Below are 56,461 nucleotides of genomic sequence, written 5' to 3' on the forward strand. Positions count from 1 at the left end.
AGGCGCCCCACCCAGGCCTTCGACCCACCCGGTCGGACTCGAACCGCATCCCGCTGCGCGGTCTGCCGGTCCCGCTCCCGGCCCTCCCCCGGAGGGCCTTCGCGGTCCCACTCGACGCTGGACCCCGGCCACGCGCGCGTGGCCGGGGTGGGTTCGAGTCCCGCAGGGACTTCCCCAATTGCAAAGGCCCCGCGAGCGGGGCCTTTGCAATTGGGGCGGCTGATGGGACTCGAACCCACGACACCTGGAATCACAATCCAGTACTCTAACCAACTGAGCTACAGCCGCCGTCGGACCATTCAGATTATCCGGGGCGGTCCTGAAAGGCCAGCGGGAACCTTCATGGGACTGCGGTCATCGAAAGGCATGCCGGGGATCCGGCAAGTGAGGAATCCATGAATCGTCAGATGAAGCAGATCTTGGGGTTGTCGGCCTTCGCGGCCGGCTGCATGGCCCTGGGGATGGGCCTGAGCTACGGCTGGCAGGCCCAGGCGCAGGAGGAGAAGCCGGTGACGGTGGAGGCGCGGGGAGCGGATCGCCTCCCGCCCATCGCGGAGGTGGCCGAGAAGCTGAACCCCACCGTGGTGGCCATCACCAACACCAGTTTCGTGAAGAACCAGCGCTTCCAGCACCCCCAGGTCGGGGGCGATGACTTCTTCGACTTCTTCTTCGGCCCCGGCGGGCCGCAGCAGCGGCGGTCCCCGAGGGGCGGCGAGGACGAACAGCGCGCGGTCTCCGGTGGCTCCGGGGTGATCATCAGCCCCCAGGGCGAGATCCTCACCAACTACCACGTCATCGCCAGCATGGGCGGCGCCGCGGACAATTCCCTGGAGGTGAAGACCAGCGACGGGAAGAGCTACAAGGCCACGGTGCTGGGCAAGGACAAGGAACTGGACATCGCCCTCATCAAGATCGACGCCGCCCACCTGCCCTTCGCCAAGCTGGGCGAGTCGGATTCCCTGAAGATCGGCGAGTGGGTGGTGGCCATCGGCAACCCCTTCGGCCTGGAGCACACCGTCACCCAGGGCATCATCAGCGCCAAGGGCCGGAAACTGGACACCGGCGTCAGCTCCTTCCTCCAGACCGACGCCGCCATCAACCGCGGCAACTCCGGCGGCCCCCTGCTGAACCTCAAGGGCGAGGTCATCGGCATCAACACCGCCATCAACCCCGCGGGCCAGAACATCGGCTTCGCCGTGCCCATCAGCCAGGTGAACCGCATCATCAAGGACCTCCGCAGCGGCAAGCCCGTGAGCCGCGGCTACCTGGGAGTGGGACCCCAGGATCTCGATCAGGCCTACCAGGACGCCCTCGGCGCCAAGGAGGGTGTGGTGGTGAGCACCGTGGAGAAGGGCCAGGCGGCGGACAAGGCGGGCCTGCAGCGCCTGGATGTCATCACCGCCGTGGACGGCCAGCCCGTGCGCAGCCAGGACGAACTGGTGAGCGTGATCTCAGGCCGCCGGGCGGGCGATACCGTGAAGCTCAGCGTCTGGCGTGACGGCAAGACCCTCACCCTGACGGCCACGCTGGGGGACCGGAAGGCTCTGGAGGAACAGCGCCGCCGCGACTCCGGCGAAGAGCCCGAGGATGAGGGCGGCCAGAAGTCCCAGGGCGACGCGAAGGGCATCAACCTGGAAAAGACCTACGGCTTCACCGTGGAGCCCATGGACCTGAAGCATCGGCTCAAGGGCGTGGTGGTGACCTCCGTGGATCCCCGCTCCCCGGCGGCCGAGCGCGGCCTGGCCCCCGGCCTGGTTATCACCGAGGTGGGCCGGCAGCCCGTGAACAACCTGGCCGAGTTCAACGCCCAGGTGAAGAAGGCCGGCGGCAAGACCCTGCTTCTCTTCATCCAGAGCCCCAACGGGGCCCAGAAGATCACCCTGGCCATCCCGCCCCGCTGAACCTGCCTGTGACCCGATCCGGAGCCCCGGTCCACCCGGGGCTCCGGCCGTTCAGGGTAAACTCGAAGGTTCAACCAGGGTAAGGATCAATCATGGGCCTGCGCCTCCTTCTTGTGGACAGCGACCGGAGCTTCCTCAAGGAGCACAAGGTCAGCCTGGAGGCGGCCTTCGATCTGGAGGTGGCCAGCTCGCCGGACGGCGTGGTGGAGCGCCTGGAGCGGGGCGGCTTCGCGGCCGCGCTCATCTGCGTCGAGGTGGCGGACAACAAGGGCTACGCGCTCTGCTCGACCCTCCGCCGGCAGCCGGCCCTGGGCGCGCTGAAGATCGCCCTCATCAGCGCCAAGGCCACGGAGGAGGAGTACCGCAGGCACCAGAGCCTCAAGGGCCGGGCGGACGTCTATTTGCGCAAGCCCATCGCCCCCAGCGCCCTGGTGGCGGCCCTCTCGCCCCTGGTGCCCGCCCGCGCGGTGGATCCGGACAATCCCCTGGGCGACTTGGCGGACGTGGAGGGGGGCGACGACTGGCTGGACAACCTGCGGGGCGCCATGGCCCCGTCGACGCCGAAGCCGGCGCCGGTGCCGGCGCCGTCGCCCAGCCCCGAACCGCCGCCCCCCGCTCCCGTCCCCACCGCCGCGAAACAGAGCCGGTCCACGCGGCCCCCGGACACCACTCGCGCCCACCTGCTGGAGGAGCAGGTCGTCGCCCTGCGCGAGGAGCTGCGGGTGCGGGACCAGCAGCTCCGGGAGGCCGAGGATTACCTCCATGAGCGCATCGGGGCCGCCACCCTGAACCTCGATGAAATCGCGGCCCGGGACCGGGATCTCGCCGCGGCCCGGCAGGAGGCCGAGGACGCCCGGACGACCTCGGACCGGCTCCAGAAGGACCTGGCAGCGATGAAGTCCGCCATGCAGGTCCAGGAGCGCGAGCAGACGGAACTCAAGGCCCGCCTGAAGCAGGCGGAGGCCAAGCTCGCCGCCAGCGTCGCCGGCGCCGAGGAGCGGGAGCAGGAGCTACAGTCCTGCCAGGAGACGCTCCAGCAGCGCGAGAAGGAGGCCCTCCGGCTCACGTCCCAGGTGGCGGGGCTGCGCCAGCAGCTCGACGAGACCCTCGTCCAGCACGACGGCGAGCGGCTGGAGCTGATGAACGGGATGGACCAGAAGGAGGCGGAGCTGGCCCGCCTGAAGCAGGAGTTGGCGGAACAGCGGGAGGCCCACGCGGTGCTCGAGCGGGAGAAGCAGGCCGCCTACGGCCAGCTTTCCGAGCACCGGGACCGCCTCCGGAACCTGGACACCCTCCTCCGGGAAGTCCAGGACCACCTGCGGCGGGGATCCGACCTCGCCAAGGGCTGAGGATCCCGATGTCCCTCCTCGCAGCCCTCGTCTGCGTCGCCCTCCTCCTGCTCAGCGCGTTTTTCGTGATGGCGGAGTTCGCGGCGGTGCGCGTACGGCCCACGCAGCTGGAGGCCCTGGCGGACGCCGATTCCCGCGCGGCCTCCGCGCTGGAGGTCCATCGCGCGCTGGGCCATCATCTTTCCTCGATCCAGGCCGGCATCGTGCTTTGCGCCCTGGCCCTGGGCGCCGTGGGAGAGGAGCTGTTCAGCCACCTCTTCCGCGCCCTGTTCGGCCACCTGCCCTGGCCGGCGATGGTCGCGCCCGTGAGCTCCGGCCTCGCCCTGCTGGTGATGACCACCCTGGACGTGGTGCTGGCGGAGCTGGTGCCCCGGAGCCTGGCCATCCGCGCCGCCCTGCCCTGGGCCCTTCGCACCGCCGCCCCCCTGCTGGCCTGGTCCCGCCTGGTGCGCCCCCTGACCTGGGTCCTCATCCGCCTGAGCCACCTGGTGCTGCGGGCCGTGGGCATCCATCCCGAAGCCGGCGTGGAGGACCTGGTGCCCTCCGAGGCCGAGTTCCGCCGCATGCTCGAGCGCAGCCAGGCGGAAGGCCGCCTGGACCTTGACCGCAAGGAGCTCATCGAGAACCTGTTCGACTTCAGCCGGCGCACCGTGAAGGAGATCGCCGTGCCCCGGGCGCAGGTGGTGTCCTTCGACCTCCACCAGGACCTGGAGGCCAACCTGGCCCTGGCCCGCACCACCATCCACACCCGCATCCCGCTGGTGGAGGGCGATCTGGATCGGGTGGTGGGCGTCGTGCACCTCAAGGAGCTGCTCTGGGCCATGCAGGACGGCCCGGCGCCCGTGGACCTGCGGGCCCTGGCCCGGCCGGCCTTCTTCGTGCCGGAGATGAAGCCCATCCAGGGCCTGCTGCTGGAGTTCCAGCAGCGCAAGCAGCATCTGGCCTTGGTGGTGAACGAGCACGGCGGCGTGGACGGCCTGGTGACGCTGGAGGACGTGCTGGAGGAGCTGGTGGGCGAGATCCAGGACGAGTTCGACCGCGAGGCGATCCAGTTGCGTAAGACCCGGGGCGGGGCCTGGCTGGCCCAGGGTGACGTCATGCTGGAGCAGCTGGTGGATCACCTGGGGCTGGACCTCCAGGCCGAGGCGGGCTCCGTGAGCCTGGGCGGCTTCTTCCAGGAGCGCCTGGGCCGGGTGCTGCGTCCGGGCGACGAGCTGCGGCTCCAGGGCTGGCGCATCCGCGTGCTGTCCATGCGCGGCCTGGCCCCCGGGCAGTTCCTGCTGAAGCCCCTGCCGGCGGAGCACGGCGCCACGGAAGACGCCGATGCCTGAGCCCCTCGATGGGTTTCTTCTGGCCGCGGGCCTGGGCACGCGCATGGGCCCCCTGAGCGCCTGCCTGCCCAAGCCGGCCTGGACCCTGCGGGGGAGGCCGCTCCTGCAGTGGGGGGCCGAGGCCCTGCGCCGCGCCGAGACCGCGCGGATCGCCTGCAATGCCCACCTGCACCCGGAGCGCCTGCGGGCCGTGGCCGACGGGATCGAAGTCTGCGACGAGCCGCAGCTGCTGGGCAGCGCCGGGGGACTGCGCCACGCCCTGGGGCGCGTGGCGGCTGAGCTGCTGGTGTGGAACGCCGACATCTGGGCCGACGAGGTGCCCTTCGATCTGTTGCGGACCCGGCACCGCGAGGGCCATGGCGGGGTTAGGGCGACGCTCAGCTGGCTCCTGGTGCCCCACCCCGGCGGGGACTGGAACCCCGTGTGGATGGATCACGAGGGCCGGGTCCTGCCGAAGGGCGTGACGGGTCCCTGGGGTCCCTACCACTTCACCGGGGCCGCCGCCTGGTCCCCGGAGGCCCTGGCCCTGCTGCCGGAGGGCCCCAGCGAGGTGAACGACCTGAGGCCCCGGCTGCCCTTCCACCACGGCGTCGTGGTCGAGCCCTTCCCCTGGCGGGAGGTGGGGACGCCCCGGGCTCTCATCGAGGCCGCCGCGGACCTGGCGCCCGACCAGGAGGGACGGATCCCGGGCTGCTACCTGCACCCGACGGCCCGCCCGGCGGGGCAGCTCACCCGCTGTGTCCTGGGACCCGGTGCGGCGCCTCCGGCGGCTGTCACGGACGAGGACGCCCTCTGGTTCGAGGAGGATGGTAATCAGGTGCGGCTGGGGCTCTGAGGGTTACTCCTCCTTCAGGTCGAAGTCCGCGACGCGGCCCTCGCCGTCCAGCGTGAAGGTCCACGCCACCACCACGCCCGAGGTGTGGAAGACGCGGTAGGTCCGGAGGCGCCGCCCCTCCCGCCGCTCCTCGCCGAGGAAGACCATCCGCTGGACCGGGCCATAGGGTGGCAGCTGGAGATCCAGCCACCCGGCAGCTTCGGGCAGGCTCTTCGCGGCCTCGCCGCTGAAGGCCGAGGCCTCGGCGCGGCCCTGGGCCAGGGCCGCCATCAGGGCGGCATGGCGGGTGGTGAGGGCGGGGTCCGGATCCGCCGGCGCCGCTTCCAGGGCCAGGGGGCCGGGGCCCAGCAGGCGCGCCGCGATGGCGCGGGCCAGCACCGGGGCGAGCCGCTGCTGGTTCGTGAGGACGATGACGCCCAGCCGCTCCTGGGGGAGGTAGATCACGTCCGCCAGGGCGGGGCCACCGCTGTGGCCACCCCAGGGCCGCCCCGCCAGGGTGCCCACGGCCCAGGCCGCGCCGAAGGAGGCCGGATGGCCGTCGTTCAGGCGGAAGGGCTTCCACAGGGTCTCCCGCCCGGCACCGAGGAGCTTGCCCTGGTCCAGGGCCAGGAGAAAGGCGGCCAGGTCCCGCAGGCTCACGAAGGCGCCCCCGGCGGCATAGGTGTGGGGCGGGTAGCGGAACCAGTGGAGGCGCTGGCGGTCTCCCTGCCACTGGTACACGCGGGCCCGGCCGGGGATCACCTCCGCCGTGCGGGTGAGGCCCGCCTCCGTGGCGTCCTCGAAGGCGCAGCCGGCAGTTCCAATGCGCTGCCAGATGCGCGCCCGCAGCAGTTCCTGGAAGGGGCGGCCGCCGGCCTTCTCCAGGATCAGGGCCAGCACGGAGAAGTCGTCGGATCCGTAGGCGGAGACCGCCCCGGGCGCGGCGGCCAGGGGCTCGGCCAGGGTGCCCTTCACGGCCTGCTCCAGAGTGATCGGTCCGCCCATGGCCATGACCGGCTTCAGGCCCGAGGCGTGGGCGGCCAGCTGCCGCACCGTGACGGCCCGCCAGGCAGGCGGCACGTCGCCCAGGTAGGTGGAGATCGGCGCGTCGAGGCGGAGCCTGCCCTCCTCCACCAGCTGCATGAGCAGGACGCCCGTGAACAGCTTGGTGCTGGAGGCGATCTGGAAAGGGGTGTCGGGCGTGACGGGGCTCCCGGACTCCAGGCTGGCGGTGCCGTAGGCGGCCAGCTTCTCGATCCGGCCCTGGCGGAGGATGGCCACCGCGGCACCGGGAATGTGGGCGTGGGCCATGTGGCCGCGGACGAGGGCATCCACGGCGTCCTCCGCCCGCAGGGGGAGGAGGAGGGCCAGCAGGCAGGCGAGCAGGCGCATGGGGGCTCCGGGAATGGGGGGTCTACGACAGGGATCGTGTGGGGTTGAGCCCCCCATTCCCGGCCAGGAACGCCATGCTCCGATCACCCTCTGGGATTACCCTGAAGGGATGGACCCCCGCCTCGCCCGCGCCCTGGCGCGCTGGAACCTGTCGGATCCGCATCCCCTTGCCGGGGACGCGGGTGCGCGCCAGTACACGCGGGTGGCCCATCCCCAGCTGGGCACGGCGCTGGTGGTCCTGCATCCCCTCGACACCCCCGACAAGCCCGACGACAGCTACTTCGAGTTCCGGGCCCTGCAGGCCTATCTGGATCCGGTGCTGCGGGTGCCGACCATCCTCCAGTGCGACGACGGGGACCGCTGCCTGCTGGTGGAGGACCTGGGCGACACCTCCCTGGAGCGCCGCCTGGTGGAGCATCCCGAGGAGGAGCTGCGCTGGGCCGAGCAGGCGGGCTGGCTCCTGGCCACCCTGGCCGGCCCTCTCACCTTGGGGGCCCCCGCCCACGCCTTCTTCATGGGCCGCGTCTTCGACCAGGCCAAGTTCGCCTTCGAGTGGGAGTACTGCCGCGTCAACTTCTTCCATGACTTCCTCCAGAAGGATCCGCCCCGCTGGCTGGACCGCATGATGGAGGAGGCCCACGCCAGCCTGGAGACCCGGGCCCACTTCTTCGCCCACCGCGACTTCCACGTGCGCAACCTCATGGTCCACGGGGACCGGCTGGTGGTCATCGACTTCCAGGACGCCCGCCGGGGCGCCGCCACCTACGACCTGGCCAGCATCCTCTACGACGGCTACTGGGACTGGTCCCGGGAGGCCGGACGCGCCCTGGTGGGACCCCTCCAGACCGAGCTGGGCTGGAATCACGAGGCCCTGCTGGAGGAGCTGAACCTCAGCGCCCTCCAGCGGAATCTCAAGGCCCTGGGCACCTTCGGCCATCAGCTCGTGCACCGCCACAAGTGCCACTTCGCCCCGGCCATCCCCCGCACCCTGCGGCACCTGCGCGGCCACTTCCAGCGCATGAACCACCAGGATGGCGTCCTGGCCGCCGAGCACATGCTGCGCCTGGCGGAGGACCGGCTGCTGAAGGGCTGAGTCACAAGCCGCCCCCGGCGCCCTGGGAGGCTGGTGAAGCGGGTTATGCTCTTGGCCATGTCCTCCGTGGAGCGCGAGTCCAACCCCCTGATGCAGGCCCGGAAACTGGTCAGGGGCAAGGCGCTCTCCCAGCAGGATCTCCAGCTGCTGAAGGAGATCCTCCTGTTCACGGAAGGGGAGCTGGGACCCCTGCTGGACTCGGGTTCCAGCCAGGCGGCGCCCGCGCTGGCCGCGCCCCAGCAGGCGAAGCTCCAGCGCTCCCTGGGCCTGTTCCTGGTCTTCCTCAACCACCTCTCCGGCCCGAAGCAGGGGAAGGACCGCGTGGCCATGGGGCTGGTCCTGTCCCATGCCCTGAACGAGCTGAAGGCCCTCGCCCAGGAGGCCCACCTCGAGGTCCTCCAGACCCACAAGGAACCGGCCTGGGTGGTCTACCTCCTGGACCTGGTCGCCTCCCTCCGGACCATGGCCACCTCCTTCGGGCCGGAGGACCCCTTCCAGCTCCTGGATGACTGGGCGGCCTTCCTGCAGGAGCGCCGGGACAGCTTCAAGGAGCTGCTGGCGGTCCTCGTGGACGGGCCCGGGGGCGAGGAGCGGGTGTCCCAGCTCAACAGCCGCATGAAGGCCCTCAACCGGGCCCTCCAGGGCGCGGAGGGCCGGCCCATCGAGGCCATCCACCGGCTGGTGGACCTCCTGGAGACCTTCGTGCCCCGGGAGACCCTCTCGCGGGTCGAGCCCCTGCTGCTGGTCCAGCACGTGCTGGACACCCTCCGCCTGATCCTCCTGTGGCCCCTGGACCAGGGGATCAACTGGGGGGCCCTGGAGCAGATCCGGGGCAGCCTCACCTGGCTCTGGAACCACCTCGGCTGGTCGCTGCCCCGCTATGACAGCGGGCGGCTGGAATCCATGCTGACCCAGGAGGTCCGGGCCACCCTCAAGGGGGTGCGCGGTTCCCAGCCCAAGGCCTTCCGCGTGCTCGCCCACAGCCTGGCCTCCCACCTGACCATCCTGGGCCTCGTGGATCCGATCCCGCCGGCGGGGAACATGACCGAGCAGGAGCGCTACGCGGCCGTGCCCATCTATTTCGTCGTGGAACGGGAGCTGGCGCGGCTCGGGGACCAGCTGGGCCGGAGCAAGATCATGGAGGGCCTCCCGAAGGGGACGGAGGAGACCCTGCTGCTGTCGGCCTTCCTTCAGCAGGCGGTGTTCACCCTGAGCCAGGACCTGACCAGCATCCACGAGCTGCTGCACGAGGCCCTGGCCCAGGCGGACGCCGACCACCTCGCGCTCACCCTGGACCACCTGAAGAGCGGCCTCATCAACCACCAGCGGCAGCTGATGGCCGACCTGGTGAGGACCTTCTCCGCGGAGCTGCGGCAGAGCATGTTCCCGAATTCCCCCACGCTGAAGGACGAGGGCGACCAGCTGCGCCAGCGCCTCTACCGCCTGTGGGAGCAGCTCGCCCGGCTCCTGCCCAAGCTCCGCGCCCAGGTCCGCGAGAAGGACTACCTGCGGCTTTCGCTCACGCTCTTCCAGGCCCACAACCACGTGAACGCCTTCCGCCGGAGCCCGGAGTTCTTCCTCATTCGGGCCCGCGACCGCTCGGAAATGGACCGGCTGACCGCGGCCTTCGGCCGCATCCTGGACGCCCAGAGCGACCTGGAGTTCGCGCTGGTGAGCGGGACCGAGCTGGTGGAGGAGCTGTTCGGCTACCTGGAGGAATTCCTGGGCCGCATCAACGCCCGGATGCCCCTCATCAGCCATGACCTCATGGTGGCCAAGGAGGCCTTCCGCCTCAGCCAGCAGCTGCAGGAATCCCAGGGAGCGGGCCCGGGCCGGACGCGGCTGACCAAGATCCTCATCCAGTCCACCAAGAAGCTGGGCGTCCGCGACCCCCAGACCCTGTCCCTGCTGCGGCGCTGGGTGCGCTCGGAGCGGGGCCGGCGGGAGACGCCGGATCCCATCGACGCCCTCAGCTCCCACCTGGAGCGCCTGGTCACGCGCCTGGAAGCGGCGATGGGTTGAAGGCATCCAGGGGGGTGGCTGGGCCGGGCTCCCTGACCGGTCAATCATTGACCGCCATGGACAGATTCTGATCTAAGAGCGGGATTCCGGATTCGTCGACCCTTAATGTGTAACACGTATCATATGTATTGATAGATTTGCTGGCCGGGATTGGCCGCCGATTTGCAATCCCGGCTGTAGTAGCTGCCGGTTTTCGAACAGCGCCGGGACGCCCTGACGCCCCGGTCCTTCTCGTGTTGAGGGGCCCCATGACCCAACGGAAAAAAATCCTGCTCGTCGACGACTCCAGCACGGTGCTCATGGTCGAGCAGATGATCCTCAAGAACAGCCCCTTCGACATCCTGATCGCGCGGGACGGGGAGGCCGGGTTCGAGACGGCGCTGAAGGAGCGGCCCGACCTGATCCTGATGGACGTGATGATGCCGCGCATGGACGGCTTCGACGCCCTGCGGGAGATCCGCGCCCATGAGGAGATCAAGGACATCCCCGTGATCATGGTGACCACCCGCGGCGAGGGCGTGAACATCGAGACCGGCTACACGGTCGGCTGCAACGACTACGTCACCAAGCCCATCAACGGATCCGAGCTGCTAAGCAAGATCAACAACCTCATCGGTTCCTGACGCCTGGAGCCTTCCCGGTCCCGAACAACCGCAGCCGATTGCTGGAGCTTTCCGTGGCCAACGAACCCAACCAAGAATCCTACGTCCGCCGCGTGCTGGAGGAGACGCGCGAGTACGAGCGCCGCCTCCGCGAGGACAACGAGGGGCTGAGGGAGCTCGTCGCCACCCTCGAGTGCGAGCGGGTGGCGCTCCAGAAACGGGTCGAGGAGCTGGAGGCTGGCGCCAACCAGCAGATGAGCGAGTTGAGCGCCCTGCGGGAGCGGCTGACCGCCCAGGTGAACGCGAACCAGAAGTCCACTGAGCAGCAGCTGGCCATCGAGCAACAGAACACCAACCTGGCGAACCTCTACGTGGCGAGCTACCGGCTCAACAGCGCCCTGGACCGGGCGGAGCTCGTGGACGCCATCCGGGAGATCGTCATCAACCTGGTGGGCTGCGAGGAATTCGCGCTGCTCGAGCCGAACGGTGCCGGCGGATGGCAGATCTGCGACTCCATGGGCCTGCCCGAGGACTTCCTGGCCAGCATGACCCGCCCCGACGGGGTCCTGGCCGGCCACCTGAAGTCCCGGAAGATGCACGTGACGGATCCGGCGGTCCTCAGCATGGATGAGTTGGACGTCTCCAGGCCCTCGGCCAGCATCGTCATGAGCGTCGGGGACGAGACGGTGGGAGCCGTCGCCATGTACCGCCTGCTGCCCCAGAAGTCCGGCCTCGAGCCCCTCGACCGGGAGCTCTTCGACCTGCTGGCCGCGAACGCGGCCATGGCCCTCTACCGGCTGAAGCTTCAGGAATTCGTGAAGGGCGGGAAGTAGCCACCCCCCGACGCTTGACCGCACCAAGGAGACCCATGCCCCACTCGCCCACCCCTGGCTGGATCCCGGCGGATGCCGCCAGCGGTGGTGTATCGGTCTACCTGCATCCCGGGCACCTGCACGTGTCCCTCGTGCCCTGCACCATGACCACGATCCTGGGTTCCTGCGTGGCGGTCTGCCTCTGGGATCCCGTCTCGCGGGTCGGGGGCATGAACCACTTCCTGCTCGCCCACCATCCGGCGGGAGAGCCCGATTCGGCGCGCTACGGCGATTCGGCCACGGACCTGCTGATCGGCGCCGCGGCCCGGGCGGGCGGATCCCTCGGGCGGCTCCAGGCCAAGCTCTTCGGCGGGGCCTGCGTGCTGGGATCGGCGGCCCCCGGCGCCAACCACCTCGGGCTCAAGAACGTGCAGGTGGCCCGGGAGCGGCTCGCCGCCCACGGCATCCGCGTGGTGAGCGAGGACGTGGAGGGCGCCCGCGGCCGGAAGATCCACTTCCAGACCCTGGATGGCGCGGTGCTGGTGAGGACGCTCTAGGAGGCCGCATGGACATCGATCTCAATGCCATCCGCGCCACGTTCTTCGCCGAGACCGGCGAGCACCTGAACGAGTTCGAGGGGGCCCTGATCGAGCTGGAGCGGCAGCCCGGGGACAAGGCCCTGGCCAAGACCATCTTCCGGATCGCCCACACCATCAAGGGGGACGCCTCCATGGTGGGCTACACGGCCATGACGGAATTCGCCCACGGGCTGGAGAGCCTGCTGGAGAAGATCTCCGGAGGGGCCCAGCCCTTCACGCCCACCCTGGCCACCATCCTCCTGCGCTCCGTGGACGCCCTCCGGGCCCTGGCGGGGGCCGAGGATCCGAGCCTGATGCCGGCCGGCACCCGGGAGCTCCTGAACGAGCTGGAAGGCGCCTCGCACGGGGGTGGAACGGCGCAGCAGGAGCCCCAGGCCGGAGCCGAGCGGCGATCCCGGGCCCGGGACACCGCCAAGACCCTCCGGGTGAAGGTGGCCAAGCTGGACCGGATGCTGGACCTGGTCGGGGAGCTGGCCATCAGCCGCGGCCGGCTGGACACCCAGATCGCCACGCTCGCCGGGGCGAAGGCCTCCGCCATCCAGGACGCCCACCGGGACATGGACCGCCTCTTCATCGAGCTCCAGGAGCATGTGATGCAGGCCCGGCTCGTGCCGGTCGGCACCCTCTTCCAGGGGTACACCCGGGCGGTTCGGGACCTGGCCCTCCACACGGGCAAGGAGATCGACCTCGCCATCGAGGGAAGCGACGTGGAAGTGGATAACGCCGTGGTCGAGCAGCTGCGGGAGCCCCTCATCCACCTCCTCAGGAACGCCATCGACCACGGCATCGAGAACGGCGTGGAACGGCGGGCCGCGGGCAAGTCCCCCTGCGGGCACATCAACCTGAGGGCCCGGCACGAATCGGCCTTCGTGATCATCGAAGTCGCCGACGATGGCGGCGGGATGGCGCGGGAGAAGCTGCTGGCGCAGGCCCGGAAGTGGGGCGGCGTGGAGGACGTCGACCGGCTCAGCGACGCGGACCTCCAGGCCCTGATCTTCGAGCCGGGGTTCTCCACGGCCACCCGGGTGACGGACCTCTCCGGACGGGGCATCGGCATGGACATCGTGCGGCGCGCCGTGGAGCGGCTGCGGGGCACCATCTCCGTGAAGAGCCTTCCGGGCCAGGGCACCACGTTCACACTAAGGTTCCCACTGACGCTCGCCATCATCGAGGGGTTCGGGGTCACGGCCGGGGACGAGTCCTACGTCATCCCGCTGGATGCGGTGGTCGAATGCGTCGACCTCCCCGCCGAGCAGCGCAGCGAGGTGGAAGGTTCCGGCGTGCTCAGCCTGAGGGGCGAGCCGCTGCCCTACCTGGGCCTCCAGGAGCTCTTCCGCTTCGGGACGGGCGGCGAGGGCCGCCGGAAGATCGTCGTGGTCCACCATGGCGAAGGCCGCGCGGGGATCGCCGTGGACGACCTCCAGGGCGAGTGCCAGGCCGTGATCAAGCCGCTGGGCAGCCTGTTCAAGCAGACCATCGGCATCTCGGGTTCCACCATCCTGGGCAACGGCCGGGTCGCCATGATCCTGGACGTCCCGGCCCTCCTGCGCGAGGCGGTGATCCGCACCGCGGCCCGCGGCGAGACGCCCTGAGGCGGCTCCGGCCGGAAGTCCCCCCATTTCCGCTTCAGACCCAGACCGTTTCATCCGTTTGTTAAGTAGAAAGGAGTCCCCATGTTCTCGATCCGAGACCTGAAGATCAGGACGAAACTGTTCCTGGCGTTCGGGATCATCGCCGCCCTCCTCGTGGCCGTGGCCCTGGTCGGCAACAACGCCGTCGACCAGCTCAGCCGGGAAGCCAACGGCATCCTGAGCCACGAGTACGTCCTCGCCGAGGCTTTCACGAACATCGGCACGGATACCCTCAACCTGCGCCGCTACGAGAAGGATGTGTTCCTCAACTACGAGGACGCGGCCAAGCGGGAGGGCTACGTCCGGAAGTGGAAGGAGACCCACGCCTCCCTGATCGAGACCCTCGACCAGGTCGAGAAGCGGCTCGAGACCAGTGAGGACAAGGATGCCGTCCGGGCGATCCGCCTGGACCTGGGCACCTACAGCACGGAGTTCGAGCGCGTGCTCCCCCAGATCGACATGGGCCTGTTCAAGACCTCGCAGGAGCTGAACAAGGCGGAGGATCCCTTCAAGGACTCCGTCCACCGGCTCGAGGCCACTGCGGAAAAGGCGATGACCAGGCATGAGAAAGAGATGACCGCGAAGGCCCAGCAGATGCAGGGTTTCTCCCAAGCCGTCCTCCGGATGGTCATGGTGGTCACGATCGCCTCGGTGGTCGCGGCGCTGGTGGTGGCGTGGCGGATCTCCCGGGGCATCTCCGTCCCCCTGCTCCGGGTGGCCGAGGGCATGCGGAAGATGGCCGATGGCGACCTGAGGGACAAGGTCGACGTGTCAGGCAAGGACGAGCTGGCCGAGATGGGCGCCGCCTACAACCGCATGGTGGAGAACCTGTCCCAGACCATCGGAGAGGTGAGGACGGGTGCCAACGCCCTGGCCTCGGCGGCCCAGCAGGTGTCCTCCACCTCGCAGGGGCTCTCCCAGGGGACCAGCGAGCAGGCCTCTTCCGTGGAGGAGACCACCGCCAGCCTGGAGGAGCTGAGCAGCTCCATCGAGCAGAACGCCGACAACAGCCGCCAGACCGAGCAGATGGCCATGCAGAGCGCCCGGGATGCCGACGAGAGCGGCCAGAGCGTGGAGAAGACCGTCGAGGCCATGAAGATGATCGCCGAGCGCATCTCGATCATCGAGGAGATCGCCTATCAGACCAACCTGCTGGCGCTGAACGCGGCCATCGAGGCGGCGCGGGCCGGCGAGCACGGCCGGGGCTTCGCCGTGGTGGCCACCGAGGTCCGCAAGCTGGCGGAGCGCAGCCAGGGCGCGGCCAAGGAGATCAACGAAGTGGCCGGCGGCAGCGTGGGCGTGGCCATCAAGTCGGGCGAGCAGCTGAAGGAGCTCGTCCCCGCCATCCGCAAGACCGCCGAGCTGGTCCAGGAGGTCGCGGCCACGTCGCGCGAGCAGGCCAGCGGCGTGAAGCAGATGAACAAGGCCATGACCCAGGTGGACCAGGTCACCCAGCGGAACGCCTCGGCGGCGGAGGAGCTCTCCTCCACGGCGGAGGAGCTCGCCTCCCAGGCGGAAGCCCTCCAGCAGTTGGTGGCCTTCTTCAAGGTGACCGGGGATGAGGCGGTTGCACGGCACGCCCCCGCCGCCCACTTCATGCATCCGGAACCCGCCCCGCTGGCGGGCCGGGCCATGAAGCCCGCGGTCGCCCTCGGCCAAGACCAGCACTTCAAGCGGTTCTGAGGAGGCGGGGATGGACACGAGCGTTCTGGCCGACCTGGCCAACCACGACCAAAGCCAGTACCTGTCGTTCTTCATCGCGGACGAGGAGTTCGCGGTGAGGATCCTGAAGGCCCGGGAGATCCTGGAGTACGGGACGGTCACCAAGGTGCCCGGGGCCCCTCCGACGGTGCGCGGGGTGATCAACCTGCGCGGCGCCGTGGTGCCCGTGGTGGACCTGGCGCTGAAGTTCGGGCTTCCCGAGCGGGAAGTCACGAAGCGGACCTGCGTCGTGATCGTCGAGGTGGGCGCGGGCGAGGACAAGACGACCATGGGGGTGATCGTGGATTCGATCAGCCAGGTGGTGGACCTTCCGGAGGAGCAGATCGAGCCGGCGCCGGACTTCGGGACCAAGGTCAAGCTGGAGTACCTGCTCGGGATGGGGCGCTCCGGGAAGAAGTTCGTGATGGTCCTGGACATCGACAAGGCCCTGTCCCCCTCCGAGCTCTCCTCGGTCACCGCCATCGCGGGGCAGGCCGCGGAGGCGGCGCTGGAAGGCGCGGACCCCGCGTCAGGCGACTGAAAGGCCACCCCCAGCCATGGACCAACCGCGGCGTCCCGCCTCTCCCGCGTCTGAGGCCGCGGGAGACTACTCGATCCGGAAGGAGGAGTTCCGCGCCTTCCAGGACCTGATTCACCGGGAATCCGGGATCTTCCTCGCGGACCACAAGCTGGCCCTCTTGGGCGGCCGCCTCCACGCGCGACTCCGCGCCCTGGGCCTGACCAGCTACGGGGAGTACTTCAAGGCCGTCCAGAAGGACGAGGCTGAGCGCATCGAGATGCTGGACCGGATCTCGACCAACGAGACCCACTTCTTCCGGGAGCCCCACCAGTTCGAATTCCTGAAGGCCCGCGTGCTGCCCAGGTGGGTGGAGGACGCGCGGGCCGGAAGGCGCCCCCGGTCCATTCGGGTCTGGAGTGCCGCCTGCTCGACGGGGGAGGAGCCCTACTCCATCGCCATGCTGCTGCTGGACCAGCTCCCGTCCGCGGAGGGCTGGTCCATCGAGATCCTGGGCACCGACATCTCCACCCGGGTGCTGCAGAAAGCCAAGGACGCAGTGTGGCGCATCGAGAAGGCCGAGGAGATCCCCACGCCCTACCTCAAGGCCTTCATGCTCGAAGGGACGGGCCCCGAGAAAGGCAAGATGAAGGCCGGGCCGGAGATCCGGTCGCTGGTCTCCTTCTCCCGGATGAACCTGAACAGCCGGCCCTACCCCGTGCCCGGCGGGTTCGACATCATCTTCTGCCGGAACGTCCTGATCTACTTCAACACGGCCACCAAGGCGGGGGTGGTGGAGGAGCTGCTGGCGCACCTGGCGCCGAGCGGCCTGCTGCTCCTCGGCCATGCCGAAAGCCTCCACGGCCTCACCGAGCAGGCGCGCAGCGTGGGACCCACCATCTACGCGCCGCTCCAGTCCACCTACTTCAGCGGGCAGAAGCTGCCACGGCTGCGCTGACCGTGATTTCAGGGGCCGGGCACGGCCGCCGATAAGAACCCTGACGTACGTATTCTCTTGTCTCGCGGCATCGGGCCACGTACTTCTTTAGCCAGGCCAGGACCACGCAGGCAGGTGGAGCGCGATGTCAGAACTCCAGCGGAACCCCGGACAGCTCCCGATCCAGGTCCTGGTCGTGGACGATTCGGCCGTGGTCCGGCAGGCGCTCACGGCCATCCTGGGCCAGGAGCGGGACATGCGGGTGGTGACCGCGCAGGATCCCATCTTCGCCCTCCAGAAGATGCAGACCCTGAGGCCGGACGTCATCGTCCTGGACCTCGAGATGCCCCGCATGGACGGCATCACCTTCCTGCGCCGGCTGATGAAGGACGATCCCCTGCCCGTGGTGATCTGCTCGAGCCTGGCCGCGCGGGGGGCGGAGGCGGCCATGCTGGCCCTCGAGGAGGGGGCCCTGTCGGTCATCACCAAGCCCCAGCTCGGCGTCCGGGACTTCCTGCACGAGTCGGCCATGCAGATCATCGACACGGTGCGCGCCGCCGCCCACTCCCGCCTGCGCCGGAGGCGGGCCGCGCCCCAGCACCGGCCGCCCATCGAGACCGGGGTGCCTGTGCTGGGGACCACCACGGACCAGGTGGTGGTGGTGGGGGCGTCCACGGGGGGCACGGAGGCGCTCCGGGAGCTGCTGTCCACCATGCCGGTGGATTGCGCGGGCATCGTGGTCGTCCAGCACATGCCGGAACTGTTCACCGCGGCCTTCGCCAAGCGGCTCAACGAGGTCTGCCGGATCGAGGTGAAGGAGGCCGAGGACGGGGACGGGATCCTCGTGGGACGCGCCCTGATCGCCCCCGGGAACCGCCACACGGAGGTGGCGCGGTCCGGCGGCCGCTACGTGGTCCGCGTGAGCGACGGGCCCCTGGTCTCCCGCCACCGCCCGAGCGTGGACGTCCTGTTCCACTCCGCCGCCCGCGCCGCCGGGTCCAACGGGGTGGGCGTGATCATGACGGGGATGGGCGATGACGGCGCTAACGGCATGCTGGAGATGAAGCGGGCCGGCGCCTACAACCTGGCTCAGGACGAAGCCTCCTGCGTGGTGTACGGCATGCCCAAGGAGGCGGTGGAGCGGGGCGGGGTGGACGCTGTGGTGCCGCTCCAGGCGCTGCCGAAGGCCATCCTGGACGCCGTGCGGCGTGGGTGGCGGGGCTGAGGCGCCCACTCGGCCGCTATTCAGCTTTGATGCGCACCGAGAAGGAGTACATCTTCGAGTTGGAGTACCGCGTGACCACGCGGAAGTTCCGCAGCAGGTACCAGCACCGGGCCTTCACGTTGCCGTCCGGGGTGGAGGACCAGAGGTTGGATTCGTCGTCCGGATTCAGGAAGTCGCCGTACGGGTTCCGGTGGCCCACGAAGGGGATCTCCAGGATGGCCTGACCATTCGCCAGACGGCTGTTGTCGCTCAACCCCGGGATGGCGTCGAAGATCGTGCCCCACTCGTCGTCCGAGGGGATGCGGGACCCGAACAGCTTCATGGCGGCGTGCCAGGTGAACAGGGTGTTCCCGTTGAACTCGTAGATGCCCTCCCGGTGGTCCGGAGCGGCGACTTCGTTGTGGCGCCGGAGCCCGATGCCCCCCACCTCGACGGAATCCGGGTGGACGGTGATGGCGTGGACCTTGGCCAGCTCTTCCGGAGTGCTGGCGTAGCGCTCCTCCAGCTCCTGGAGGAACTGGACCACGGGGTCGTCCGCCGGGGCGGTGTGGCGGGCGGGAGAGGGCGTCGGGGCGGGCCTCTCCGGCTGGAGCCGGACGGTCCCCAGCAGGAGGTCGGCCTCCTGCTGGAAGGTGGACAGGGGAACCTGGATGCCCGCCTCGATCAGCTTGGCGGCCCGGGCGATGCGTTCGGACAGCACGCCGTGGATCAGGAGCGCCTCCTCGTGGAGGCGGATGATCTCCGGGGTGTCCAGGGGAGCCGGGGGGCTGGGGGCCGGGTGGAACAGGAGCTGGGCACCCGCGGGGGTCAACTCCTTGCCCCGGGATGGCTCGAAGCTGGGGCGTGTGTCTTCATGGAGGAGGTCGGGCGGGATGGCCCTGGGGGGCGGCTGGATGACGGGGGGGATCCGGCCGGAGGTCTCCGGAGAGGAGGATCCCTCCGCTGGCGCGCGCAAAGCCTCATCCCGCAGCCTCAGGCCCTCCAGGAGCACCATGGCCGTGCTCTCCCGGATGGAGTGCATGGGCGCCTCGGTGCCCTCCTGCATGTCGAAGTTGCCGCCCTTCCAGGCGATGAGGTCGTAGACCGCCTGGGCCCCGGTGACCTGGTCCCGGACCGCGTGGACCACCTGGCCGTCCTTGAGCCAGACGCGGCCCGTCTGCCGGCCCAGCCGCACGGTCAGGCAGCCCGTGTTCCGGGTGGCGGAGTAGAGCTGGACGAGGTCCACGAACCCCAGGCTCAGGGAGCCGGTGAAGCCGCCCTGGTTGGACTGGATGGCGAGATCGACCTCTTCGATGAGGGCCTTGGGGGCGAACGGCTTCTCGACGAAGCCGAAGGCGCCCCGCTGGTCGATCTCCTTGCGCATCTGGGGGCTGCCGAAGGCCGTGATGAAGATGATGGAGAGGTCCGGCTGGATCTTCTGGGCCTGGATCATCAGGTCGATGCCGTTCACCACGGGCATCTGGAAATCGGTGATCAGGACGTCGATCTTCTCCCGATGGAGGAGGGACAGGGCCTCCATGGGGTTGGAGCAGATCTTGAAATCCACGGTCGGGCGCTCGCGTGCGAAGTGCTGAGACACCGACCAGAGGAGATCCTCTTCGTCATCCACCATCAGGACACTGGCCATGGTCGAATGAGATGCAATGGGGAGGCCAAGTGTTTGCATGATATTAATTGAATGAAATACTGATCTTGCGTGTCGTTGGGGCCGAATCCGAAGCAGCGATTCGGATCATTTATTAACCAGGTGATCAGTCTTTGACCGGGTAGGCCCCGGCCTTCCGGAGCCAGGACCGGAGGGTCACCCGGGTCACGCCCAGGGTCCTCGCCGTCTGGCTGAGGTTGCGTCCGGAGGCCTCCCAGGCGTCCACCATCCGGCTCCGCATCGTATCCTCCAGGCGCTCCTGGGGCGCGGGCGGCAGGGGGCTGGCGGAGGAGCCCGCGATCTCGGGGGGCAGGTCCGCCAGCTGGATCTCGGCCCTGGGCGTGAGGATGGTGGCGCGCTCGAGGACGTTGCGCAGCTCGCGGATGTTCCCGGGCCACCGGTAGCGGGTCAGGGCCGCCATGGCCTCGGCGGAGCAGCCCGAAGGGGCGGTGCCCATGCTCTCCCGGAACTTCGCCAGGAAGCAGTCCACTAGGAGCGGAATGTCCTCCAGCCGCTCCCGCAGCGGCGGCAGGTGCACGGCCAGGACCTTGAGGCGGAAGTAGAGGTCCTCCCGGAACCGGCCGGCCTCCACGAAGGCCGAGAGCTCCCGGTGGGTCGCCGCCACGATGCGGACGTCCACCTGGATCTCCCGCTCGCCGCCCACCCGGCGGAAGGGGTGCCCTTCCAGCACCCGCAGCAGCTTGGGCTGGAGGTCGAGGGGGAGCTCCCCGATCTCGTCCAGGAAGAGCGTGCCCCGAGAGGCCAGCTCGAACAGGCCCCGGCGGGCCGACTTGGCGCCCGTGAAGGCGCCGGCCTCGTGCCCGAACAGCTCGGATTCCACCAGCTCCTTGGGCAGGCAGGCCGCGTTGACCACCACGAAGGGGCCATCCTTCCGGGGACTGGCGCGGTGGACGAAGCGGGCGGCCAGCTCCTTGCCGGTGCCCGTCTCCCCCGTGATGAGCACGGGGGCATGCACGGCTCCCGCTGCCTGGGTGAGGGCCCGCATGGCCCGCTGGAAGGCCGGGGCCGAGCCCACGATCCCCTCGCCCGCCATGGACTGGCGCCGCATGGCCTCGAGGCTGCGGCGGAGGGTGCTCTGCTCGAGGGCGGCCGAGAGGCTCGAGAAGAGCGTCTCGGCCCCCACCGGCTTGGTGAGGTAGTCCGAGGCGCCGAGGCGGAGGGCCCGGATGGCGGAAGCCGCCTCGTCGCGGGCGGTGAGGACGAGGACGGGCGTGGTGGGATCCTGGGCCAGGAGGCCCTTGAGCAGGTCGTGCCCGTCCTCGTCGGGCAGGCCGAGATCCATCACCACCAGGTCGTGGAGGGCCCGGGCGGCCAGGCTCCTCGCCTGGGCGGCCGTGGCGGCGCGTTCGACCTCGTACCCCTGGCGGCTCAGCAGCCCGGTGAGGGCGAAGGCCAGGTCATCGTCATCTTCCGTCAACAGCACCCTGGGCACGAGGGGCCTCCCGTGGGAGCGAGAGCAGGAGGCAGGTCTCCTGCTGGGGGATGGAGGTGGCCACCAGGCTGCCCTGGTTCTCCAGGGCCAGGCGGTGGGCGATGGCCAGCCCGATCCCGGTCCCCTTGGGCTTGGTGGAGAAGAAGGGCGAGAAGATCTTGGTCAGCAGCTGGGGCGGGATGCCGGGGCCGTCGTCGCAGATGCGGATGTGGGTCATGGTCTGGCCGCGGAGGGTTCCCGCGGAGGCCGCCTCGATCCGGATACGGGTGGGGTCCTTCACCGCGTCCAGGGCGTTCTCCAGGAGCGCCACGAGGATGCTCACGGTCTGCACCTCGTCCGCGTAGACCGTGAGGCCGCCGGGCGGAACGGAGAGGGTGGGGCTGGTGCCGAAGGGACGCAGGCGGCCCTCCAGGCTCTCCATGGAACGGAGCACCATGGACTTCACGTCGAGGACCTTGGGGGTGGGCACCGAGGGACGGCTGAAGTCGAGGAAGACCTTCATGAGCGATTCGATGCGCAGGGCGAGCTTCTGGAGGCGCTCCACGCACTCCAGCTGGGGGCCGGGCTGGAGGTCCTGGTTCAGGAGCTCGCAGAGGGTCCGGATGGAGGCGAGGGGGTTCCGGACTTCGTGGGCGAAGGAGGCGGCCAGCTGCCCCAGGTCCGAGTAGCGTTGGCGCTGGCGCTCGTTCTCCTGGAGGTTCCAGAACTCCGCCTTCTGCCGGATGGCCGCCGAGAGCCCATCGAAGAGGACATCGGGCGTGACGGGCTTGGTGAGGTAGTCCGTGGCCCCGTACCGGAGGCCCCGGATGGCGGAAGCCGCGTCGTCGCGGGTGGTCATGACGAGGATGGGCAGGCTGGGGTGCTGGTACGACAGCCCGCGCAGCAGCTCGAACCCGTCCTCGTCCGGAAGGCCCAGGTCCATGATCAGCGCATCGTAGGCCGTCCGTGAGAGGCAGTCCCTCGTCTCCGAGGCGTTGGCGGCCCACTCGACCGAACAGCCGCGGGTCCTCAGGATCTCCTCGGCCATCATCGCCGTGACCGGATCGTCTTCGGTGAGCAGAATCGAGTACATGGGATCCAGGGGAGGGCCGGGCGGGCCGGAGCCGCGCGCGGCCTGGCGCGGGTTTCTTCAGGGTACCGCAAAGGCGAGGCAGGGCCCCGGGTTTCCGGGCCCGGGAAAACAGGGGATCATGTCCTTCGGCCACCGCCATGCAACCGCCCCCCCTGCCTCCCGATGAAGCCTTCCGTCTGGAGGTGGTGCGGAGCCTCGGCCTCCTGGACACGCCGGCGGAAGCGCGCTTCGACCGCATCGCCCGGGCGGCGGCCCGGTTCTTCCAGATGCCCGTCGCCTTCGTGAGCCTGGTGGACGCCACCCGCCTGTGGCTCAAAGCTCGGCAGGGGTTCGACCAGACCGAGGCGCCGCGGGACCTGTCCTTCTGCGGCCACGCCATCCTGGCCTGGGAGCCCTTCGTCGTGGAGGATGCAAGTCTTGATGAACGGTTCGCGGACAATCCCCTGGTCGTCGGCCCTCCCTTCATCCGGTTCTACGCGGGCATGCCCCTGCGAGGCCCCGGGAACGCCCTGGTGGGAACCCTCTGCGTGATCGACCGCCTTCCCCGCGCCTTCTCGCGCTCGGACCGGGAGTACCTGCAGGACCTGGCCGCCTGGGCGGAGCTGGAGCTGATCCATCCCCCCGCGGGGGCCGGGAATGCCGTGGCACCCGCGGGAACGGCCGTCCATGCTCCGCAGGCGCTGGACCGGGACGCCCACCTGAAGCTCATGCTCCAGGCCCTGCCGGACTTCCTGTTCCGCCAGGATCGCCAGGGGACGTACCTGGAGGTCGTGGCGCGCTCCACGGGCGACCTGGTCAAGCCCCCCGAGCAGCTCCTGGGGCACACCATCTCCGAGGTCCTGCCTCCAGGGGAGGCCATGGCCTTCCTTCAGGGCATCGGCGAGGTGCTCGACACCGGGGAGACGCGCACCATCGAATACCACCTCACCATCGACGGCCGCGGGGAGGATTTCGAGGCGCGCATCGTGCCCTGCGAGCCCGGCCAGGTCCTCAGCATCGTCCGCAACATCTCGGCCCGTCGCGATCACGAGCGCATGCAGGAGCGCTTCCTGCGCACGGTCATCCACGAGCTGCGGACGCCCCTCTCCAGCATCAGGAGCAGCCTGGAACTGATGCTCGAGCAGGAGCGCGCCGACGGCCTGTCCGGGAAGGCCCGGGATTTCGCAGCCATGGCCCACACCAACACCGTGCGCCTCGCCCGCATCGTGGACGACATCCTCGGCCAGGCGAAGCGCGGCTACCTGTCCGTCTCTCTGCGGCGCTGCAACCTCCAGGCCCTCGCCCGTCAGGCCGTGGAGATGGTCCAGGCCTACAGCGACTCCTTCGGCGTGCACCTGCCCCTGCAGCTCTGCTCGGAGGAAGCCGAGGTTCGCGCGGATCCCGACCGGGTGATCCAGATCCTGGTGAACCTGCTGTCGAACGCGGTGAAGTACAGCCCTCCAGGGGAATCCGTGGTCACGCGCGTCCTGCCATCCGGGACCGGCTGGGCGGTGGAGGTGGAGGACCACGGCCCCGGCATCCCGGCGGCCTTCCAGCCCAGGGTCTTCCAGGAGTTCTCCCAGGCCGGCGGTCCCCACCAGCAGCCTGGAAGCGGGCTCGGGCTCTCCATCTCCCGGTCCTTCGCCCAGTCCATGGGGGGCGCCATGGCCTTCGAATCCGAACCCGGGCGCACGGTCTTCCGCCTGGAGCTTCCGGTGTCGCTCCGCCCCTCCGCGCCGGACGACGGAGGGCCGGGCCGGCCCACCGCCATCCTGCATGTGGAGGACGACGATGTGGTAAGCGAGCTGCTGGCCAGCGCCCTGGAAGGCGTGGCGAGGGTCGATCACGTCAGCACGCTGGAAGCGGCCCGGCAGCGGATTGCGGAGGGTCGCTGGGGCCTGGCGGTCCTGGACGGCATGCTGCCCGACGGAGCCGGCGCCGACCTGCTGCCCCTCCTGCGCGAGGCCTATGGCGCGGACTTTCCGGTGGTCCTCTACACCGGGGACAGCCAGTCGGTGGAATCGGACGGAGCGTTCATCCATGTGCTCATGAAAGGGCGCTGTGGGCCCGACGAGATCCGCCGGGTCGTCCAGGGAGCCCTGGAAAGACGCCTGCGGCGCTGAAGAAGCCGGCCCACGCCACCCGCCCCGGACCGCCGGGTCACTGTGGCGCGTGGGCCCTGAGGTGGTCGCGGAAGGCCTGGATGGAGGCGGCGCCGACCTCCTGGAATTCTGCCAGGGCGGATCGGCAGGCCGCCGGATCGCCGCCCTTCGCGGCCGTCTCGATGGCCGCGGCGCGGGACCGGAGCATCGCCAGCCCGATGCTCCCAGCGGAGCCCTTCAGGCGGTGGGCGGAGGCGCGCACCCGCCCCAGATCCGCGGCCTCGATGGCCTCCCGCAGGTGGAGGCCCTCCTCGGCGAAGCGGTGTTCGAACAGATCGACCATCTGCAGGAGTCGCGCCTCGGGGATCCCATGCTGGAGGCAAGTGTCCAGGTAGGCGCAGTCCAGGAGGGGGGACCGGGGACGAGCCCCATCCTCCTCCTGGCCTGAAGGGCGCTGTCGATCGGACATGCCCGCCTCCCCAGGAAATAGTCTAGGCCGTTCAAGCCATTTCCTGGCGGCGCGATCAGGCGATGCCTGAATCTCCTGATTCGGCGGACCGCCTCGAGATCCGCGCGCCTGGTGCGGTTTCCGACCCCAGGGTTCGACGGATGTCGTGGCCGGCAAAAAATGTCGCGACTGCTTCCAGGGCTCTGCCGGTTCCGCCCAGGCTAGACTGGCCGATCTCCTTCCACCGCCGACCCGCTCCTCCGCGCCTTCGCGCCGGGCCCCCGGCGACGGCGGGAGGCGCTGGAGGCATCCATGTCCATCACGCGATCCCTGGGCTCACCGGCCCTCACGCTGGCCCTCACGCTGGTCTTGGCTGCGGGGCTCATGGCCCAGGGCACGGGCCTGCCGAGCGAGATGCCCGCCGAGTTCAAGGAGGCCTCGGAGAGCTGGGACCACACGCGGCGGGAGGTGATGATCCCCATGCGGGACGGGGTGAAGCTGAAGACGATCATCCTCGTGCCGAAGGGCGCCAAGGACGCGCCCATCCTCCTGACCCGCACGCCGTACAGCGCCGCGGTGCAGACGAGCCACGCCGCCAGCGCGCACCTGGAGCCGGTGCTGCAGGGCTATGACAACGTGGCGGACCTCATCGTGGAGGGCGGCTACATCCGCGTGATCCAGGACATCCGCGGCAAGTACGGCTCCGAGGGCGACTACGTGATGAACCGGCCCCTGCGCGGGCCCCTCAATCCCACCCAGGTGGACCACAGCACCGACACCTGGGACACCATCGACTGGCTCGTGAAGCACCTGCCGGAGAGCAACGGCCGCGTGGGCATCCTGGGCATCTCGTACGACGGCTTCCTGCCCCTCATGGCGCTGGTGGACCCGCACCCGGCCCTGAAGGCGGTCGTGCCCATGAACCCCATGGTGGATGGCTGGCGGGGCGACGACTGGTTCCACCACGGCGCCTTCCGCGCCCAGAACCTCAGCTACATCTACGAGCAGCAGGCCACCCGCGCGAACGACCTGAAGTGGTGGACCGATGTCTTCGACGACTACGACCTGTTCCTGCGGGCGGGCTCCACGGGGGCCCTGGCCGCCAGCCGGGGCATGGAGCAGCTGGGCTTCTGGCGCAAGCTCACCGAGCACCCGGCCTACGACGCCTTCTGGCAGCAGCAGGCCATGGACAAGGTGCTGGCGGGTCGGCCCCTCCGGGTGCCCACGCTCCTCGTGCACAGCCTCTACGACGCCGAGGACATCTACGGCGCGTTGGCGGTGTGGAAGGCGCTGAAGTCCAAGGACACCGCGGGCGATCGCCTCTTCCTGGCCATGGGCCCCTGGAGCCACGGCGGCGAGATCGGCGAGGGCAGCGGTCTGGGGCCCCTGAAGTTCGGCCAGGACACGGCCCTGCACTTCCGGCGCGAGATCCTGAAGCCCTTCCTCGACCAGCACCTGAAGGGCGCTGCCAAGGCGGACTTGGCGCCCGTGAGCGCCTTCGAGACGGGCACCAACACTTGGAAGAAGCTCCCGGCCTGGCCCGTGGCCGGCGAAGGCACCGCCGTCCGCGCCACACCCTTCTACCTGGAGGCGGGGCTGAAGGTATCCACCACCGCCCCGAAGACCGGCGGCGCCCCGTACGAAACCTATGTATCCGACCCGGCCAAGCCCGTGCCCTTCCGGGCCCGGCCCATCCAGCCCGTGGGCTACGATCCGTCGCACACCTGGCCCCAGTGGCTCACGGACGACCAACGGGAGGCCTCAGGCCGGCCCGACGTGCTGGCCTTCGTCTCCGAGCCGCTGAAGGAGCCGCTCCGCATCGCCGGCGAGCCCGTGGCGAACCTCGTGGCCTCCACCACCGGCACCGACGCCGACTGGGTGGTGAAGGTCATCGACGTCTACCCGGACGAGGTGGCGGCCCAGCCGCAGATGGGCGGCTACCAGCTCATGGTCTCCGCGGACATCTTCCGGGGACGCTACCGCGAGGGCTGGGACGCGCCGAAGGCCCTGAAGCCCGACGAGCCCCTGACCTACCGCTTCGCCCTGCCGGCGGCGAACCACGTGTTCCTGCCGGGCCACCGCGTCATGGTGCAGGTGCAGTCCACCTGGTTCCCCCTCTACGAGCGCAACCCCCAGACCTTTGTGCCCAACATCTTCTTCGCCCGGCCCGAGGACTACCGCCGCGCCACCCAGCGCATCTGGCACGCGCCCGGCCGGGCCAGCTTCGTGGAGCTGCCGGTGGCGCGGTAGAAGGGATTTTTTGCCCTGCCCGGGAGTAGGATGGGCGCAGGATCCCATCCTGAACCAGGCCCTTGGACGGAGACGCCCCGTGTCGTTTCGATCGCTGCTGAGTCGACTGCTGCCCCGGAAGCCCGCGCCCACCGCCGGCACCTGGGAACGGCCGAGGGCCCTGGACCGGGGCCGGGTGGGCCGGCCTCAGATCGCCATGGACGACCAGGGGAACGCCCTGGCGGCATGGCACCACCGGAGCGCGGATCACGAGGGCGTCTACATCTGCCGCTATCACGCGGACCAGCGGAGCTGGGACGTGGTGCCCCGGCGCCTCGACAGCGCCCGCACCCAGGCCCAGGCGCCGGAGATCGCCATGAACTGCCGCAGCGAACTGGCGGTGGTCTGGCACGAGCAGGAGGGGGACCAGGTCCGGGTCTGCGCCCGCCACATGCTGGGGAGCCAGGAGACCTGGGTGCCCTACCCCATGACCCTCCAGGCCGCCCCCGGCGAGGTGCACAGCCTGCACACGGCCATGGACCTCCAGGGGAACATCCATGTCGTCTGGTGCCATGGGACGCCCGGGGCCTACCGCGTCTACACCAGCGGGTACCGGGCCGGTGACGGGGGATGGGACCCGCAGCCCATCCCGCTGGGAGATCCTTCCTCCGAGCCCCTGTTCCCACAGCTGGCGGTCAATGACGCGGGCCAGGGCCTAGTGGCCTGGGATGCCGGCGGGAACCGCATCGTGGCCTGCCACTACGATCCCGGAGGCCGCTGCTGGAGCGACCACCCCACCCGGGTGGCCGAGGGTCGCTCCATCTACCTCCGGATGGCTGTGGACGCGCGGGGGAACGCCATCGTGCTGTGGGTGGAGGAGGGGGAGGCGGGCATCCGCACCCTGCAGGCCAGCCACCTGGACGCCCGCCGGATCGAGTGGACGCGGGCCCCGCGACTCAGCACGGGCCGCGCCATCCTCTGGCCCCAGGTGGGGATCGACGCCCGAGGCGGTGCCCACCTCGTGTGGCGGCAGGAGGCGGCGGGCCTGATGAAGCTCTACGCCAAGCGCTTCGCCGAGGGGCGCTGGGACGAGCAGCGTACCCTGCTGGTGGAGGATGCCGGCCACAGCCAGGCCCATGCCCTGGCCGTCAATCCCGAGGGCCACGCCGTGGTCCTCTGGCTCCAGCGCCAGGCCGCCCAGGCCATGGTCTGCGTGCGGCGCTTCGATGGCCGGGCCTGGAGCGCGCGGCCGCTCCTCCTAGGCACGCCCAGCCGCAAGGACATCCAGAACCCGGGCGCCGTGCTGGCTCCCGGCGGCCACGTGGCCGTCATCTGGCGCCAGGGAGACCCCCAGGACGGATTCATCCTGAGCGCCATGGGCCAGGCCTAGGTCCGCAGGAGCTCCTCCACGAAGGCCGGCACGAGATCCGTGGCCCGGCCCACGCGATGCTCGCGGAAGGCGTCCACCACGCGGCTGGGCTCAAGGTTGAGTTCCACCGTGCGGGCCTCCGGGCCCACGGCCGCCACGAAGCCCGCGGCGGGATAGACGTGGCCGCTGGTGCCGATGGCCGCGAAGAGGTCGCAGCGCTCCAGGGCGTCGAAGATGCGGTCCATCTCCAGCGGCACCTCGCCGAACCAGACGATGTGGGGGCGCATCCCACCACGCCGGCAGACCGGACAGCGGCTGTCGGCATCCATGTCGCCGGGCCAGTCCAGGACGGTGCGGCAGGCCAGGCAGCGGCCCTTGAGCAGCTCGCCGTGCATGTGGAGCAGGTTCCGCGACCCGGCGCGGTCGTGGAGGTCGTCCACGTTCTGTGTGACCAGCAGCAACTCGCCCGGCCACTCGCGCTCCAGGCGCGCCAGGGCGGCGTGGGCGGCATTGGGCTGGACGCTCGGCAGGCTCCGCCGCCGCTCGTTGTAGAATCGGTGCACCAGGGCGGGGTTGCGCTGGAAGGCTTCGGGGGTGGCCACGTCCTCCACCCGGTGGTTCTCCCAGAGGCCGTTGGCATCCCGGAAGGTTCGCAGGCCGCTCTCGGCGGAGATCCCCGCGCCGGTGAGGATCACGATCGAGGCGTCGCGGGAGAGGGCCATGCGGACATCCTAGCGCTTAGGCGTCAGGTCCAGCGGGTGCCCGTCCACGGGGCCGGGCTTCAGGCCCAGCTCCCGGGCGAGGGTGGGGGCGAGGTCCACGGTGCGGACAGGCTCGGGGCGCTCGCCGGCCTTCCAGGGGCCCCAGAAGATCAGCGGGACCCGCCGGTCATAGGCATAGGGGGTCCCATGGCCCGTGGGCCATTCCGTGGGGGGCACGCCGAAGACCGTCCAGGGCTTGAAGGCCACAAGCACATCGCCGCTGCGCCCGGCCGTGAAGCTGCGGCGCAGGAGGACACGGAGGCTGGAATCCCGCGGACTGCCCGTGGCGCCGGGATCCGTGGCGGCCAGCTCCTCGGCGGTGAAGGCGTCAGCCACCTCGGGTCGGGCGCGCAGCCAGGCCTGGACCTTCGCGATCACGGCCTTCCGGTCCAGCCCGGAGGCCTTGAGGGCGGCCTCCCGTAGGTAGAGGTCGTTCGGCTCGGGCGAGTCCTCCACGAGGTCGGCGTCCACCTTGAAGGCGACCTTCAGGGACTCCCGGAGCTCCTTCAGGAAGGCAGGCACATTGATGCGCCGGGCGGGGAACCCGTTGTCGGACAGGGCTTCGGGAATGTCCATGCCGCCGTGATCGGCGCAGAGCACCACCCAGGCGCCCGGGTCCCGGCGCCGCACCGCCTCCAGCAGCCGGGCCAGGGTGCGGTCCAGGCGATGGATCTGGTCGCGCATCTCCGTGCCCAGGATCCCGTAGCTGTGGCCGATGTAGTCCGTGGCCGAGAAGCTCACGGTCAGCAGGTCCGTGGCGGGGCCCCGGCCCAGGTGCTCCGCCTCCATCAGGGCCTCCGCCGCCTCCAGGGTGACCTCGTCGAGGAAGGGTGACTTGCGGAACCGGGTCTCGAAGCCCTTGTCGAGGGGCATGCCCGCGCCCTGGACGAGGCGGGGCAGGGCGCCATTGCGGATGACCTGGCCGGGGAAGGTCCAGGTGGCCACGCGGCCCTCGGGGGTCGACGGTTCCTTCGTCCACAGCCAGCTGCGCGTGGCGAAGCGCTGCTTCAGGCCGGCGTCGAAGGTCATCATCCAGGCGGGGAGCCGCTCGGCGTAGGCCGGAGACGTGATGAAGCCGGCGGTTCCGGAGAACCAGTAGACCGCCGTGGGCCGGCGCCCCGCCATGAGGATGGCCGCGCGGTCCTTGCCTGACACCGAGAAGGCGCGGCTGCCGGGGGACTGGGCCTGGAGCCAGTCGCCCAGGGTCTCGCCCAGGAAGCGGGCGTTGGTGGAGGTGGCGGAGCTGCCGCCTTCGCCGTTCTCCACGCAGTAGACGAAGCGGCCGGACGCGCGCTCGAACCAGCGGTTCTCGACGATGCCCGTGTGCGCCGGGAACCGGCCTGACAGCAGCACGGAGTGGCCCGGGCCGGTCTCGGTGAAGCCGTGGTCGTGGTAGGCCTCGGTGAAATAGGTGCCCTGGCGCATGAGGCGGGCCAGGCCGCCGTTCAGCTCGGGCCCGTAGGTCTGCATCAGCTCGGCGGAGAGCTGGTCCACGGAGATGGCCACCACCAGGCGGGGGCGCTCGGTGGCGGGGAGCGAAAGGGTGAGGGTCGCGGCCAGGATGCCGGCGAGATTGGGCAGTCGCCGCATCAGAAGGTCACCCCCACGCCGAAGGTCCACATCCGCTCGAACTCCTGGCCGCTGCCCTGGGCGGTGAAGTAGGCGCCCAGGTCCGAGGCGCTGCTGAGCTGGACGGGATGATCCTTGCTGACCGGCTGCTGATAGCTGGCGGCCAGATAGGGATGGATCAGCACGCTGGGAATGCGCCAGCGGGCCCCCACCCGCAGCCAGGTGCGGCTCAGGTCCTTGGCGCTGGAGGCCCCCGCCGTATCCACGGTGTAGCGCTGGAAGCGCTGGATGAGGCCGATCTCCCCGGCCAGGCCCACGAAGGGCACCCACACCTGGGCGTTGAGCCCCACCCCCACGCCCTGCTGCTTCAGGGCGGTGCCCTGGGCGGTGGCGCCGGTGGCCAGGCTGCCGTCTGCCTTGAACTGCGAGTATTCCAGCCCGCCCTCCAGCTTCAGCAGGGGGCCCACCTGGAAGATCTGGTGGTTCACGGTGGCGATGAAGCCCTTGCCCGTGTCGAAGTCCCCGGCCACCAGCTGGCCCGTGCCCGAGATCAGGGTCTGGGGCAGGTTCTGGCCCGAGGGCCGCGGCAGCTCCAGGCGCAGGTCCCACTGGGCCGAGAGGGGCAGGGCGGTGGCAAGCAGGGCGGGCAGGACGGCAAGGCGCATCGGGGCTCCGGAAAAACTTCGATCATACCGTCCGCAGATTCCAGGCCCGCAGGGGCGTGTAACTTCCCTGCGGGCCGCTCTGGAAGAGCACCAGCCGATCCGCCGTGAAGCTGGCGGGGGGTGGCGCGTCGAACACCCCCAGGGGCCGGGGCCGCCGGAGCCGCGCCAGCGTGAGGTGGGCCCGGAAGGGCTTGGCGTCGAAGGCCTCGCCCGCCGCCGCCAGGGCTCCACGCAGGTCCGCGGCCAGGGCCTCGAGGGCGGGACTGGGGGCCAGCGCCAGCCAGAGCACCCGCGCCCGTGGGCCTGTAGGAAAGGTGCCCAACCCGGCCGTGGCCAAGGGGAAGACTCGATGACGGCCGGTGATCTCAGCCCCCAGGGCTTCTAGGCCGGACAGGTCTTCGGCCGGACGCGCACCGAGGAAGGCCAGGGTCAGGTGCAGGCCCTCCGGTCGGGACCAGCGGTCGATCTCCGGGTGCGTCGCCTGCCAGCGCCCCAGGGATGCCTGCAGCGCCGGCGGGAGCGGCAGCGCGAAGAAGAGTCGCAGAGTGCCTAACAAAGCCCGACGGGTCCGCGAGAAAGCCAGGTGGGATGCACCGCAAGGAAGGGCCCGCAGGGCGATGCGGGACATCGTTCAAGGGCCCTGACGCCGCGGGGCGCCCACCTGGCTTTCTCCCTCAGGGCGAGGGCCGGCGGGCGTCGCGATGCAGCGTCACCCTCGTCGCGCGTAGTACCCGCTACGCGTCTCCTCGCGTTCCTCGCCTCGCTCGCCCGGCGACCCTCGCGCGGACCCGTAGGGGTTTTGTTAGGCACTCTCACCGGTGGTTCCGCCATTTGATGCTGCACCCCATGCTCGGATGCTGGACCTCCAGCGGCTCCTGGCCCGCCAGCACGCGGTCGATGGCGGCCTTCAGCTCCCGCCGGGTCACGTGGGCCGCGTCCTTCCAGTTGTCGTCCAGGCGGCCCCGGTAGACCAGGTGGCGGTGCTGGTCATAGAGGAAGAAGTCCGGCGTGCACACGGCGCCAAAGCTGCGCGCCACCGCCTGCTCCTCGTCCCAAAGGTAGGGGAAGACGTAGCCCTTGGCCGCGGCCCGGGCCCGCATGGCCTCGAAGCTGTCCTCCGGGTAGGTCTCCGCGTCGTTGGCATTGATCCCCACCACCGCGCAGCGCCCCTGGTAGGCCTTCGCCAGCGCGTTGAGGCGGTCGTCCACAGCCTGCACGTAGGGGCAGTGGTTGCACATGACCACCACCAACAGGGCCGGGCAGTGGAAGTCGTGCAGGGACCAGAGCCGCCCGTCCACCCCCGGCAGGGTGAAGTCCGGACAGGTCGTGCCGAGCGGGACCATGGTGGATTCCGTCAGGGCCATGGGGACCTCCGGGGGTGCTCCTCCAATGTACGCCCAGGGGCAAGCAGACCATGCCGAGGTCATTTTTTTGACTTGACCGCCCTGCCCCTGCCTCTAGGCTGATTCCAACCAAGGAGCCCATGACCCAGCTGCCGCGCCTTCACTGGTCCACCCTCGGGGACGACACCGGGGGGCTGGAGCATCGGTGGGCGGGGCTGTGGGACGTGACGGTGGACCGGGGGGCTTCGCCGGCCCTGCCGCCCAAGGACTCGGACCTGTGGGTGATCAGCGCCAAGGGCGCCTGGCCGCCGCCGGAGATGAACCGCCTGATGGCCGAGGTGGCGGCCCTACCCATCCTCCTCGGGTTGAAGGCGGATGCCCCGCCCATGGATTCGAAGGCCCTCACCGAGTGGGGCGCCCTGGGCAGCGTGCGCTGGGGCGTGCTGGGGCCCGAGCCGCCCATGCCGGGCCTGCGCCCGCGCTCGGGCAACACCACGCAGCTCAGCGCCTCGCAGGCCCTGGCCTTCGGCCTCATCGGCACCAGCCCCGCCATGCAGGAGGTGCTGGCCCGGGCCCGCAGCGCCGCCGCCACGCGGGCCACGGTGCTGCTGTTGGGGGAGAGCGGCACGGGCAAAGAGGTCATCGCCCGGGCCATCCACCGCATGAGCGCCGATGCCGCGGAACCCTTCGTGGCCGTCCACTGCGGCGCCATCCCCGAGAACCTGCTGGAGTCGGAACTCTTCGGCTACAACAAGGGCGCCTTCACGGACGCCCGGAAGGACACGCCCGGCAAGTTCCGCGAAGCCCAGGGCGGGACCATCTTCCTGGATGAAGTCGGGACCATGCCCCTGGCGGCCCAGGTGCGCCTCCTGCGGGTGCTCCAGGAACGCGAGGTGCAGCCCCTGGGCGGCGGCGCCCCCGTGAAGGTGGACCTGCGGGTGGTGACCGCCTCCAACGTGGACCTGTGGAAGAAGGTGCAGGACGGCAGCTTCCGCGAGGACCTCTTCTACCGCCTGGAAGTGGTGCCCATCCTCATGCCGCCGCTGCGGACGAGGGTCGAGGAGATCCCCTTCCTGGCCCAGCACTTCCTCAACCGCAAGGCCCGCGAGCACCGCCTCTATCCCAAAGCTTTGCACCCCAGCGTGGATCCCCTGCTGATGTCCCTGCCCTGGCCCGGCAACGTGCGCCAGCTGGAGAACGCCATCGAGCGGGCCATCGTGCTCTCGGGCACCCGGCCGGTGCTCACCCGGGAGGACTTCACCTTCCTCGCGGACCGGATGGGGCTGCCTTCGAGTGGCGCGGAGGCGCCGGCCCCGAACGTGGTGCCCGCGGCCTTCGTGCCTCCTGCCTTCGTTCCCCCGGCCGCCGCCTCGTTCCCGCCCCCGACGGCGGCCTTCGGGGTGGACCTGCCGCCCGAGGGCATGGATCTGAACCAGGTGGTGTCGGACATGGAGAAGACCCTCATGCTCCAGAGCCTCGCCATCACCCGGGGCAACAAGAAGCGCGCGGCCGACCTGCTGGGCCTGAAGCGCACGACCTTCCTGGAAAAGATGAAGCGCCTGGATCTGGAGGATGCGGACGGCGCCGAAGCGGAGGCCTGAGGCGCCCCTGTTAATCTGAGGGCATGACGGACGCGACGCATCTGAGGTGGAAGCTGGAGGTCCCCGACCCCCAGGAAGAGGCGCTGTGCGCGTGGCTGGAGGAGCGGGGATCCTCCGCCTTCTACCGCGAGGCGGATCCGCCCCGGGCCTGCTTCGCCTATTTCCCCCCGGACCAGGCGCCGCCGGAGATGGCGGGCCTGGCGGCCTTCCCCGGCGTGCGCCTGCTGGAGGCCGAGGCCTTCGGCGACGAGGATTGGCTGGCCAAGAGCCGGGAGGGCTTCGGCGCCTTCGAGGTGGGCACGCGCTTCCACGTGCGGCCCCTCTGGGACGGGACGCCCGGCCCCGCGGATCGCCTGGATCTGGTGGTGAACCCGGGCCTCGCCTTCGGCACCGGCGGACACGAGACCACGCGCCTCTGCATGGAGCTGCTGGAGGAGCTGGCCGCCACGGGCCGCCTGAAGGGGCCGGTGCTCGACATCGGCGCGGGCACGGGCATCCTCTCCCTGGCGGCCTTCCTGCTGGGCGGGCGCGGCCTCACAGCCTTCGACATCGATCCCGACTGCGGGCCGGCCATGACCGAGCTGGTGGAGCTGAACGCCCACCTGCTGAAGGGGATGGCAGCCGGAAACCGGCCCTACGACAGCTTCGTGGGCACCCTGGACCATCCGCAGGTGCAGGGCCCCTACGCGGGCCTCCTGGCCAACATCCTCCTGGAGACCATCCAGGAGCTGCTGCCCCGCATGGCGGAGGTGGTCGCCCCCGGCGGCTGGCTCGTGGCCAGCGGCATCCTGGCGGAGCGTACGGACGAGGCCCTGGTGAGCCTCGTCTCGCACGGGTTCAAGCCGGAGAAGGTGCTGAAGGAGGGCGAGTGGATCGCGGTGCTGGCGACGCGGGAACCCTCATGAGCCGTGCGGACCGCCCGATTGGCGTCTTCGACTCGGGCATCGGGGGCCTCACGGTCATCCACGCCCTCCGCCAGCTCGTGCCCCAGGAGGAGCTGATCTACCTGGGCGACACGGCGCGGCTGCCCTACGGCAGCAAGAGCCACCACACCATCGAACGCTACACCCTCCAGATGGGCGAGCTGCTCCAGCGCCACGATCCCAAGCTCATCGTCATCGCCTGCAACACGGCCAGTGCCCATGGCCTGCCCGCCCTCCAGGCCGTGAGCCCCTGCCCGGTCATCGGCGTCATCGAGCCCGGCGCGGAGGCCGCGGCGGAGGCGCCCGGCGCCGTGGGCGTCATCGGCACCCTGGCCACCGTGGGCAGCGGCGCCTACGAGGCGGCCATCCTCCGCCGGGATCCATCCAAGGTCATCCACAGCGTGGCCTGCCCCCTGTTGGTGCCCCTGGCGGAGGAGGGCTGGTTCGACGATCCCGTCACCGACAGCGTCTGCCGCCGCTACCTCGACCTGCTGCCCGCTGACGTGAAGACCGTGGTGCTGGGCTGCACCCACTACCCGACCCTGCTGCCCAGCCTGGAGCGCTGCCGCCCCGGCACCCACTGGATCGACAGCGGCCGGGTCACCGCCAAGGTGGTGGACCGCCTGCTCCAGGGCAGCCTGGGCTACCGCACGCAGAGCGCCCGCGGCACCCTCCGCGTCCAGCTCACGGACGCCAGCAGCCGCCTGAAGGAGGTGGGGAGCCGCTTCCTGGAAGAGGCGCTGGGCGACGTGGAAGTGGTGGACATCTGACGGCGGGGAGGGCGGGGATGAACCAGGACCTGTGCATCCGTGAGCTCCGGGAAGACGAGTCCGAACGGCTCGGCCGGCTGATGATCGAGGTCTATTCAGGGCTCGCGGGCTTTCCCACGCCGGAAGAGCAGCCCGGCTACTACGCGATGCTGGCCCGGATCGGAACCTTCGCGGACAGGAAGGACGCCAAGGTGCTCGTGGCCGTCTCATCCTCCGGCGAGCTGATGGGGGGCGTCGTCTATTTCGGGGACATGGCCGAGTACGGCTCCGGCGGGACCGCCACGGCGGTCACGAACGCCTCCGGCATCCGCCTGCTCGGCGTGGACCCGAGGTTCCGGGGCATGGGGATCGGCCGGGCCCTCACCCTGGCCTGCATCGGGTTGGCGCGGGAGCGGGGGCACGCCGAAGTGGTCCTGCACACGACCGAGGCCATGGGGATCGCGTGGGGGCTCTACGAGCGGATGGGGTTCGAGCGCTCGCAGGATCTCGACTTCATGCAGGGCGCACTGCCGGTCTTCGGGTTCAGGCTCCGCCTGAATGCTTAGGCCGCGCCCGGCAGGGTGAACACCACGCAGGTGCCCTTCCCCTCGACGCTGTCGATGCGGATGTCGCCGCCGTGGCCGCGGACGATCTCGCGGCAGATGCTGAGCCCCAGGCCCGTGCCCTTGCCTTCGGGCTTGGTGGTGAACATGGGGCGGAAGACCTGGCCCAGGAGCTCGGCGGGAATTCCCTGGCCCGTGTCCTGGAAGCGGATCTCCCACCACAGGCCGTTGGGCGTGCTCTCTTCGGCGGGCCTGGCGGACAGCCGGACCGCACCGCCTCCGGGCATCGCGTCCACGGCGTTCTTCATGAGGTTCAGGAAGAGCTGCTCCATCTGCTTGCGGTCCACGTTCAACCGGCAGCCGGCGGGCAGATCGACGTCCAGGGTGATGCCATGCGAGGTGAGGGTGGGCGCCCAAAGCTGGTGGAGGTCCTCCAGCAGCTCCCCGAACGCCTGGGCCTCCTGGTGCAGCTGGGGGCGGCGGGTGAGATCGAGCATGCGGCGGACGATGCCGCTCACGCGCTGGATCTGGGCCTGGATGACGCCCAGGCGCTCGCGCACCTTGTCGGGCAGGTCCTTCTGGCCCTCCATGAGCTGGAGGTGGCCGTTCACCAGATTGAGAGGGGTGCCCACCTCGTGCGCGAAGGTGGCCGCCAGCTGGCCCGCCACCGCCAGGCGCTCCTGGCCGCCCAGCTCCTCGCGCAGGAGGGCGTTGCGCTCGGCCATGGCGGCGAGCTCGACGTTCTTGGCCTGGAGCTCCGACAGGGCGGCGTCGATGCGGTCCTGGAGGTTGGCGTTGAGGCCGCGGATCTCGCGGATGAGGGATTCGCGTTCCTCGCCGGCCCGCTGGAGCTGGACCGCCATGCCATTGAACTGCGCGGCGATGAGGCCCAGCTCGTCGCTGCGCCGGATGGGGATGCGGGCCCCCGCCTCGCCCCGCTCCAGCTGCTCCATGGCCAGGACGGTGGCCTCGATGGGATCGCTGATGAGCACCCGCAGGATGAGCCAGAGGAGGATGAACTCGCCGAGCAGGACCCCCGGCAGCGTGCGGTAGGTCCGCTTGAGGTTGTTGTCCCAGACCACTTCCCAGCGCTCCAGGTCGCAGTAGACCCGGATGAGCCCGAGGGGCCCCTGGCCCGGCTTGTGGGACCGGATGGGCTGGTAGACCTTCCACGCGCGGCCGCCGGTGTTCAGGTCCACCAGCTCCGCTTGGGGTTTGGTGAGCGTCAGGTAGGAGCCGATCTCCGGCCCCCACTCCACGGTCGCCTCATCCCCGGAGGAGCGCACCAGCTCCACCTCATTGCTCTTGCCCACGCGCTTGAAGACATCGATCTGGAAGATGCTGCGGTCGGGGCCGGCGATGCTCTCCAGCAGCTGATCGAGCTTGTCGGCATCCCGGAAGGCGGGATCCCGCTCCACCACGTCCGTCTCCACCGTGCCCGCGGTGTCGATGGTGAGCTGGCGGGAATAGCTCTCCAGCTCGCGGCGGCTGTTGCGGGTGATGGAGTAGGCCACGGCCACGGTGAGCACGCTGGTGACGAGGCCCAACAGCAGGAACAGCTTGGCGTGGACGCTGTGCAGCCAGGCCAGGGGGCGGATCCGCACGCGCCAGAAGCTCATGGGTGCGTTCCCTCCGGCCCAGGCAGGCCCAGGGCCGGGCGCACGGCCTCGGCGAAGGCGGCGGGGCCCTGGCTTCCGGCGAAGGCCTTGAAGCGGTCGAAGGCGGCCCCCCGCAGGCGACTGGTCTCCTCCCGCAGGGCTCCCACGCCACCCGCGAGGAGGCGGCGGTCCCGGGCCAGGAGCTGTTCCTCCTCCGTCCCCAGCAGGGTCTCCAGGGCCGCGAGGTCGTGGTACTCCCCCAGAATGGTCTGGAGCGCGCGCAGGTCCTTGAGCACGGGTTCCGGCAGGGCCGAGAAGGTCCCCTCCAGGGCTTCCACGGTGTAGCGCAGCTTCTTGATGCGGATGCGGGCCTTGTGGAGGGCGGAGGCGTCCTCGCGGGCGGCCAGGGCCGCCAGATCCCCAAGGGCGGTCTCGGCGCGGGGCGCGAGGCAGGCCCAGGCGGCCTCCTGCAGGGAAGCCCGCTGGAAGGGGGCCGGGAGGCTCGGCACCTCCAGCAGCCGGTCCAGATCCGGCAGGCGCAGGTCCTCCAGCTCCTGGTGCATGGTCCGGCGGGCCCGGATCCGGGCCCGGTCCACCCGCTCCTGCAGGTGCTCGATCACGGCGCCCTGGACGGAATCCGAGGCGGTGTGCCGGCGCGACTCCAGCCAGGCGGCGTGGACATCCAGTTCCCGGGGGAGGCCCAGCGTGTCCACGAGCCGCTTCAGGGCCCGCCGCTGCCGCTTGTGGCCGGGATAGGCCTCGGGGTCCAGCAGGTCCAGCACGGCGCCCAGGCGCCGGGTCGCCACGCGCACCTGGTGCAGGGGTTCCTCCTCCGAGGCCCATCCCTCGACGGCCAGGAGCGCCTGGAGCGCCGCCAGCCGCACCTCCAGGGCGCGGTGGAGCAGGATCGCCAGCTCGGCCGGATGCATCAGACGATTCTAGACGCACTCCGCGAAAGCGAAAAATTGGCGTAAACTGGGAGACCTATGGAACACATTCACATCAAGGGCGCGCGCGAGCACAACCTCAAGAATCTGGATCTCAGCCTGCCGCGCAACCAGCTGGTGGTGATCACGGGGCTGTCGGGCTCGGGCAAGTCCAGCCTGGCTTTCGACACGCTGTACGCCGAGGGCCAGCGCCGCTACGTGGAGAGCCTCTCGGCCTATGCCCGGCAGTTCCTCGACCAGATGGAGAAGCCCGATGTGGACAGCATCGAAGGGCTCTCTCCGGCCATCTCCATCGAGCAGAAGACCACCAGCAAGAACCCCCGCTCCACCGTGGCGACGGTGACGGAGATCTACGACTACCTGCGCCTGCTCTTTGCCCGCACGGGGCGGCCCACCTGCGTGGCCTGCGGGGAGCCCATCGCCAGCCAGACCATCCAGGAGATGGCGGACCAGATCCTGGCGAAGCCCGAGGGGACGAAGCTGCAGATCCTGGCCCCCGTGGTGCGGGGCCGCAAGGGCGAGTACAAGAAGCTGCTCCAGGACCTCATGAAGCGGGGCTACATCCGGGCCCGCGTCAACGGCCAGATGCTGGATCTCACCGAGGGCATCCCCGACCTGGACAAGCAGAAGAAGCACACCCTCGAGGTGGTCATCGACCGCCTGAAGGTGAGCCCTGCCATCCAGTCGCGGCTGGCGGACAGCCTGGAGATCGCCTGCAACCTCGCCGAGGGATCGGCCTTGGTGGACCTGGATGGCAGCGAGCGGCTCTTCTCGAGCAAGCTCGCCTGCAACAACGCGAAGTGCGCGAAGTTCGGGCTGGGGCTGCCGGAACTGGAGCCGCGCTCCTTCTCCTTCAACACGCCCTACGGCGCCTGCCCCACCTGCGACGGTCTGGGCTTCAAGCGCCAGTTCGCCGAGGAGCTGATCGTCCCCAACCCGGCCCTCTCCATCAACGCGGGCGCCATCCAGGCCAGCGGCTGGAAGAGCGTGAGCGACGACGGCTGGCGCTCCCAGATGCTGGACCAGCTCGCGCGGAAGGCGAAGTTCAGCCTCGACACCCCCTGGAAGAAGCTGCCAGCGGACATCCGCCGCCTGCTCCTCCACGGCACCGAGAAGGAGATGCGGTTCACCTACGAGGGCAAGAAGAGCCGCTACGACTTCGTCCACCACTTCGAAGGCATCATCGGCAACCTGGAGCGCCGCTACCGGGAGACCACCAGCGAGGAGATCCAGGCCGAGCTCGAGGAATCCATGCAGGTCATCCCCTGCGAGGCCTGCGAAGGGCAGCGTCTCCGGCCGGAGGTGCTGGCCGTCTACGTGAGCGGCCTGAACATCGCCCAGGTGGTGACGCAGAGCGTGCGCGAGGCCCGGAGCTGGTTCGCCGACCTGGCCCTGGAGGGCAAGGACGCCGTCATCGCCGAGAAGGTGCTGAAGGAGATCCGCGAGCGCCTGGGCTTCCTGGACGACGTGGGTCTGGGCTACCTCACGCTGGATCGCAGCGCGGCCACCCTCTCGGGCGGCGAGGGCCAGCGCATCCGCCTGGCCACGCAGATCGGCAGCAAGCTCCAGGGCGTGCTCTACGTGCTGGACGAACCCAGCATCGGCCTCCATCAGCGGGACAACCTGCAGCTCATCCGCACCCTCAAGGAGATGCGCGACCTGGGCAACACGGTGCTCGTGGTGGAGCACGACCTGGAGACCATCCTGGCGGCGGATCACGTGGTGGATATGGGCCCGGGCGCCGGCGAGCACGGGGGCCTCGTGGTGGCCCAGGGCACGCCGGAGGACATCAGCCGCACGCCGGGATCCATCACCGGCGACTTCCTGTCGGGCCGCGACACCATCCCTGTGCCCAGGACCCGTCGCAAAGCCAGGCGCGGCCAGCTCTCCGTGGTGGGTGCCGAGGAGAACAACCTCAAGCAGGTGGACGCGGACTTCCCCATCGGCCTCTTCACCTGCGTCACCGGCGTCTCGGGCTCGGGCAAGAGCACGCTGGTGAACGAGATCCTCTACAAGGCCCTGGCCAACCAGCTGCACCAGGGCGTCCACATCGTGGGCAAGCACAAGGCCATCAAGGGCCTCGAGGCCGTGGACAAGGTCATCGACATCGACCAGGCCCCCATCGGCCGCACGCCGCGCAGCAACCCCGCCACCTACACCGGGCTCTTCACGCCGCTCCGCGAGCTGTTCGCCCAGCTGCCGGAGAGCAAGGCCCGCGGCTACGCGCCGGGCCGCTACAGCTTCAACGTGAAGGGCGGCCGCTGCGAGAAGTGCGAGGGCGCCGGCGTCCTCAAGATCGAGATGCACTTCCTCCCCGATGTCTACGTCACCTGCGAGCAGTGCAAGGGCAAGCGCTACAACCGCGAGACGCTGGAGATCCACTACAAGGGCAAGAGCATTTCCGAAGTGCTGGACATGACCGTGGAGGAGGCGCTGGAGCTTTTCGCACCCATCCCCGTGCTGGCCAACAAGCTGCAGACCCTCGTGGACGTGGGCCTGGGCTACGTGCGTTTGGGCCAGAGCGCGACGACGCTGTCGGGCGGCGAGGCGCAGCGCGTGAAGCTGGCCAAGGAGCTGAGCAAGCGCCCCACTGGCCGCACGGTCTACATCCTGGACGAGCCCACCACGGGCCTGCACCTCAAGGACATCCAGAAGCTGCTGGAGGTGGTGAACCGCCTCGTGGAGACGGGCAACACCGTGATCGTCATCGAGCACAACCTCGACGTCATCAAGACCGCCGACTGGATCCTCGACCTGGGCCCCGAAGGCGGGGGCGAGGGTGGCCGCGTCATCGCCGTGGGCACCCCCGAGGACATCGCCAAGCGGAAGGTCAGCGTGACGGGGAAGTACCTGGCGCCGTACCTGAAATAGCCACTGGTCTCAGGCGGCCCCAACCGGACTCAGCGCCGTCCGCTCTCCCAGATGATGTCATCGGCGGCGTCGCCGTTCTCCACCGCCTCGTGGGCGCCCTCTTCGAACACGGCCCAGAGGGCGTCCAGGCGCTTGCGGCGGAAGCGGGGGTTGGGGATGGTGCGCTCCAGGGCTTCCTTGGTGGCGGGCGGGTGCTCCAGGCGGGCCATGAGCCAGCGGTTGCCCAGCTCCATGACGGCGGCCACGTCCCCTTCGTTGCCCCAGGCCCAGCGCAGCGCCGTGAGCTTTTTTGCCCGGTCCACCGCCAGGTCGCCCAAGTGCTTCACCTTCTCCACCACCGGATCGTGCTTGGGGGGGGCGTAGGCCCGCACCCGCTTCAGCAGGTGGCGCATCTCCTTGGGCAGGGCGGCCAGGCGCGGCCCGATCTCGGGGTGATCCCGCTTGGCATCGGCCTCATCCGCCAGGATGCGCAGCAGGGGCAGCAGGAGGGCCGCGTCGCGGCTGGCGTAGCTGATCTGCGTGTCGCGCAGGGGGCGCAGCATCCAGTTGGAGTCCTGCTCCTCCTTGGGGATGTCGAGGCCGAGCTTGAGCTTGGCCATGGTCTTGAGGCCGGGCTGCGGGTACCCCAGGGCGCGGGAGAGCAGCATGGTGTCGAAGATGCTGTCGGGCACCACGTCGTAGAGGCGCTTGAACACGATGCCGTCCCCGGAGAAGTCGTGGACGATCCAGGGCACCTGGGCCATGGCCTGCAGGGCCGGCCGCATGAGGCCATCGAGGGGGATCGGATCCACCAGCCAGGCCTGGTCGTGGGTGGCCACCTGCAGCAGCGCGAGCAGGCAGTGGTGCATGCCCGTGAGGCTGCACTCGATGTCCACCGACAGCACGCCTGCCGCGTGCCACAGGGGCAGCGCCTCCTGCAGCTTCTCGGGCGTATCCACGTAGGTCGTGGGAAGGTCGAAGTGGTCGAGCACCATCGGATCAGTATGGCAGTCCGGTACCATGATCCTTCGTCACGATCTGCGAGGCCTCATGAACCGCTCCCTCTTCTGGACCACCTTCGCCACCGTCTTCCTCGCCGAGGTGGGCGACAAGACGCAGCTCGCGGCCATGACGGCGACGGTGCGCAGTGGGCAGATCTGGACCGTGTTCCTGGCCGCCAGCGCGGCCCTGGTGTGCGCCACGGCCATCGGCGTGGCCCTGGGTGGCGTGCTGTTCAAGTACATCCCCGAGGCGGCCATCAAGTGGGTGGCGGGGGTGGCCTTCATCGCGGTGGGCCTGTGGGTGCTGATCAAGGGCTGAGTCCTAGCCAGAACCCGGTCCCGGGCCTGGTCCCGGGGCCGACCCGCGTCTTCTACGACGGCGGCTGCGGCCTCTGCCATGGGGCGGTGCGCTTCGCGGCCCGGCGCGACATCCTCGGGCGCCTGCGCTTCGCGCCCCTGGACGGCCCGACCTTCCGGCGGACCGTGCCCGTGGAGGCCCGCCGTGATCTGCCGGACAGCCTGGTGGTCCTCACGGCCGAGGGCGAGGTGCTGTCCCGCTCGGAAGCCGTCCTCCACCTGCTGGGGCGGCTGGGATTGCCTTGGCCCGCGGTGGCCGCCGCCTTGGCCTGGGTGCCCGTTCCGCTGCGGGACGGGATCTATCGCCTGGTGGCCCGCCTCCGGCGCCGCCAGGAGGCCTGTGCCCTCGTCGCCCCTGGAGACGACCGGTTCGAGCCATAGAAATTTTAAAGTGTCACAAAGCCCCCCGGCCCGGCACTCCAAAGGCTGACGACAGCACCACAGTCCCAACCCCCCGCTCCCGGGGGAGGGACTTCGTCCCACCAGCGGGGCCGCTCGGCCCCAGGCGCGGCCCTGGCCGCAAGGAGGATCCATGATCACCAAACTCATCGGGGCGGCCACCCTGTTCGCAGCCGGCTCCCTGGTCGCCGGCGCGCCGGCCACCCTGGGCGCCGTGTCCGTCGAACCCTTCGGTGCCGACGCCGCCCTCAGCACCGCCGCCGGTTGCGGCGCCAAGGACGCCAAGGACGAGGGCAAGGCCGCCGCCAAGGACGCGAAAGCCAAGGACGGTTCCTGCGGCAAGGGCTCCTGCGGCAGCAAGGACGCCAAGGCGAAGAAGGGGGCCAAGGACGGCTCCTGTGGCAAGGGCTCCTGCGGCAGCAAGGACCCGAAGAAGGACGCCCCCGCGGACAAGAAGTAGCGGAGGACGCATGGCTCAGGGCAGATCTCCCGGATCCTTCCAGGGCGTGGGCCTGGGCCTCCGGCGCGCCCACCTCGACGAGGTGGCGGCCCGGGAGGACCACGGCGTCCCCTTCTGGGAGACCTGCCCGGAGAACCTGATCGGGGATGGTGGCCGCCACCACCGGCTGGCTTCCGCCATCCTCGACCGGGACCCGGTTCTCACCCACGGCCTGGCCATCTCCCTGGGCGGCTTCGACCCCTGGGACGGGGACTACCTGCGCGAGCTGGACCGCTTCCTGGTCCGCGCGGGCACGCCCTGGCACTCCGAGCACCTCTGCTTCACGGGCGTGGACGGCAGCTGCCTCCACGAACTGCTGCCCCTGCCCTTCACCCATGAGGCGGCCCGGCACACCATCGCCCGGGCCCGGGACCTCCAGGCCCGCCTGCCCGTGCCGCTCCTGCTGGAGAACATCACGTACTACGCCCACCTCGGCGAGCCCGAGATGGATGAGGCGGCCTTCATCGCCGAGGTGCTGGAGGGCGCGGACGTGGGCTGGCTGCTGGACGTGAACAACGTCTACGTGAACGCCCTCAACTTCGGCTTCGATCCCAAGGCCTGGCTGACCCGCATGCCCCTGGACCGCGTGGCCCAGATCCACATCGCCGGCCACAAGAAGTTCGGATCCATCACCGTGGACACCCACGGCGCGGATGTGATCGATCCCGTCATCGAGCTCATGCAGTGGACCCTCGCCCGCCTGGGGCGGCCCGCCCCTGTGCTGCTGGAGCGGGACAACCACATTCCGGATTTCGGGGACCTCCTGGCGGAGCGAGCCCGGATCCAGGCCGCCTATGATGCGGCGCTGGCCCCGGCAAAGACGGAAGCCGCGCCGGCGGAGGTCGTCCGTGTCTGAGTCCCGCACCTTCCGCCTCCAGCGGGCCATGGCCTCCCTGATCCTGGATGACGAGCCGGAGGACATCGGCGCGCCGGCGGAACGCCTGGGGCTCCCGGCGGGTGACCCGCAGGCCTTCCGTGACCAGCCCGAGGCCATGGACCTGTACCGGGAGCTGGCCCGCCTGAGCCTCACGGAACCCCTGGAGACGACCTTCCCTGTCCTGAAGGCCCTGCTCGAGGGTGCGGAGGTCTGGGAGGACTGCGCGCAGGCCTTCCTGTCGGCCCGGGTGGTGCGGAGCACCCACTACCGCGACATCGCCCCCAGCTTCCTGGGCTGGCTCGTGGATACGGGCTGGGGCCAGGACCGCTGGCCCTTCCTAGCGGAACTGGCCCACGCGGAGCTCCTGGAGGTGCTGGTGGCCCGCTTCCCGGAGGCCGATCTGCGCCAGGATCTCCATGACGAGCCGGGTCCCGGGGATGTCGTGTGGCTCGACCCCGGAACCCAGGTGGTGGCCTATGCCCACGCCGTGCATCGGGCCACCGAGGCGGCCCCCGTGCCCGAGGCGCGGCCCACCCACCTTCTGGCCTTTCGGGATGAGGAAGGCGAGGCCCGGGTGCTGGAGCTCACGGCGGCCACCGCCACCCTGCTCGTCCAGGCGCGCACGCGCCCACTGGCCGAATCCGCGGCGGCCCTGGGCCTCTCCGATCCGGCCCCGGCGCTCGCCCTCCTCCGGGATCTGCGCCGGCAGGGCGCCGTCCTGGGCTTCCGCGCGCCCCACTGATCCATCCTTTCCAGCGTTCTCCCCAGGCCATCCCCCAGCCATCGAGGTCCCCATGCGACTCCGCGCCTTCGCGCCCCTGCTTCTGTTGACCCTTTCCCTTGCGGCCCAGAGCCGGACCTTCCGAGTGGACACCACGCACACGGTGCTGGGCTTCAAGGCCTCCACCCTGCTCTTCGACGTGCCGGGCCGCTTCACCCAGTACAGGGCCGACATCCAGGGCGACCCGGCCACGCTGGAGGGCGCGAAGGTCCGCCTGGACATCGACGCGCGCTCCGTGGACACCGCCAATGGCACGCGCGACGAGCACCTGCGCTCCCCGGACTTCTTCGACGTGGCGAAGCACCCCGCCATCACCTTCGTGTCGCGGGAGGTGAAGCGGGAGGGAGACAAGGTGGTGGTACGCGGCACGCTCACGATGCATGGGGTGAGCCGGGAGCTGAGCCTGCCCTTCACGCCCGCGGAGGGCACGAACGGGGCCGGGGCCCACACGTGGGCCTACCGGGCCACGCTGCCACTGGATCGCCTCGACTACGGCGTGGGGGCCGACAGCGTGGCCGCCAAGATCAGCCTGAAGCGGCAGGTGGAGCTGGACCTGATGCTGGTGGGATTCTTCGACGCGCCGGGGAAGAAGTAGGTCAGCCCCGCCTCAGCGTGAAGATCGCGATCTCCGGCGGGGCGGCGATGCGCAGCGGAAGGCCCACTACGCCCAGGCCGCGGCTCACGTAGAGCACGTCCTCACCCTGGCGGTAGAAGCCCTGGGTGCGCGGGCCGATGAGGTGGGCGCTGCTGACGCCGGGGATGGGATTGATCTGGCCGCCATGGGTGTGCCCGGACAAGGTCAAGCGGGCGCCCGCGGTCAGGGCCTCCTCCCATTCGCTGGGCCGGTGGTTCAGGCAGAGGCGGAAGGCGTCGACGGGCACATCGCGGGTGGCCTCCGCGGGCCGGGGGCCGGGCCCGAAGACCATGCGCCGGAACCGGCCGTTCCGGGCCATCGGATCCTGGAGGCCCATCACCGCCAGGGTGCTGCCGTTCCGGCGGACCAGGGCCGAGGCGTTCTCCACGCAGCGGATGCCGGCGGCTTCCAGGTCCCGCCAGATGGGCCGGGGATCGTCGAAGTAGTCGTGGTTGCCGAGCACGGCGAAGATCCCGTGGGCCGCCGGGAAGCCCGCGAAGGCATCGATCACCGGCCCCAGCTCCTCGGGCCGGCTGTCCACTAGGTCGCCAGTGATGAGGAGCAGGTCCGGCCGCTCCCGCGCCGCGAGGTCCCGCCATCGGCGCACCAGCTCCGGGCCCACCAGGGGGCCGGAATGCAGGTCGCTGAGCTGGGCGAGGCGGAGGCCTTCGAGCCCCGGTGGCAGGTTCGTGAAGGCCAGCTCGTGGCGGGTGATGACCGGATCGCCATAGGCCTCCCGGGAGCCCCGGGCGCCGAAGGCCACCGCGGCTCCGGTGCTCGCCAGGGCGGCGGTCCGCAGGAACGCGCGCCGTCCGGGATCCAAGGCCTCGCCCGGCGGCTCGGGCTTCTGGCGGCTCCACAGGTGCCAGAGGCCCTCGGCCGCCATGCCCGCCAGCAGGTGCAGAACCGTGAAGGCCTGGAAATAGAATCCCCCCCGGGCCATGCCCCGCAGGAGGGGCAGAGCGCCATGCCCGCCCAGGCCGATGAGGCGCAGCCCGGCGAAGAGGATCAGGGGGATGTGGATGAGCCCCAGGATCCAGGGCAGCGCCCGATGGTACCGGCTCGGCAGTTCCAGTCGCAGCAGGCGCAGGTGCAGCCACTGGACGAGGAAGATGAGGACGAGGCCGGTGAGGAAGAGCATCAGGATTCCCAGGATGACATCACGGCCGCACGATCACGCTGAGGGTTCCCACGGTACGACCCTTCATGGCCCCGTCCAAGGGGCGATGCACACCCAGGGTGAAGGACAGGTTCCCCGCGAGGCGGCGCACCACGTCCATGGGTAGTCCCAGGTTCCGGCTGTTCAGCTCCAGGCCCGCCACCCGCTGGGCCGAGGGCCGGGGATCGGGGTCCTGCCACACGGTCGCGTGCTCCACGTAGGCCGTGAGGGGGCCGAGCCCCAGGTCTCCCCGCAGGCGCCGCAGGCGATCGCCCATGGCGGTGTAGGCGGGCAGGGCCGCCTGGTCCACCCGGTTGGCGTCCAGGGATCCGGGCAGCAGGGAGGTGCCCACGCCGCCCAGGTGGAAGCGGTCCAGAGCCGAGGAGTCGCCGCCGACGCGACCCTCCTCCAGGCGCACCGTCAGTGGCGACCAGGGGTTGATCCAGCCCAGCGTGAGGGTGGCGCGCGCCAGGGTCCAGCTCCGGCCGTCCGTGCGTCCCTGCTGCCCCCGGGCGGCCAGAGCGGCGCGGAGACCCTGCCCGTCCCGGCTCCAGGAGTTGCTCAGGCCCGCTTCCGCGCCCCAGAGGGCCCGGCTGATCGATGTCCCGCCCTGGGGCGTGACCCGCTCGTAGGCCAGGATGGGCCGGAGGTGGGCGCGGGGGCGGCCCAGGTCCTCCCGGTCGAAGGCCAGCTCCACGCCCCGGCGCTCGCGGTCGAAGCCCGCCACGGGCGCGAACCGCTGGCTGGAGGGGCGCTCCAGGAGGGAGAAGGCCTGGAGCGAAGGCGCCCAGCGCCAGCCGCGCCAGGCCGCGCCGGCCATGCCGCCCCGGGGGCCCGCGCCGTCGCCCAGCCCCGCCAGCACCTGCCAGTTCAGGCGGCCGAGGATGTCGTTGCCTCCAGCGCCGAGCTGGATGCTTTCGCCGGATGGGGTGAGGCTGTAGCCCGCCAGGGTGAAGGCCTCGTGGCTCTCCCCGACGCGGTAGGGATGAGGAACGACGGGGACCGGTGGAGGCAGGGGGCTGGGCTCGTCGGACCTGGGGAGGATCTGGCCCTTGATCAGGGCGGCGGGATCCTGGGGCAGGTCGCGGGGCTCCAGGGGCGGCAGGGTGGCGTCGAGGCGGCGGATCTGGACGCCCGTGGCACTGAGCTGGGTGTAGTAGATCCACTTGCCGTCCGGCGTGGCCACCGGGTTCCAGGCGGCGGCCAGGGTGCGCGTGAGGGGCCGCCCGGCGGCATCCACCACGTTCCAGATGCCACCCACCTCCTTCCAGGAGGGGCCGGCCGGTGCGGTGGGCTTCGCCGCGATGACGGAGGTGCCACGCACGCCCTTGCCCAAGGTCCAGACCCGGCCCCGGGGCTTCAGCACCCCTTCTTCATCGGGCAGGCGGAGCTGGAAGGCGATGGCGTCCGGGGCCGTCCAGACGGGCTTCCAGGGAAGGGCGCCATCGATGGATCCCAGCCGTCGCGCCGGAGGCAGCACCGGCACGAGGGGGGCGTGGTCGGGGGGCTCGCCGGGCTGGGGCTTGGCGGCCTTGGACGCGGCCTTCAGATCCCAGACATAGAGTCCGGGCTTCTTGGCGGCCAGCACCCGGGCCAGGAGCTTCGTGCCGTCGGGGCTCAAGGCCAGATCCGTGGCCCAGCCCTGGAGCTGGGTGACCAGCTCGCCCTCGCGCAGACCCTGGGCCCGGGCGAAGCGCTCCAGCTCCAGGGCGGTGTGGGTCAGCTCAGCACAGAAGCGCTGGTAGCCATCCTTGGGCGGGAAGCCGAAGGTGGCGGCGAAGGCCGCGTCGAAGTCACGCTTTCCCGCCAGGTGGATCCAGAGGGTCTGGAGCGCTTTCGGATCGCCGGAGGTCATCTCCAGCCACTCGAGGTAGGCGCTGCCGCCCAGGTAGGCCAGGCTGCCGCCCAGGAAGCCCTGGGTACCGCTCAGGGCCTCGTAGGTGGGGAGCTTGCCTTCGATGGCCCACTGGCGCAGCACCGCGGCGCGGAAGGCGCTGTGGGGGCGGCCGCTGCCCGTGAGCTTGCCTTCAATGAGGGTGGCGTAGCCCTCGGTGACCCAGCGGGGGGACTTCTCCGCGAGGGGCCCCAGCGCCGCGGTCCAGCGCCGCCAGAGGCTGGGCTTCAGGGCCGGGCGCAGTAGGTGGTGCATGTGGCCCAGTTCGTGGACCACCAGCAGCTCCGCCCAGTCGCGGTGGTGGCCGACGACTGAATCGGGTTCGGGCACCGTCTTCCACAGCACCACATGGGGACGGGGGAGGATGGGGAAGGCCAGGCCGTTGGCCTCCATCACGGGGTCCAGGATCAGGATGTCGATGGGCTTCCCCGGCTTCTCGTAGGCGAAGCCGACCAGCCCCAGGTATTGGGCATGGACCCCTTCCACCCGGGAGGCCACGTCCCGGCCGAAGGCCTCGAAGGCCGCGGGGCAATGGATGCGGTAGTGCGCGGTGGCGAAGGTGAGCCAGCGCGCATCGGGAGCCTGGACCCGGGCGGGGGCCGCCTGGACCAGGGCGGGAAAGAGGGCCAGGGCGGGTGTCAGGGTCCGGAGGCGCATGGCCCCAGTGTGAACCCAGGATGTGATGGGGATCATGTTTTGAGAATTCATCTCAAATTTAGGGTTGAAATTCGAGATTCATTGTTGTGAGACTCATTCTCATGTTTATGACGCCATCCCTCCCACTCCCGGCGACTGCCCCGGCGCCGACCTTGATGGTCGTCCAAGGGTCCGCGCCGGCCCTGGATCGCCTCGTGCTCGCCATGGGGACCGAGCTGCGCCTGCACCTCGAGGGCCCCGGGGACCTCGGCCGGGCCTCGGAGGTGGCGCTGGCGGAGGTCGCCCGCCTCGAGGCCGCCTGCTCCACCTGGGACCCCGCCTCCACCTGGAGCCGCCTGAACGCGGCCCAGGGCCGCCCCGTGGCGCTGGACCGCGAGTGGCTCGACCTGCTGGCGCAGATGAAAGCCTGGCAGGCGCGCACGGAGGGGGCCTTCGACCCTGTCCTGATGGCCCTGATGCGGGCCTGGGCCATCCGGGCGGGGGGCCGGACGCCGGATCCAGCGGCCTTGGCGGCCGCGCGCCGCGCCTCGGGCGCCCCTCTCTTGATCCTCGATCGGACCGCGGGCACCGCCCGATTGGCCCTTCCCGAGGCGGGCGTGGAGGAGGGCGGCTTCCTCAAGGGCTACGCCCTGGACCGCCTGCGCCAGGCGGTGGGTACGCCTGCGGGCCTGCTGGACTTCGGCGGCCAGCTGCTGGCCTGGGGTGCGCCGGTGGAGGCCTCCGTGGCCGATCCCCGGGACCGCCGCCTCGCCCGGCTCACCCTTTCCCTGCGCGAGGCCTCGCTCTCCAGCAGCGGCACCTCCGAGCGGGGCCGGCACATCCTCGACCCGCGCACGGGCGAACCCTGTCCCGACTGGGGCAGCACCGCGGTGGTGGCCGCGGACGCCCTCACGGCGGATGTCCTCTCCACGGCCCTCTACGTCCTGGGCCCCGACGCGGGCCGGACCTGGGCGGAACGCCAGGGCGTGGCCGCCGCCTTCCTCCTCAACGACGGAACGGTCCGGATGAGCCCGGCCTTCCGCGCCCTCCACCCCACCCTGATCGCCCGGGAGTCCCGATGAAGTCCCTGCTCACCCCCCTCATGTGCGCCCTGCTGGCGGCGCCCGCCTTCGCCCAGGAGAAGCCGGACACGGACAAGCGGATTGCCGATCTGGAGCGCCGCCTGGATGCCATGTCCCGGGAGCTCGAGAGCCAGAAGACCGGCAGCGTGGTGCCGCCCGCCGGCGAGGAGGGCCGCTTCGGCCTGGGCGCGGCGGCCAGCAAGATCTATGCGGCGCCCGCGGGCCTCAGCATCGGCGGCTACGGCGAGTTCCTCTACCAGAACTTCGACTCCAAGCTGCAGAACGGGACGAAGGCCCCCCGGGAAGCCAACCTCGATGCCCTGCGCCTCGTGCTCTACACGGGCTACAAGTTCACGGACCGCATCGTGTTCAACTCCGAGCTGGAGTTCGAGCACGGCGGCTACTCCGACGAGTCCACAGGGGGCGAGGTCAAGGTCGAGTTCGCCTACCTGGACTTCCTGGTCGACAAGGCCTTCAACGTGCGGGCCGGCATGATGCTGCTGCCCGTGGGCTTCATCAACGAGATGCACGAGCCCCCCGCCTTCCTCGGCTCCCAGCGCCCGCTCGTGGAGCGCCGCATCATTCCCAGCACCTGGCATGAGAACGGCGTGGGCCTCCACGGCGAGCTGCCGGGCAACCTGAGTTACCGCCTCTACCTGGTGAACGGCATGGACGCCAACCCCGATCCAAGCAACGGCCACGAGGGCTTCACGGCCGAGAGCATCAAGGGCGGACGCCAGTTCGGCAAGGAGGCCAAGGCCAACAGCCTGGCCTGGACCGGCCGCCTGGACTGGGCGCCCATCCCCGGCACCACCCTGGGCTTCAGCTTCTACCGCGGCAACTCCAACCCCACGGATGGCGCCGAGTCCCTCATGACCACCCTGTGGGACGTCCACGCGGAGTACCGCGCCTCGGGCCTCCAGCTGCGCGGCCTCGTCTCCCGCGTCACCAACTCCGAGGCGGGCGTGGCGGCCCTTCCCGTGGCCAGCGACGGCTTCCAGACCGGCACCCGGCAGTTCGGCGGCTACCTGGAGGCGGGTTACGACGTGCTGCGCGGCACCGGCAAGCAGGCCCTCATCCCCTTCATCCGCTACGAGCGCCTGAACTCCCAGCAGCGCGTGGTGGAGGGCGTCACCCCCGACCTCGCCAACGATGTGACCGTGAAGACCGTGGGCGTGAGCTACAAGCCCATCCCCAACGTCGCGGTGAAGGCCGACTGGAACAAGATCGAGAACCGCGCCGAGACCGGCCGCGACCAGTTCAATCTGGGCCTCGGCTTCTACTTCTAGGACCCGCCATGCTCCGCGTCCTCGCCCCCCTCGCCTTCTCACTGCCCCTCTTCGCGGCCCTGCCCACCACGCAGGAGGCCCTGGCCCTGGCCTTTCCCGGGGCCCAGCTCGCCCGGAAGGAGTTCGTGCTCAGCGAGCCCCAGGCGGCTCGCGCCAAGGCGCTGGCCCAGGTGGAGGTGCCGGGGCGCTGGCTCGTGGCCTACGAGGCTCGCCGCAACGGAACCCTGGTGGGCGTCGGATTCTTCGACACCCACCGGGTCCGCACCCTGAACGAGACGCTGCTGGTGGCCATCTCGCCTGAAGGCCGCGTCCTCCGTGTGGAAGCCGTGACCTTCCACGAGCCGGCCGAGTACATGGCGAAGGAGGCCTGGGTGAGGCAGTTCGAGGGGAAGGGCCTCGACCCGCAGCTCACCCTCAAGGGCGCCATCCGGCCCCTGTCGGGCGCCACCCTCACGGCGAACGCCATGACGGACGCCGCCCGCCGCTGCCTGGCCCTGCACCAGGTGCTCTACCGGGAGGGGAAATGAGCCCGCTCGAGCGCTGGAGCCTGCACCTGGCGGCCCTGCTCACCGCCGGGACGGGACTCATGGACGGCCTGCTGCGCTGGTTCGGCGTGCGCATGGGCGAGTTCGGTCCCGAACCCCACCCCTGGCTCCCGGCGGCCCAGCACCTGCACGTGCTCACTGCGCCCCTGCTCCTCTTCGCCCTGGGCATGACCGTGCGCGGCCACCTCCAGGCCAAGCTCAGGCGAGGGCCAGAGGGCCGGCGCACGGGCCTGGGCGCCGCCTTCCTCATCGCGCCCATGGTGCTGTCCGGCTACGCCGTCCAGGTGGTCACCACCCCGGCCTGGCGCACGGCCTTCAGCTGGGTGCACGGCCTCAGCGCCGGTCTCTTCCTGCTGGCCTACCTGGGCCACCTCTTCATCCCTCACGCCCAGCCCGTCCCCCGGGCCCTGGCCGAGACGTCCCAGGGCTGACAGCCGACAGCCGACAGCCGATAGCTGATAGCGTTCTAGGCCATGGCCAAGATCCGCGTGCTCCCCGACCAGGTCGCGAACCAGATCGCGGCGGGGGAAGTCGTCGAGCGGCCCAGCTCAGTGCTGAAAGAGCTGGTGGAGAACGCCCTGGACGCCGGGGCCCGGCGCATCGAGATTGCCTGGGAGGAGGGCGGTAAGCGCCTGCTGGAGGTGGCCGATGATGGCTCGGGCATGGCCCGGGATGACCTGTACCTCGCCCTGGAGCGCCATGCCACCAGCAAGGTGCGCACGGCCGACGACCTGGGCCATCTCGGAACCTTCGGCTTCCGAGGTGAGGCCCTGCCCAGCATCGCCAGCGTCAGCCGCTTCGACCTCGCGAGCGCGGAGTCCGAGGGCGCGGGCCACCGCTTGCGCTGCGAGTTCGGCGTCATCAAGGAGGTGCTGCCCGTCTCGCGCAGCCGGGGCACTACCATCACCGTGCGCGACCTCTTCGCCCAGCTGCCGGCGCGGCGGCGCTTCCTCAAATCCACGGACACCGAGCACGCCCAGCTCTGGGGTGCCGTGGCGCGCCTCGCCCTCAGCTCGCCCGGCGTCCACTGGACGATCCGCCCCGATCGCGGCGCGCCCCTGGTGCTGCCGCCCGTGGCGGACCCGGGCCAGCGCCTGGGGCCTCTGCTCGGCGAAAAGCTCACGCGTCTGGTGCCCTTCGTGAATGGCGAGCCGCCCTGGCGCCTGCGGGGCTTCGTCTCGCCGCCGGACCTCAGCTTCCGCGACCGCAACCACCTCTACCTCTTCGTGAACGGCCGGGCCGTGCGCGACCGCCTGCTGCTGGCGGCGCTCTCCGAGGCCTGGTCCGGCACCTTCGCCAAGGGCTCGTACCCGGCGGCCGTGCTCTTCCTGGAGCTGCCCCCCGAGGCCGTGGACGTGAACGTGCATCCCACCAAGGCTGAGGTGCGCTTCCGGGAGCCCCAGCGCATCTTCGCCTGGGTCCGGGGCGGGGCCGAGGAGGCCTGGGCGCAGCTCCGCGGCGGACTGGCCTCGGTGCTGGAGTTGCCACCCAAACCGCTTGAGGCTGAATTCGAGCTGGACCCCTCGCGCCGAGCCGCGGCCCAGCATCCCCGCCTCTGGTCCGATCACTCCGGCGGAGCCCTGGAGGCCTACCAGGCGCTTGATGCTGCGTTCAACACGCGGCCCCTGGAGACGGTCTACACCTACGAGCCGATGTCTTCAGGGGTTGCCGAGAACCTGGATCCCAGTGGCGCCATCCGCTACCTGGGCGCCTTCCAGCAGACCTACCTGTTGGCGGAAATCGAAGGGGAGCGCGGTCCCGAGCTGTGGATCGTGGACCAGCACGTGGCCCACGAGCGGGTGCTCTTCGAGCGGCTCTTCCTGCGCCGCCACGCCCCCGCCATCCAGCCCCTGATGCCGCCCCGGGTGGTGCCGGTGGGACCGGAGGCTCTGGCGCGGCTCACGCCCTTCCTCTCAGAGCTGGAGGCGGCGGGCGTGGAGGCCGATCCCTTCGGTGACGGCGCGTTGGTGGTGCGCGGCCTGCCGGATTTCCTGGCGGACCGCGACCCCCAGGCTCTGCTGGAGGACCTGCTGGCCCGGCTGGAGCGGGAGGGCCGCGTGGACCTGGACGCCTTCCGCCGGGACCTCAACGCCGAGCTGGCCTGCCGCGCCGCCATCAAGAAGCACCACGTCCTGCCCCCGGACCTGGCCCTGGGCCTCATTCGGGACCTGCTGGCCTGCGAGGTGCCCAACACGTGTCCCCACGGCCGCCCCATCCTCAAGAAGCTCACCCTCGACGACTTGGAGCGCAGCTTCGGGCGGCGAATCTAGCCCGATCGGCGGCCTGCCACTCGCGCAGGCGCTCGCGGGGGGACACCCCCGCGCGGCTCCGCCGACCACCCCCGGATCGCATCGTGCCCCGCACGATGCTCCCGCACGGGCCTCCGGCCCTCACGGACGGGGCCCCGTCCCCACGGCCGCCCCATCCTCAAGAAGCTCACCCTCGACGACCTGGAACGTAGCTTCGGGCGGCGAATCTAGCCCGATCGGCGGCCTGCCACTCGCGCAAGCGCCCGTGGGGGGACACCCCCGCGCGGCTCCGCCGACCACCCCCCGATCGCATCGTGCCCCGCACGATGCTCCCGTTCGGGCCTTTGGCCCTTACGGATGGGGGCCCGTCCCCACGGCCGCCCCATCCTCAAGAAGCTCACCCTCGACGATCTGGAGCGGAGCTTCGGGCGGCGGCTGTAGCCGGTCCGCTCCCTGGGCCGGGGGCAGGGACGGCGGCGCGGCTCCGCTCGGCCACCAGGTCCACGCCGAGGCGCTTGGCGGTGGCGTAGAGGGCCGGGCGGGCCAGCCCCAGGGTCTCGGCGGCTTCGGCCACCCGGAACCCGCAGGCCTGGAGGGTCTCCAGCAGGAGCCGCCGCTGGAAGGCCTGGGTGGCCTCCTCCCAGCTCCGCGCCTGGACGGTCGGCGCGCTCAGTTCTGGCAGGTGCGCCGGCCTCAGCGTGCCTCCCTCGCAGCGGAGGAGGCCTCGCTCCAGCGCGTGCAGCAGCTCCCGCACGTTCCCCAGCCAGGGCAAGCGGGCCAGGGCCTGGGGCAGGCCGGGCGCCAGGGCGGGCACCGGCCGCCGGGCTGAGGCCGCCGCCTTCACCACCAGGCGGGGCAGCAGGAAGGCGAACTCGTGGCGCCGGGCCGAGAGGGGAGGCAGACGCAGCGTCGCGCCCTGGAGGCGGTAGAGCAGGTCGCGCCGGAAAGCGCCCGCAGTGGCCAGGGCGTCGATGTCCCGATGGGTGGCGGCGGCGAAGCGCACGTCCACGCGGATGATCTGGTCCGAGCCCACCCGCCGGATCTCGCGTTCCTGGAGCACCCGCAGCAGCAGGGACTGGAGGCGCGGCGACAAGTCCGCCACCTCATCCAGGAACAGGGTCCCGCCCCGGGCGGCCTCGATGGCGCCACGCCGATCGCGATCGGCGCCGGTGAAGGCGCCCTTCACGTGGCCGAAGAGCTCGGATTCCAGCAGGCCCTCGGCGAAGGCCGAGCAGTTCACGGCCACCAGGGGGCCCGAGCGGCCCGA

General features: G+C 70.4%; 49 protein-coding genes and 1 tRNA gene (1 of these 50 cut by a window edge). 33 read left to right on the plus strand and 17 right to left on the minus strand.

Annotation, left to right across the window (positions count from 1 at the left end; all coding sequences use genetic code 11):
* Positions 1-211: 211 nt before the first annotated feature.
* Positions 212-288, minus strand: a tRNA-His gene (locus tag MLE64_RS14545).
* A 119-nt stretch (positions 289-407) separates the two neighbouring features.
* Between MLE64_RS14545 and MLE64_RS14550 the strand changes: the two genes are divergently transcribed.
* From MLE64_RS14550 to MLE64_RS14565, 4 genes are all read left to right on the plus strand, one after another.
* Positions 408-1,901, plus strand: a complete 1,494-nt coding sequence (locus MLE64_RS14550) for a trypsin-like peptidase domain-containing protein (protein ID WP_243318799.1) — start codon at positions 408-410, stop codon at positions 1,899-1,901.
* Positions 1,902-1,993: 92 nt separating this feature from the next.
* Entirely contained in the window at positions 1,994-3,250 is a 1,257-nt protein-coding gene (locus MLE64_RS14555) for a response regulator (protein WP_243318911.1), read from the plus strand.
* 8 nt (positions 3,251-3,258) lie between these two features.
* A complete protein-coding gene (locus tag MLE64_RS14560) occupies positions 3,259-4,581 on the plus strand; it encodes a hemolysin family protein (protein ID WP_243318801.1) in 1,323 nt (440 codons plus the stop codon).
* Entirely contained in the window at positions 4,574-5,416 is an 843-nt protein-coding gene (locus MLE64_RS14565; RefSeq protein ID WP_243318803.1) for an NTP transferase domain-containing protein, read from the plus strand. Before MLE64_RS14560 ends, MLE64_RS14565 begins: the two co-directional genes overlap by 8 nt.
* A gap of 3 nt (positions 5,417-5,419) precedes the next feature.
* Here the strand turns inward: MLE64_RS14565 and MLE64_RS14570 are convergent, their stop codons facing one another.
* Positions 5,420-6,787 carry a serine hydrolase domain-containing protein gene (locus tag MLE64_RS14570; RefSeq protein ID WP_243318805.1) on the minus strand — a complete coding sequence of 456 codons (1,368 nt, stop codon included), beginning with the start codon at positions 6,785-6,787 and terminating at the stop codon, positions 5,420-5,422.
* A gap of 109 nt (positions 6,788-6,896) precedes the next feature.
* Here MLE64_RS14570 and MLE64_RS14575 point away from each other — a divergent pair, with 109 nt between their 5' ends.
* From MLE64_RS14575 to MLE64_RS14620, 10 genes are all read left to right on the plus strand, one after another.
* Complete coding sequence (locus MLE64_RS14575) at positions 6,897-7,880, plus strand: phosphotransferase (RefSeq protein ID WP_243318807.1); 984 nt, start codon at positions 6,897-6,899, stop codon at positions 7,878-7,880.
* A gap of 45 nt (positions 7,881-7,925) precedes the next feature.
* Entirely contained in the window at positions 7,926-9,902 is a 1,977-nt protein-coding gene (locus MLE64_RS14580; RefSeq protein ID WP_243318808.1) for a hypothetical protein, read from the plus strand.
* A 248-nt stretch (positions 9,903-10,150) separates the two neighbouring features.
* Positions 10,151-10,525 (plus strand): response regulator, encoded by a 375-nt coding sequence (locus MLE64_RS14585; protein ID WP_243288580.1) that lies wholly within the window; start codon positions 10,151-10,153, stop codon positions 10,523-10,525.
* Between the two features lie 53 nt (positions 10,526-10,578).
* On the plus strand, positions 10,579-11,337 hold the full coding sequence (locus MLE64_RS14590) for a coiled-coil domain-containing protein (RefSeq protein WP_243318809.1): 759 nt from the start codon (positions 10,579-10,581) through the stop codon (positions 11,335-11,337).
* A gap of 35 nt (positions 11,338-11,372) precedes the next feature.
* The gene (locus MLE64_RS14595; RefSeq protein ID WP_243318811.1) at positions 11,373-11,873 is read left to right on the plus strand and encodes a chemotaxis protein CheD; all 501 of its coding nucleotides are present in this window, start codon (positions 11,373-11,375) and stop codon (positions 11,871-11,873) included.
* Positions 11,874-11,881: 8 nt separating this feature from the next.
* The gene (locus tag MLE64_RS14600) at positions 11,882-13,507 is read left to right on the plus strand and encodes a chemotaxis protein CheA (RefSeq protein ID WP_243318812.1); all 1,626 of its coding nucleotides are present in this window, start codon (positions 11,882-11,884) and stop codon (positions 13,505-13,507) included.
* A gap of 81 nt (positions 13,508-13,588) precedes the next feature.
* Positions 13,589-15,229, plus strand: coding sequence for a methyl-accepting chemotaxis protein (locus MLE64_RS14605; RefSeq protein WP_243318813.1), 1,641 nt, complete (start codon positions 13,589-13,591; stop codon positions 15,227-15,229).
* A gap of 10 nt (positions 15,230-15,239) precedes the next feature.
* A complete protein-coding gene (locus MLE64_RS14610; RefSeq protein WP_243318815.1) occupies positions 15,240-15,788 on the plus strand; it encodes a chemotaxis protein CheW in 549 nt (182 codons plus the stop codon).
* Between the two features lie 16 nt (positions 15,789-15,804).
* Positions 15,805-16,722: a CheR family methyltransferase gene (locus MLE64_RS14615; RefSeq protein ID WP_243318816.1), complete on the plus strand. Its 918-nt coding sequence runs from the start codon at positions 15,805-15,807 to the stop codon at positions 16,720-16,722.
* Between the two features lie 124 nt (positions 16,723-16,846).
* Complete coding sequence (locus MLE64_RS14620) at positions 16,847-17,926, plus strand: protein-glutamate methylesterase/protein-glutamine glutaminase (RefSeq protein WP_243318818.1); 1,080 nt, start codon at positions 16,847-16,849, stop codon at positions 17,924-17,926.
* A 16-nt stretch (positions 17,927-17,942) separates the two neighbouring features.
* On the opposite strand, the gene MLE64_RS14625 is transcribed toward MLE64_RS14620, so the two are convergent.
* The 3 genes from MLE64_RS14625 to MLE64_RS14635 form a co-directional block, all read right to left on the minus strand.
* On the minus strand, positions 17,943-19,553 hold the full coding sequence (locus MLE64_RS14625) for a response regulator (RefSeq protein WP_243318819.1): 1,611 nt from the start codon (positions 19,551-19,553) through the stop codon (positions 17,943-17,945).
* A gap of 124 nt (positions 19,554-19,677) precedes the next feature.
* Positions 19,678-21,024, minus strand: a complete 1,347-nt coding sequence (locus MLE64_RS14630) for a sigma-54-dependent transcriptional regulator (protein WP_243318820.1) — start codon at positions 21,022-21,024, stop codon at positions 19,678-19,680.
* Complete coding sequence (locus MLE64_RS14635; RefSeq protein ID WP_243318822.1) at positions 20,996-22,096, minus strand: hybrid sensor histidine kinase/response regulator; 1,101 nt, start codon at positions 22,094-22,096, stop codon at positions 20,996-20,998. Before MLE64_RS14635 ends, MLE64_RS14630 begins: the two co-directional genes overlap by 29 nt.
* A gap of 137 nt (positions 22,097-22,233) precedes the next feature.
* On the opposite strand from MLE64_RS14635, the gene MLE64_RS14640 reads away from it, so the two are divergent.
* Positions 22,234-24,198 (plus strand): hybrid sensor histidine kinase/response regulator, encoded by a 1,965-nt coding sequence (locus MLE64_RS14640; RefSeq protein ID WP_243318824.1) that lies wholly within the window; start codon positions 22,234-22,236, stop codon positions 24,196-24,198.
* Between the two features lie 37 nt (positions 24,199-24,235).
* Here MLE64_RS14640 and MLE64_RS14645 read toward each other — a convergent pair whose 3' ends face one another.
* Positions 24,236-24,646, minus strand: coding sequence for an Hpt domain-containing protein (locus tag MLE64_RS14645; RefSeq protein ID WP_243318825.1), 411 nt, complete (start codon positions 24,644-24,646; stop codon positions 24,236-24,238).
* A 291-nt stretch (positions 24,647-24,937) separates the two neighbouring features.
* Between MLE64_RS14645 and MLE64_RS14650 the strand changes: the two genes are divergently transcribed.
* Both MLE64_RS14650 and MLE64_RS14655 read left to right on the plus strand, forming a co-directional pair.
* Complete coding sequence (locus tag MLE64_RS14650) at positions 24,938-26,875, plus strand: CocE/NonD family hydrolase (RefSeq protein ID WP_243318827.1); 1,938 nt, start codon at positions 24,938-24,940, stop codon at positions 26,873-26,875.
* A gap of 79 nt (positions 26,876-26,954) precedes the next feature.
* Positions 26,955-28,244: a hypothetical protein gene (locus tag MLE64_RS14655; RefSeq protein ID WP_243318828.1), complete on the plus strand. Its 1,290-nt coding sequence runs from the start codon at positions 26,955-26,957 to the stop codon at positions 28,242-28,244.
* Here the strand turns inward: MLE64_RS14655 and cobB are convergent.
* From cobB to MLE64_RS14680, 5 genes are all read right to left on the minus strand, one after another.
* A complete protein-coding gene (cobB, locus tag MLE64_RS14660; RefSeq protein ID WP_243318830.1) occupies positions 28,241-28,945 on the minus strand; it encodes a Sir2 family NAD+-dependent deacetylase in 705 nt (234 codons plus the stop codon). The two genes, MLE64_RS14655 and cobB, sit on opposite strands and share 4 nt — an antisense overlap.
* Before the next feature lie 9 nt (positions 28,946-28,954).
* Positions 28,955-30,574, minus strand: coding sequence for an alkaline phosphatase family protein (locus MLE64_RS14665; protein WP_243318831.1), 1,620 nt, complete (start codon positions 30,572-30,574; stop codon positions 28,955-28,957).
* Positions 30,574-31,218, minus strand: a complete 645-nt coding sequence (locus MLE64_RS14670; RefSeq protein WP_243318832.1) for a hypothetical protein — start codon at positions 31,216-31,218, stop codon at positions 30,574-30,576. The genes MLE64_RS14665 and MLE64_RS14670 overlap by 1 nt, the downstream gene beginning before the upstream one ends.
* A gap of 22 nt (positions 31,219-31,240) precedes the next feature.
* Positions 31,241-31,846, minus strand: a complete 606-nt coding sequence (thpR, locus tag MLE64_RS14675; RefSeq protein WP_243318834.1) for an RNA 2',3'-cyclic phosphodiesterase — start codon at positions 31,844-31,846, stop codon at positions 31,241-31,243.
* Between the two features lie 184 nt (positions 31,847-32,030).
* Complete coding sequence (locus tag MLE64_RS14680; protein WP_243318835.1) at positions 32,031-32,582, minus strand: thioredoxin family protein; 552 nt, start codon at positions 32,580-32,582, stop codon at positions 32,031-32,033.
* Positions 32,583-32,701: 119 nt separating this feature from the next.
* Between MLE64_RS14680 and MLE64_RS14685 the strand changes: the two genes are divergently transcribed.
* Genes MLE64_RS14685 through MLE64_RS14700 form a run of 4 tightly spaced genes read left to right on the plus strand, consistent with a single transcriptional unit; the run spans position 32,702 to position 36,400 of the window.
* Complete coding sequence (locus MLE64_RS14685; protein WP_243318836.1) at positions 32,702-34,162, plus strand: sigma-54 interaction domain-containing protein; 1,461 nt, start codon at positions 32,702-32,704, stop codon at positions 34,160-34,162.
* A gap of 23 nt (positions 34,163-34,185) precedes the next feature.
* On the plus strand, positions 34,186-35,067 hold the full coding sequence (locus MLE64_RS14690) for a 50S ribosomal protein L11 methyltransferase (RefSeq protein WP_243318838.1): 882 nt from the start codon (positions 34,186-34,188) through the stop codon (positions 35,065-35,067).
* On the plus strand, positions 35,031-35,855 hold the full coding sequence (gene murI, locus MLE64_RS14695) for a glutamate racemase (protein WP_243318840.1): 825 nt from the start codon (positions 35,031-35,033) through the stop codon (positions 35,853-35,855). The genes MLE64_RS14690 and murI overlap by 37 nt, the downstream gene beginning before the upstream one ends.
* A 17-nt stretch (positions 35,856-35,872) precedes the next feature.
* On the plus strand, positions 35,873-36,400 hold the full coding sequence (locus tag MLE64_RS14700) for a GNAT family N-acetyltransferase (protein ID WP_243318842.1): 528 nt from the start codon (positions 35,873-35,875) through the stop codon (positions 36,398-36,400).
* On the opposite strand, the gene MLE64_RS14705 is transcribed toward MLE64_RS14700, so the two are convergent.
* On the minus strand, positions 36,397-38,016 hold the full coding sequence (locus MLE64_RS14705; protein ID WP_243318844.1) for a sensor histidine kinase: 1,620 nt from the start codon (positions 38,014-38,016) through the stop codon (positions 36,397-36,399). The two genes, MLE64_RS14700 and MLE64_RS14705, sit on opposite strands and share 4 nt — an antisense overlap.
* Entirely contained in the window at positions 38,013-38,924 is a 912-nt protein-coding gene (locus MLE64_RS14710; protein ID WP_243318846.1) for a CHAD domain-containing protein, read from the minus strand. The genes MLE64_RS14705 and MLE64_RS14710 overlap by 4 nt, the downstream gene beginning before the upstream one ends.
* A gap of 57 nt (positions 38,925-38,981) precedes the next feature.
* Here MLE64_RS14710 and uvrA point away from each other — a divergent pair, with 57 nt between their 5' ends.
* Positions 38,982-41,813: an excinuclease ABC subunit UvrA gene (uvrA, locus tag MLE64_RS14715; RefSeq protein ID WP_243318849.1), complete on the plus strand. Its 2,832-nt coding sequence runs from the start codon at positions 38,982-38,984 to the stop codon at positions 41,811-41,813.
* Between the two features lie 29 nt (positions 41,814-41,842).
* Here uvrA and MLE64_RS14720 read toward each other — a convergent pair whose 3' ends face one another.
* Positions 41,843-42,784 (minus strand): ribonuclease D, encoded by a 942-nt coding sequence (locus tag MLE64_RS14720; protein ID WP_243318850.1) that lies wholly within the window; start codon positions 42,782-42,784, stop codon positions 41,843-41,845.
* Positions 42,785-42,842: 58 nt separating this feature from the next.
* Here MLE64_RS14720 and MLE64_RS14725 point away from each other — a divergent pair, with 58 nt between their 5' ends.
* The 6 genes from MLE64_RS14725 (at position 42,843) to MLE64_RS14750 (ending at position 46,301) form a co-directional block, all read left to right on the plus strand.
* Positions 42,843-43,112: a TMEM165/GDT1 family protein gene (locus MLE64_RS14725; RefSeq protein ID WP_243318853.1), complete on the plus strand. Its 270-nt coding sequence runs from the start codon at positions 42,843-42,845 to the stop codon at positions 43,110-43,112.
* Positions 43,091-43,531, plus strand: coding sequence for a thiol-disulfide oxidoreductase DCC family protein (locus MLE64_RS14730; protein ID WP_243318855.1), 441 nt, complete (start codon positions 43,091-43,093; stop codon positions 43,529-43,531). Before MLE64_RS14725 ends, MLE64_RS14730 begins: the two co-directional genes overlap by 22 nt.
* A 151-nt stretch (positions 43,532-43,682) precedes the next feature.
* The gene (locus tag MLE64_RS14735; protein WP_243318857.1) at positions 43,683-44,009 is read left to right on the plus strand and encodes a hypothetical protein; all 327 of its coding nucleotides are present in this window, start codon (positions 43,683-43,685) and stop codon (positions 44,007-44,009) included.
* Between the two features lie 10 nt (positions 44,010-44,019).
* A complete protein-coding gene (locus MLE64_RS14740) occupies positions 44,020-44,904 on the plus strand; it encodes an MbnB/TglH/ChrH family RiPP precursor modification enzyme (protein ID WP_243318859.1) in 885 nt (294 codons plus the stop codon).
* A complete protein-coding gene (locus tag MLE64_RS15885; protein WP_341482294.1) occupies positions 44,897-45,667 on the plus strand; it encodes an HvfC/BufC family peptide modification chaperone in 771 nt (256 codons plus the stop codon). Before MLE64_RS14740 ends, MLE64_RS15885 begins: the two co-directional genes overlap by 8 nt.
* A gap of 52 nt (positions 45,668-45,719) precedes the next feature.
* Positions 45,720-46,301, plus strand: coding sequence for a YceI family protein (locus tag MLE64_RS14750; RefSeq protein ID WP_243318861.1), 582 nt, complete (start codon positions 45,720-45,722; stop codon positions 46,299-46,301).
* 1 nt (position 46,302) lies between these two features.
* Here the strand turns inward: MLE64_RS14750 and MLE64_RS14755 are convergent, their stop codons facing one another.
* Together MLE64_RS14755 and MLE64_RS14760 are read right to left on the minus strand one after the other, a co-directional pair.
* Entirely contained in the window at positions 46,303-47,481 is a 1,179-nt protein-coding gene (locus tag MLE64_RS14755) for a metallophosphoesterase (protein WP_279343148.1), read from the minus strand.
* A gap of 19 nt (positions 47,482-47,500) precedes the next feature.
* A complete protein-coding gene (locus MLE64_RS14760) occupies positions 47,501-50,050 on the minus strand; it encodes a TolB-like translocation protein (protein ID WP_243318863.1) in 2,550 nt (849 codons plus the stop codon).
* A 155-nt stretch (positions 50,051-50,205) separates the two neighbouring features.
* On the opposite strand from MLE64_RS14760, the gene MLE64_RS14765 reads away from it, so the two are divergent.
* The 5 genes from MLE64_RS14765 to mutL are packed head-to-tail and all read left to right on the plus strand — an operon-like array spanning position 50,206 to position 55,215.
* Complete coding sequence (locus tag MLE64_RS14765; RefSeq protein ID WP_243288615.1) at positions 50,206-51,111, plus strand: FAD:protein FMN transferase; 906 nt, start codon at positions 50,206-50,208, stop codon at positions 51,109-51,111.
* Positions 51,108-52,400 carry a porin family protein gene (locus MLE64_RS14770; protein WP_243318864.1) on the plus strand — a complete coding sequence of 431 codons (1,293 nt, stop codon included), beginning with the start codon at positions 51,108-51,110 and terminating at the stop codon, positions 52,398-52,400. Before MLE64_RS14765 ends, MLE64_RS14770 begins: the two co-directional genes overlap by 4 nt.
* A gap of 8 nt (positions 52,401-52,408) precedes the next feature.
* Complete coding sequence (locus tag MLE64_RS14775) at positions 52,409-52,927, plus strand: FMN-binding protein (protein ID WP_243318865.1); 519 nt, start codon at positions 52,409-52,411, stop codon at positions 52,925-52,927.
* Complete coding sequence (locus MLE64_RS14780) at positions 52,924-53,376, plus strand: hypothetical protein (RefSeq protein WP_243318867.1); 453 nt, start codon at positions 52,924-52,926, stop codon at positions 53,374-53,376. The genes MLE64_RS14775 and MLE64_RS14780 overlap by 4 nt, the downstream gene beginning before the upstream one ends.
* A 42-nt stretch (positions 53,377-53,418) precedes the next feature.
* On the plus strand, positions 53,419-55,215 hold the full coding sequence (gene mutL / locus MLE64_RS14785) for a DNA mismatch repair endonuclease MutL (RefSeq protein WP_243318869.1): 1,797 nt from the start codon (positions 53,419-53,421) through the stop codon (positions 55,213-55,215).
* A gap of 376 nt (positions 55,216-55,591) precedes the next feature.
* Here the strand turns inward: mutL and MLE64_RS15890 are convergent, their stop codons facing one another.
* On the minus strand, positions 55,592-56,461 hold the 3' end of the coding sequence (locus MLE64_RS15890; protein WP_341482296.1) for a sigma 54-interacting transcriptional regulator. Its footprint extends 2,226 nt past the window's final position; 870 of the gene's 3,096 nt are visible here — the last part of the coding sequence; its start codon lies beyond the right edge, outside the window — the gene reads right to left on this strand; its stop codon occupies positions 55,592-55,594.

The sequence above is a fragment of the Geothrix paludis genome (assembly GCF_022808815.1).
GTDB lineage: Bacteria > Acidobacteriota > Holophagae > Holophagales > Holophagaceae > Geothrix > Geothrix paludis.

Bases quoted from the DNA above. Each gene is read 5' to 3' on its own strand.
- MLE64_RS14550 (WP_243318799.1), top strand. From the start codon at position 408: ATGAAGCAGATCTTGGGGTTGTCGGCCTTCGCGGCCGGCTGCATGGCC.
- MLE64_RS14555 (WP_243318911.1), top strand. From the start codon at position 1,994: ATGGGCCTGCGCCTCCTTCTTGTGGACAGCGACCGGAGCTTCCTCAAG.
- MLE64_RS14560 (WP_243318801.1), top strand. From the start codon at position 3,259: ATGTCCCTCCTCGCAGCCCTCGTCTGCGTCGCCCTCCTCCTGCTCAGC.
- MLE64_RS14565 (WP_243318803.1), top strand. From the start codon at position 4,574: ATGCCTGAGCCCCTCGATGGGTTTCTTCTGGCCGCGGGCCTGGGCACG.
- MLE64_RS14570 (WP_243318805.1), bottom strand. From the start codon at position 6,787: ATGCGCCTGCTCGCCTGCCTGCTGGCCCTCCTCCTCCCCCTGCGGGCG.
- MLE64_RS14575 (WP_243318807.1), top strand. From the start codon at position 6,897: ATGGACCCCCGCCTCGCCCGCGCCCTGGCGCGCTGGAACCTGTCGGAT.
- MLE64_RS14580 (WP_243318808.1), top strand. From the start codon at position 7,926: ATGCTCTTGGCCATGTCCTCCGTGGAGCGCGAGTCCAACCCCCTGATG.
- MLE64_RS14585 (WP_243288580.1), top strand. From the start codon at position 10,151: ATGACCCAACGGAAAAAAATCCTGCTCGTCGACGACTCCAGCACGGTG.
- MLE64_RS14595 (WP_243318811.1), top strand. From the start codon at position 11,373: ATGCCCCACTCGCCCACCCCTGGCTGGATCCCGGCGGATGCCGCCAGC.
- MLE64_RS14600 (WP_243318812.1), top strand. From the start codon at position 11,882: ATGGACATCGATCTCAATGCCATCCGCGCCACGTTCTTCGCCGAGACC.
- MLE64_RS14605 (WP_243318813.1), top strand. From the start codon at position 13,589: ATGTTCTCGATCCGAGACCTGAAGATCAGGACGAAACTGTTCCTGGCG.
- MLE64_RS14610 (WP_243318815.1), top strand. From the start codon at position 15,240: ATGGACACGAGCGTTCTGGCCGACCTGGCCAACCACGACCAAAGCCAG.
- MLE64_RS14615 (WP_243318816.1), top strand. From the start codon at position 15,805: ATGGACCAACCGCGGCGTCCCGCCTCTCCCGCGTCTGAGGCCGCGGGA.
- MLE64_RS14620 (WP_243318818.1), top strand. From the start codon at position 16,847: ATGTCAGAACTCCAGCGGAACCCCGGACAGCTCCCGATCCAGGTCCTG.
- MLE64_RS14625 (WP_243318819.1), bottom strand. From the start codon at position 19,553: ATGGCCAGTGTCCTGATGGTGGATGACGAAGAGGATCTCCTCTGGTCG.
- MLE64_RS14635 (WP_243318822.1), bottom strand. From the start codon at position 22,096: ATGTACTCGATTCTGCTCACCGAAGACGATCCGGTCACGGCGATGATG.
- MLE64_RS14640 (WP_243318824.1), top strand. From the start codon at position 22,234: ATGCAACCGCCCCCCCTGCCTCCCGATGAAGCCTTCCGTCTGGAGGTG.
- MLE64_RS14645 (WP_243318825.1), bottom strand. From the start codon at position 24,646: ATGTCCGATCGACAGCGCCCTTCAGGCCAGGAGGAGGATGGGGCTCGT.
- MLE64_RS14650 (WP_243318827.1), top strand. From the start codon at position 24,938: ATGTCCATCACGCGATCCCTGGGCTCACCGGCCCTCACGCTGGCCCTC.
- cobB (WP_243318830.1), bottom strand. From the start codon at position 28,945: ATGGCCCTCTCCCGCGACGCCTCGATCGTGATCCTCACCGGCGCGGGG.
- MLE64_RS14665 (WP_243318831.1), bottom strand. From the start codon at position 30,574: ATGCGGCGACTGCCCAATCTCGCCGGCATCCTGGCCGCGACCCTCACC.
- MLE64_RS14670 (WP_243318832.1), bottom strand. From the start codon at position 31,218: ATGCGCCTTGCCGTCCTGCCCGCCCTGCTTGCCACCGCCCTGCCCCTC.
- thpR (WP_243318834.1), bottom strand. From the start codon at position 31,846: ATGTCCCGCATCGCCCTGCGGGCCCTTCCTTGCGGTGCATCCCACCTG.
- MLE64_RS14680 (WP_243318835.1), bottom strand. From the start codon at position 32,582: ATGGCCCTGACGGAATCCACCATGGTCCCGCTCGGCACGACCTGTCCG.
- MLE64_RS14685 (WP_243318836.1), top strand. From the start codon at position 32,702: ATGACCCAGCTGCCGCGCCTTCACTGGTCCACCCTCGGGGACGACACC.
- MLE64_RS14690 (WP_243318838.1), top strand. From the start codon at position 34,186: ATGACGGACGCGACGCATCTGAGGTGGAAGCTGGAGGTCCCCGACCCC.
- MLE64_RS14700 (WP_243318842.1), top strand. From the start codon at position 35,873: ATGAACCAGGACCTGTGCATCCGTGAGCTCCGGGAAGACGAGTCCGAA.
- MLE64_RS14705 (WP_243318844.1), bottom strand. From the start codon at position 38,016: ATGAGCTTCTGGCGCGTGCGGATCCGCCCCCTGGCCTGGCTGCACAGC.
- MLE64_RS14710 (WP_243318846.1), bottom strand. From the start codon at position 38,924: ATGCATCCGGCCGAGCTGGCGATCCTGCTCCACCGCGCCCTGGAGGTG.
- uvrA (WP_243318849.1), top strand. From the start codon at position 38,982: ATGGAACACATTCACATCAAGGGCGCGCGCGAGCACAACCTCAAGAAT.
- MLE64_RS14725 (WP_243318853.1), top strand. From the start codon at position 42,843: ATGAACCGCTCCCTCTTCTGGACCACCTTCGCCACCGTCTTCCTCGCC.
- MLE64_RS14735 (WP_243318857.1), top strand. From the start codon at position 43,683: ATGATCACCAAACTCATCGGGGCGGCCACCCTGTTCGCAGCCGGCTCC.
- MLE64_RS14740 (WP_243318859.1), top strand. From the start codon at position 44,020: ATGGCTCAGGGCAGATCTCCCGGATCCTTCCAGGGCGTGGGCCTGGGC.
- MLE64_RS14750 (WP_243318861.1), top strand. From the start codon at position 45,720: ATGCGACTCCGCGCCTTCGCGCCCCTGCTTCTGTTGACCCTTTCCCTT.
- MLE64_RS14755 (WP_279343148.1), bottom strand. From the start codon at position 47,481: ATGCTCTTCCTCACCGGCCTCGTCCTCATCTTCCTCGTCCAGTGGCTG.
- MLE64_RS14760 (WP_243318863.1), bottom strand. From the start codon at position 50,050: ATGCGCCTCCGGACCCTGACACCCGCCCTGGCCCTCTTTCCCGCCCTG.
- MLE64_RS14765 (WP_243288615.1), top strand. From the start codon at position 50,206: ATGGTCGTCCAAGGGTCCGCGCCGGCCCTGGATCGCCTCGTGCTCGCC.
- MLE64_RS14770 (WP_243318864.1), top strand. From the start codon at position 51,108: ATGAAGTCCCTGCTCACCCCCCTCATGTGCGCCCTGCTGGCGGCGCCC.
- MLE64_RS14775 (WP_243318865.1), top strand. From the start codon at position 52,409: ATGCTCCGCGTCCTCGCCCCCCTCGCCTTCTCACTGCCCCTCTTCGCG.
- MLE64_RS14780 (WP_243318867.1), top strand. From the start codon at position 52,924: ATGAGCCCGCTCGAGCGCTGGAGCCTGCACCTGGCGGCCCTGCTCACC.
- mutL (WP_243318869.1), top strand. From the start codon at position 53,419: ATGGCCAAGATCCGCGTGCTCCCCGACCAGGTCGCGAACCAGATCGCG.